Origin of the sequence: Martinezella lusitana, from assembly GCF_010668395.1 — a bacterium.
Taxonomy (GTDB): Bacteria; Pseudomonadota; Alphaproteobacteria; order Rhizobiales; family Rhizobiaceae; genus Rhizobium; species Rhizobium lusitanum_A.
On record NZ_WUEY01000016.1, the window covers coordinates 57672 to 114172 of the forward strand.

Here is a 56501-nt window from a genome sequence, read left to right on the forward strand (position 1 = left end):
CGAAAAGCTCTTCGGGAAGGATTGCCATCTTGCGACCCACGGAACCGGGCCGGACAACATGCGAGCAGCCTGCTACGGCGCTCTAATGGGAACGCATGTGCGTATCGGACAGGAAGACAATGTCCAGGAGCGTCCAGGCGTGCTGTTCAAATCCAATGCCGAACAGGTCCGCAAGATCGCGCGCCTCATGGACGAGTTCGCTCTGACGCCGAGCCCGGTTGCCGAAGCACGCGCTACGCTTGGCTTCTGACCCTTTCGCGAGCCGGCCCGCAGTTTTTTACAGGACATTTCCATGACTGATAATACGTCCACCTATATTCGCGATATCCGTAAGCCTGGCACCTTCGCCGTCCTTCCGGCTGCCTGCGATTCCCACTGCCACATCTTCGGCCCCGGCCATAGCTTCCCCTATGCGCCAAGCGTCACCCCGCCGCCGGATGCCGGCAAGGAGGCGATGTTCAAGATGAACGCGACGATCGGCGTTGAGCGCCGCATCATCGTCCAGACCGTCAATCATGGCTACGATCATAGCGTGGTGATCGATGCGTGGCGGGCAAAGCCGGAAACGACGCGCGCCATCGCGCTCGTTCCGCTCGGAGTGTCCGACGAGAAATTGCGCCATCTGAACGATCACGGTTTCCGCGGCGTCCGTTTCCATCTGACAGCGAACCTTGCCGGTGGTGAGACGCCCGACGCGATCCTCGCTTTCGCTCAGCGCCTAGCAAAGATCGGCTGGCATATTCAGCTCCATATTGACGAAGCGGGCCTTGAGGCGGCCGAGACCATGATCGCCGCATCGCCGGTCGCCGTGGTGCTCGATCATCTAGGTTATCCAGATGCTTCTAGGGGGCTCGATCAACCGGGCTTTCAAAGAGTGCTGAAGCTTATGGGCAAAAATCGTCACGTCTGGGCTAAGACGAGCGGTGTCGAGCGAGCTTCGCGCCAAGGCTATCCCTATGAGGATGCGTGGCCATTTGCGCGCACACTCGTTCAGAACTTCGGCGACCGTGTGCTTTGGGGCACCGACTGGCCACATCCCAAGGTGTCAGGCGGCGCGCCGGATGACGGTCTCTTGATGGAACTCGTAGCCCAATACGCACCAACTAAGGCGGAGCGTCAGGCACTGCTAGTTGACAACCCCGACCGTCTCTTCTGGATCGGTGTCTAAGGAAGGTAAAGACGATGGCAATTTTAGTCACAGGTGCGAATGGCTATGTGGGATCTTCGTTGATCCGGCAGCTTTTGGGACGTACGTCCGATCCCGTGGTCGCTCTGGACATCGTGCCCGAGCCGACGCGGCTTTCCGGGCTTCACGATCGCCTGACCTATATCCAAGCGGATGTTGGGGACCTTTCGGTAATGCTCTCGACGATCATGAAACATCGGATCAAAGAGATCTATCATCTCGGCGCGATGCTAAGCTCTATGTCTGAAACACAGCATTGGAAATCTTACGAGACCAATGTTGGGGGCACGATGCAGCTGTTCGAATTAGCTTCTTCGTGCGGGCTGAAGAAATTGTTCTTCGCCAGCAGCCGAGGAACCTTTGGACGTACGCCCGACCGCGTGATTGGCGACAACTCGCAGCAGATTCCGACGCATTTCTACGGCTGGGGCAAGCTCTACTGCGAGGGCGTTGGCCGTTGGTATCGGGACAACAAGGGTCTCGACTTCCGCTGCTTGCGTTATCCGACCGTTGTCGGCAGTGGAATTCGCACTGCTGGTCATTGGGCGCCGGCGATGATCGAAGACGCCATCTCCGGCAATGATCATCAATCGGTCTACGGCAATGCCGGTAGTGTTGGCTTTTTCCTACATGTTGATGATGCAGCCCGCGCGACCCTGGATTTGATGGAGGCGCCCGCTGGTCTGGTTAAGTCTTGCGTCTATAATGTCTCAGGTCTGCGCGAGCCCACGACGGCAGCGATGCTGGCTCAAAGACTTCGTGAACGCTTTCCTAACATCGATATTGCGCTCGCAGGTCAACGCGACAGTACGCATGAGGTTGCCTATGATGAATTCCGTGACGAAGGCGCGCGCGCGGAATGGGGCTGGATGCCGCAATTCGGAACACTCGATGCGATAGTTGATAAGTTCCAAGCGGATGCTAGCTGATACATAACTCGACTGAATGTTTTCCAAGAATCGACGCATCTCGCAGTGCGTCGATGATGATTATCGCTGTCTCTCCGCGATGCTCGGTCCGAGTCGGACTGGGCAGAAGGTTGTAGCCTGGAACCCACCGCTTCGCTCATGCGCGGATGTGCCGACGAAGGACGCGCGTTTTATGGCAAGCTCGCAGGTAGCTCCATGCTAGAAATATTGTAAGCGTCGTGCTACATAAAGCCAAATTTTGTAGCGCGAAGGTCTCAGATGCCCACCCCCACATCAACCATAGGCGGCCGTCAGGCGAGCTTTGCGAAAGCTCGCCGCGGATAGGATACTCGGCGTCGACGTCAGCTGCCGATGGCAGTGGTAGCAGAGCGAGCATTCACCTCGCGTTCGACCCTGCAAAAAATCGAGGCGGGCGACACGAATGTCAGCATCGGAATCTATGCAGGCGTCCTCCAGGCATTAGGTCTACTCGACGGGCTGACCCAGGTTGCTGACATCAGCAACGACAGTGTCGGCCAGGCGCTTGCCAGCGCTGACCTGCCAAAGCGCGTTCGCTTGAAATCCGCGTCGGGATCGTCTCGCGATGGCTGACTTCGAGGTTCATATCGACCTTGCTGGAGATACGTACCGGATCGGACTGGCGCGGAGCAATCGCATCCGCGGCTCTGAGACCATATTATTCGAGTATGACCATACCTGGCTGAAGGATCCTGATCGCTTCTCGCTGGAGCCCGCGCTCGCATTGACCCGAGGGGCCTTCGCTCCGCCGGCAGGTTTGGCAACGTTCGGGTCGATCGGCGACTCTGCTCCCGACACCTGGGGGCGGCGGCTCATGCAACGCGCCGAGCGTCGCAGCGCGAAACGCGAAGTGCGAGCTGTTCGCACCCTCGCCGAAAGTGACTACCTGCTGGGCGTTGCCGACGAAACCCGTCTCGGCGCGCTTCGATTCCGGTGGGTCGGGGAGGAGGTGTTCCAGGCTCCGATCCAGACCGGTGTCCCGGGCGTCATCGAGCTTGGTCGGCTTCTGCAGATCACCGAGCGCATTCTGCGTGCCGAAGAGACAGACGAAGACCTCCAGCTCATTTTCGCTCCCGGTTCGTCATTGGGCGGAGCACGACCGAAAGCCTCGGTCGTCGATCAGCAGGCCATCTTTCAATCGCCAAGTTTCCGAAAGAGACCGACGAATACAGCATGGAGACCTGGGAGGAGATCGCCCTTCGGCTCGCCGACCAGGCCGGCATCGCCACTCCACAACACGAGCTGATAGAAGTGGCCGGCAAAGCCGTCATGTTGTCTCGTCGCTTCGACCACAACGGTGCCATTCGCATTCCATTTCTGTCAGCGATGGCGATGATGGGTGCCAGGGATGGCGAGCGCGGCAGTTACCCTGAAATCGTCAATACGCTCGCCGAGCACGGCGCGCAAGGAAAGACCGATGCGCACGCTCTCTATCGACGCGTGGTGTTCAACGTGCTGATCTCCAATGTCGACGATCACTTGCGCAATCACGGATTCTTGTGGCTGGGAAAAGCGGGTTGGTCATTGTCGCCGGCCTACGATCTCAATCCCGTCCCGACCGATCTCAAAGCTCGGGTGCTGACCACCAATATCGATCTCGACGAAAGCACCTGCTCGCTCGATCTCCTGCAGGCTGCATCGGAATATTTTGTGCTCTCGCTGGGCGGTAAGGCCCCTGTCGTTCGTCTGCACGTACATGGCCAGGATAACGGGTTGCAGGTTCACACCCCTTCAAGGCGAAGAGGGTTTTGGTCGTTGTGGCCCAATTCCAGCCCTTTACGCACTATTCGCCTCTAGCGACTGCTATCCCTACAGAGCTGACCCTCGTCTCAATTCGTAGGTAGTGTGCGCGCGGATAATTTATTTCCGTCAGGATCGCGAAGATACGCAACGAATGAACCGTTCGGGCGCTCGGCGGGTGGGCTCTCGATCGCTGTGCCCCCATTGGTGGTGCCTGCTGCGTGCCAAGCCAGAACATGGTCAGGACTCCCAGCGGCGATGCCGATGGTCCCACCATTGGCCACGGTCGCCGGCTTGCCGTCGATCGGTGTCGTAACCATCAGCCAACTGCCCTCATGAGCATAGATCAGCCTGCCTCTCGCATCCATTTCGCCGGGTTTTCCTCCCAATGCAATGAACGTGGCGTCGTAGAAGGCTCTGGCACGCTCCAAGTTGTTGCTTCCGATCATGACGTGGGTGAACATGTTCCATCTCCAGTGGGTTAGCCAACCTAACCTAGCCGTTGGTTCGTCGCAAATCGCCCGAATTGTGGCACCTGGTAAGACGTTTTTCGATGCCGCCGCCTGTGAAAAATGCGGGTCTGCCAAGATGACCGCGATGGCAATACATGATAATTCTTCGAAGATGACGCAACATGAAACCGCCGGAACGCCCGAGCAATTCGACATGTTCGCCGATGGGTCCGGCATGTCAGCGCTGCGCCCCGGTACCGAGTTGCGCGTAAAGCGCCCGGCCAGCGCACCTATGACTGAAGATGAGATGGTGGCGCATCTTACCGGGACAGGCCGCCATCGCATCCTGCAAAAGCTTGAGCCACGGCAGGTCGCACCTTTTCTCCCGCCTGAGTTCCCGTTCAAGTGCATCATTCTCGACACGGAAACGACAGGTCTCAACCACCGCAAGGACGAAATCAGGGTCATCGCATTCAGCTTCGACGAGCAGGGCGCCATTGGCGATGTTACTGGAATTTACAGTGGTCTGCAGCAACCGAGTGTTCCCATCCCAAACGAGATTACCAGGCTTACCGGCATCACCGATGAAATGGTGGCCGGTCAGAGTATCGACATGCGGGCGGTGTGGTCGTTGTTCGACATGGCCGATCTGATCATCGCCCATAATGCCGGCTTCGTCCGTCCTTTCTGCGAGTCGTTCTCGCCGGCATTCGCTGCCAAGGCCTGGGCCGGCTTGAATTCCGAGATCGATTGGTCGTCGCGCGGGTTCGAAGGGACGAAGCTTGGCTACCTGGTGGGACAGGCCGGTTTTTTCCACGATGGCCATCGCGCCGTCGACGACTGCTTCGCACTGCTGGAAGTCCTTGCCCGACAGGACGCTGCTCATCCTACGACGGCATTCGCCGAACTTCATAGGGCGAGCCAGCGATCCCGTGTCCGCATTTATGCAGAGAACAGTCCATACGATTACAAGGATCTTTTAAAACACGCGGCTATCGTTGGCCCGATGGAAGCGAAGGTCAGCCGAAGTCCTGGTGGATCGAGGTAGACGAACCATACCTTGAGGCTGAGCTACGCTACCTGCGAACCGAAATTTATCAGTATCCGGAAGCTGATCCACCGACAAAGCATCTCACGGCCTTCGACCGGTTCAGGGCCTGACCACATCACCACGGCTCGCCTTGGCTTCTGTCGCCGGATGCAGCGTTCGCCACCTCCTGCGTGAGTTTCAGCAGACCAAGGGACACATACCGATGCGTTACGTCCAGATGCAGCGTATGGAGCGCGCCAAAGACATGTTGGTACAACAAGAAAATCGATCACCGGCATCGCCCTTGAATGTGGCTTCGGACATGTCCAGCACTTTTCCACGGCTTTCAAAGAAGCAACTGGAATGACGCTAAGGGAATGCCGTCAGTTGACGTCGAACGTGTAATCGCGGCGGACTGATCAGCAGGCTCACGCATGCGGGCTAACTTCTCATATCAAGAGCGTAAGCTCCTAGATTAAGTTGACCGCCTTCGTGAGGGCTGGCCTCAACTTCTGCAATATTGGCGACCGATCTATCGCCGCATTAGTTAGTCCCACAGCCGAGTCGTCGCGAATGTGATCGGGCAGACTGTCCTGCTTGCGGTGCTTCCAGCCCCTGCCGCTTCCTAAGCTTTTCGGCCCTGCAAAATGGAGGCATTCTCAGTCTTTCCCCCAGCTGTTGGTGTCTTTTTTGGCTCCGAAATGGCGCCAATAAATGACGGTTGCCTGAGCTCCTATACATCGTTGTCCATTTCGGCAAATCGGCGAAGCGCCTCGATGTTTCGGATCGTGATTACCCGGTATCCCGAAGCAAGCCAGCCTTCCGCCTCGAACCGCTTCAAGGCAGCGTTCACATGCTTGCGCGAGGTATTGGCCATGAAACCCAGTTCCGTCTGCGAGATCGGAATTGGTTTGCCTTCGACAAGATTGACGCGCCTGAGCGCCGACGCAATTCTCTGATCCGCGCTTTGTTTCTGAACGTCGTAGAAAGCGCGCACGAGGATATCGAGATTAATGAGCAGAATCTGGGCGAAGCGTCTTACGACGGATGGATCTTCCCGCTCCATCTGGTCCATCGCCTCAAGCGGCAGATGCATCATCCAGGTTTCGACCGCCGCCTGCATACCGACGCGGCGAGGCTGGCGGCTCAAATAGGGACCTTCACCAATCCAGCTCCCCGGCGTGCCGACATGAAACAACCTCGGTACGTTGACCGGGGGAGCGGTCGTTACCATGACCGCCCCCGCAACGAGGCCGTAGACGCCGCCTAGCGGGTCACCCAGGCGATAGATCACATCGCCCGAAGCAAACTTAACGAGCGATGCCCTTCGCAAGACTTCAGCCCGAAACTTTTCTGGCTGCATGGACAGCCAGCCTGACGTCGCGAGCACATCCCTGGCCTTAGCCAAACCAACCAAGCTGCTCCCCCGGATATCCTCAAGCCTTTGCCGACAGATTGTTGACCCGATGTAGGGCTGACCTATGCAATCACGAAAATGCACTGAATGCAGAGAGAAAATGTCTTCCCGAGAATTTTTTCCGCTTTGTAACGCGGGTGACAATCCCGCTCCCTGAAAGCGGCTATAGGGCGTATAACGAGCCTACCGGGAGTAGCAGATGCATTTTCAGCGCGACTGAGGATGACCCTTTACTCGCTCATCGCATGCCAAGGGAAGTCGTCCTGATCTATCGACCCGTCGGGGAGAATGTCGATATGAAGCATGTTTCGCACACCATATGGATCGTCGCGGCCGCTGCGCTTGCTGCGTCGGGCGCTTTGGCCGCGCCGCAGACAATCGACACCCGGATCGGAAAACTGTCGTTCGAACACGGGCTGCCGACGGAGAAATCGGTCACAAGGCTCTTCAACGAGATGGATTTCCAGCGAGCCGTCCAAGCCTATCTCTGGGCTCTGCCGATCGTGAGCCAGGTCCAGGCGAAGATCGCCCAGAAAGAGAACACCGGAGCGGAAGACGGCGATGTCGGCATCTACGAAGGCTATCGCGGCGTGAGCGTCTGGCTCACCGCGAATGCGACGACGCCCTACATCATCGGCTTCTACGACCTCTCGACGCGGGGACCGGCCGTGCTCGATATCCCGGCCGGCGCAATTGCAGGTTCAGCGATGGATTTCTGGCAGCGCCCCTTCACCGATTTCGGGATCACCGGCCCTGATGGCGGCAAGGGTGGCAAGTATCTGGTCGTGGGACCTGGCCAGGAAACGCCCGCCGCCGTCGAGGGCTACACTGTCGTCCATTCGCCTACTTTCAATTTCGGTTATTTCTACCGCGCACTCGATACCGATCCGGCAAAGGCGGAGGCGATCGCTACCGGGGTGAAGGCCTATGCCTATGCTCAGCGCGACAATCCGCGGCCGACGCGATACCTGCGGCCACCGGCCGGCACGAAGCTTATGCTGACTATCCAGCCGCGTGGGCTGGAATATTGGCAGCAGCTCGCCGACATCATCGAAAAGGAGCCTGTCGAAGAACGCGACCGCTTTTTCCTGGCGATGCTGCGCCCGCTCGGGATCGAGAAAGGTAAGCCATTCAAGCCCGATGAGCGGCAGAAGAAGATCCTGCTTGACGCCGGGCAGCTCGGCGAAGCCATGGCCAAAGCCAATTCCTTCGACAAGCGCTTTCCAGGCTCCCGTTACCGCGAGGACGCGCATTGGGACTATGTGCTGATGCTCGATCCGGCGCAGGACCTGCCGGGTTACAGCCAGCTCGACGAGCGAGCCGCGTATTTCTACGAGGGCGTGGCGACCTCGAAGGGCATGGTGAGCCAGACGCCGGGTGTCGGCCAGGCCTATCTCGGTAGCTATCGGGACAAGGCCGGCCACGCCTTCGACGGTGCGAACACATACCGGCTCCGCATCCCGGCCAATCCGCCTGCAAAACAATTCTGGTCGCTAACGGTCTACGATCTCGATACCCGCACGCTCATTCAGAGCAGGCAGCAGATCGCCGACCGATCGTCCCGCATGGATATCGCAGCGAATCCCGATGGGACCGTGGATATCTATGTCGGTCCGAGGGCGCCGAAGGGCGCCGAGAAGAACTGGATTCCGAGCGTCCCAGGCAAGGCCTGGTTTGCCTATGTGCGGCTGTACGGTCCGACCGAGGGATATTTCGACAAGAGCTGGCCGCTGCCGGATTTTGAGAAGGTGAACTGACCGTCGGTTGCGATAGGCGACCGCGTGGCGGGGGTACGAGGAGGACAATCGATGAAACTGACCAGAAGGCATGCGCTTGCCTTGCTGCCGGGGGCTTTGCTGGTAACGACAGTTGCGCGCCATGCATACGCAGCGGAGACGGTAACAGCTCTTTCCGACGATATGATCCTGCGAGACGCCTATGTCTATTTGCTTGGCCGCGCGATCGTCGTTCGGCAGGAACAGACGGACCTCAAGGAAGATGGCGTCGACTATAACATCATCAAATACAATCCAGTTGGCCAACCGATCGGCTGGGTCAATCCCAATCTCGATGTCGCCAATATCGAAGCCTGGATTGCGGTCGACGAAAGGACACCGGCGCTTCTCGAAATTCCCCGCATCGAGGGCCGCTATTACACCGCCCAGATTTGCGACGAATGGGGCGAGGTCATCACCAATATCAACGAGCGCAATTATCCGCTGCATCCTTCCGGCAAATACGCGTTCGTTGCCCCGGATTCCAATGTCAGGATTCCGGACGATGTCGTGCGGATCGAATTGCGCTCACCGAAGGCCAAGATGCTCGCGCGTGTCGAGATACATAACGACATTGACGGCGCCGCAGTGCTGCAGAAGCAATTCAAGCTTAGCTCGCTCGGCAAACCGGTGATCGCTCCCCCCGTGGCTATTCCCGGTTTCGACAATAAATCGCTGATCGGTATGGAAATTTTCGACCACGCGGATGTGCTTCTCGCCAGTGCCCCTGATGTCTCGCCTGTTGCGGCGCAACTGCAGTCGAAGGTTCGCGATATTGCCAAGCTCGCTGCCAATCCGGCCCACCGCGCCGCAATGGAAAAGGCGTTGCACGACAAGATCATTCCCGAATTTCAGATCTTCTCGGTCGCAGGCGCGGGGGTGACGAGAAACAACTGGATTGGCACCACCGTCATCGGCAACTACGGCGAGGACTTCGCCATTCGCACGGCGGCAAACTACATCGGGATATGGGCCAACGCCCGCCACGAGGTCATCTATTTCGTCACCACGCGCGATGCCGATGGCAACCAGCTGTTGGGCTACAGCGATTATCTCGTCGAGTTTCCGCCCGGCGACAGCCCCGACAATGTCGTCAACGCCTATTGGTCGTTGAGCCTTGTCGACGTCCCGGGCTTCCTCGCCGTCGCCAACCCGCTGAACCGGTATACGTTCAACAGCGTGGCGCCGCCCAGATCCGAGGCCGACGGTTCGCTCAGGATTTTTCTCGCGGCCAAGGCGAGGGGTGACATTCCTGAAGCCAATCTGCTGCCGTCACCTGAGGGAAAACCGTTCTCACTGACCTTCCGCACCTATGTGCCGAAGGACGTGGTCAAGCGTGGCGAGTGGTTTCCACCGGCAATCCGAAAGATCCGATAGATGGCAAAATCTGGAATGCTTTTCTGCCTGCGATACCTATCCTGCAGGCTGTGGTCGCTCGCCCTCGTGATTGCGGCAGGCGGCGCCTTCGCCCCCTCTGTTCATGCTGCCGATCTTGTCACCCCGACGTCGCCCACGGTCGTTGAGAAACAGGCAGGCGATTGGACCTTTGCCTTCAGCCCGTATTTCTGGGGTGCGGGTCTTTCCGGCGACGTGGCGCAGTTTGGCCTGCCGACGACGGTGCATATCAGCCCCGATTTCGGCGATATCCTGGATAATCTGGACTTTGCGGCGATGGCGACCGGCGAGGCCCGCTATGGCCGCTACAGCGTCTTTTCGGACGTCATCTATACCAAGCTGTCTGTCGGATCCGGAACCCCGCGCGGCGTGATCGCCGACAGCGTCGACGTTACGTCGGAAACATTCGCCGGTCTTGTCGGCGCCGGGTACTGCGTCCTGCAGGACGCCAACAGCAACCTCGATATTGTTGCTGCGGCGAGGATCTGGAGCGTCAGCACCGAGATTTCCCTCCAGGGCGGGATCCTTGGCGGCCGAAGCGTCAGCGACAGTGCGACCTGGGTCGATGCGATGACGGGCATTCGTGGCAGGTACTTCTTCAACGATAATCTGTATCTGACAGGCTGGGGACTTATCGGCGCCGGCGGCGCGACACTCGATTGGGATGTGGCTGCGGCCATCGGCTATCAGTTCAGCGGCAAGTTTTCTGCTCTCGCGGGCTATCGGGCACTAGGCGTCAACTACGACAACAACGATTTCGTCTTCGATGCCGTACAGCAAGGGCCGATCGTCGGGCTCGTCCTTCATTTCTGAGCAAAACCGGAAAGACATTTCAGGAAGGGCCGGTAGATGCGCAATATTCTCTTGAAGATTTGGAGTGTCGTCGCAGGTTTGGTCGTATGTGCAGCGCATGCGCAGGCTCAGGAAACCGCCGACGCTATTACCAGCCGGCTTCTGCCATCCAAAGCTCGGCGTCTTTACCGCCGGGAATCCGCAAGGGCGCAGACGGATCGGTTGCAGCCTTCCAGATTGCCGCTGCCACGTCCGATGCATGGGTCACGGGAACGGTATCGTCCTGCACGTTCTTGACAAACTGCTGGAGCAGCGGAGCATAATCCGGGTCATCCATGCCGCGAAGGTGCGGGCGAGCATTAACTCCGAAGTTGGTCTCTGGCGAGCGACCGGGCAATACAATATGCACACGCACGCCAAACGGCTGCATTTCCAGCGCCAGGGACTCGGTAAAGGCATTTACTGCGGCCTTGCTCGCCCGGTAAATACCGACCACCGGCAGTGTCTTGACCGTCACCGTTGAGGTGACGTTGACGACCACACCCGATCGTCTTTGACGCATTTGGGGCAAGACGGCTTGGACCATCGACAGCGTTCCGATTGTGTTCGTCTGGAACAACGCCTCAACCGTTTCCGGCGCTGTCAGCTCGATCGGAGACGGCGCCCCGAAGCCAGCATTGTTGACCAAAACGTCGATATGGCCGGCCGCTTGCACAGCCTGTGCGATGCTGTCCGGTTTGGTGACGTCAAGCGCAAGTATGCGCAGGTGTTCGGAAGCCGGTAAGAGGTCTTCATTGGGAGTGCGCATCGTTGCGATCACGTCCCAGCCCCTCGCGAGGAATAGCTTCGCGGTTTCAAGACCAAAGCCGGACGAGCAGCCGGTAATCAATATCGTAGGCATAGGTTTCTCCGTGACAATCTAGAATGCCCAGCGTAGTGACTGAAGGAAAGACGTTATATAGTCTGCCGTCTCGATTTCATTAGCGTTAGTCCTGTCCATGACCGTTGATCCGCTCGCAGAAATAGTCACCTTGCTGCAGCCTGCCGCTCGATTCTCGAAACTGGTGGAATGCGCCGGCCCGTGGCGGATCCACCGTGAGGCCACTGGAGAGCCATTCTACTGCGCGATCCTGGATGGAACGTGTCGTGTGACTTTTGGCGAAAACCCGCCGGTCGTTCTTCAGGCCGGTGACTTCGTGCTTGCGCCTGCTGTGGGCGACCTCACCAATGAGAGCATCGATGCGCCGGCTGGCCTCTCCGCCATGATGCCGACGCAGGTCGATGACGGCCAATTCCGTGTTGGACGCCTTGAGGGACCTGCCGACCTGCGCATGCGTATTGGTCACTGTAGCTTCGGCGCGCCGGATGCAGCCCTTCTCGTCTCGCTCTTGCCGGACGTGGTCGTCGTCCGCGATCAACCGCGGCTCGCCATGCTGATGCAATTGCTCGGCGAGGAAACTCGGGAGCGGCGGCCGGCGCGTGATCTCGTTCTTGAGAGACTTCTCGAGGTGTTGTTGATCGAAGCCCTGCGCTCCGGCACGCAGAGCAGTTCCGCACCAGGCCTCGGCCGCGGCCTTGCCGACAGACGCCTTGCCGAAGCACTCTACGCAATGCATGCGCAACCGGCCCATCAGTGGACTGTCGCCAATCTCGCAACCAAAGCCGCGCTCTCCCGATCGGCTTTCTTCGCGCGCTTCAGCCGCATTGTCGGCTTACCGCCGATGGAATATCTGCTGGCCTGGCGCATGGCGCTCGCTAAACAACTATTGCGTAGCCGGGACGTCCCGATGGACGAGGTGGCCGAACGTGTGGGCTACGGTTCAGCAAGTGCGTTTAGTGTTGCCTTTGCTAGATATACTGGTGTGCCGCCGGCTAGGTATGCCCGCCAAAGTCAGGCTGGCTGAGAAACAGTCTGTTGTGTCAGCGAGGCGCCTTCATTTCTGCCTGTCAACGTGCGGCGTCGCCCCTCACGTTCTGGCCGGAACCAAAAACCGCAATGTGGTCTTTGTCGAGCAAAAGCTGGTCCTATCATCGCTGAGCATCACGGTCGTGTCGCTCATCCCTGTGCATGATCGTGGGGTTAAGCGCCCCACTACCGCCATTCCATTGATGTCTCTACCAGAGCCGCCGTCCGCGCCCCTCGCTCCGCCGTTTTCGCGTTCACCCTTGCCACGATCCCGAGGAGGAAGGCCGCGTGGGACCTTGCTCCGGAAGAACGGCGTCTGCGGGGACAGGATCCAGGTCAAGGGGTCTGGACCTCGTTCTTTCAATCATAGCGGCATCTTACAAGGATCAGCCTCTGGATTCTCTCTTCGGGTAGCGCGCGACTTATGGACGCGAAATACAGCGATCGCATGGAACGCGCCTCATGTTGTCCAGGACTCTCGTTCCTCGATCGTCTGCATCAGGAGCGCCGCCGCGCTCGAAATCTGTTCATGGCGCGAATGGCAAAGCGCAAGGATCGGCGTGCGTAAGACAGCATCGGAAAGCGGAACGAAGCATAGGCTGCCATCGGTGATCTCCGTTGCGACATCCTGCCTGCTGAGGACCGTAATGCCGACGCCCTGCGCAACCAACGACTTGATCATGGCGATATTATTCGACGAGAGTGGCGCATCGACGCGCAGGCCGGTCGAGGTTTCGAGCACACGAAACAATTCGGCGACCTCCAGCGGTTCGGACGGCCTGATGACGGCCTCTTGCGAGAGATTGCTGAAGCGCAGGCTGATCTTTCCCGACAATGCGTTCTCGGGTAGCATGACGACGCCAACGGGATTTTCGCGAAACGCCCGGACGACGATGTCCCTGGACGACTGCGGGTTCAACAACAGTCCAATATCGAATTCGCCCCGAGCGACGGCTTCTCCGATCTCGTCATTGGGCAATACGCTGATGTCCAGCGCAATCCCCGCATAGCGCCTACGCATTTCAGCGATAACTGCGGGCAGGAAACCGCGTACCGTCGCTTCGATCGCCGCTATGCGCACATAGCCTCGACGCAGGCCCGAGAGATCGCCGATCTGCTCTTGTATTCTTACGAAATCCCGCCGCCAGTCGAGCGCGCCCCGAAGCAGCAGTTCACCCGCCGCAGTCAGCCGCATGCCGCTCGGCAATCGGTTGAAGAGCGGCACGCCCAACCCCTCTTCCGCCGCGAGAATCTGCCGGTCGATGGCCGAGGCAGAGACGTTCAAATGCTCGGATGCCCTGCGAACTGAGCCGACCCGAGCGACCTCTACGAAATAAATCAACATCCGAGAATAGGGCTGCATCGCGCGTTCTCTTTTTTGCATTCACTCATGCGAAACATGATGTTTGAAGTTTACGTCCGCGTCCAGCAACGATGTATCCACGTGAATACATCGCCAGCATAGGATCGCCAGCCGTGAACATTCCGACCCCGTCCGCTTCTTCGGATCTGCCCCGCAACTGTACCTTCGATGCCGATGACTGGCACATCCTCGCGCGGCACTGGTACGCCATAGCGCTTGTCCGGGATGTGGAGGAAAGAGGCCTTGTGGGTGCGACCCTGCTCGACGAAAGACTCGTCGTCTACAAGGTCAATGACGAGATCGTCGTTGCCAACGATATCTGCACCCATCGCGGCGTGCCGCTGACCATGGGATCGAACGAGGATGAGAAGGGCGTGCGCTGTCGTTATCACGGCCTGCAGTTTGGCGCGCGCGGCAAATGCGTCAAGGTACCAGCGCATCCCGATAGTGCGATACCGGCGAAGCTCCATCTCAGATCCTATCCGGTGGTGCTGCGCTATGGCCTCGTCTGGACCTGCCTGCGCTTGGAGCAGGGAGAGAACGCCCCCAAGATGCCCTTCATGCCTCATTGGGACGAGGCGGGGTTCCAGAAGATCAACTGTCCCGCCTTCGATATATCAGGCTTTGCCGGCCGGCAGGTCGAGGGTTTCCTGGACGTGGCGCATTTCGCCTTTATCCATACCGAGACCTTCGCCGATCCGGACAATCCGGTAGTGCCGCCCTATGAAACGAAAGCGACCGATAGCGGCTTCGAGGCGGAATATTACAGCACCGTGGGCAATTATCCGCATGGCAAGCAGGCCGAGACGCCGAAGGATTTCCTCTGGCTGCGCCATTTCCGCGCCCATCTGCCGTTCACCGCGCATCTGACGGTGCATTTCCCGGAAGGCGGCCGCCTGTCGATCCTGAACGCCGCCTCGCCGGTCTCGGCGCGCAGGACGCGGCTGTTCGTGCCGATCGCTCGCAACTTTGATACCGATCGTCCCGTCCAGGAGGTCTACGACTTCAATCTCAAGGTTTTCCGCGAAGATGCGGAAATGGTCGAGCAGCAGAAACCGGAGAACCTGCCGCTCGACCCGCGCATGGAGGCGCATATTCCCGCTGATCGCAGCTCGATCAACTATCGCCGAGGGCTACGCGACATGGGCCTCAGCCACTTCTTCATCGCGTGAGGCGAGAAATGGAACTCATGGTTTCCGCCATCCGCATCAATGGCGATGACAATCTCGATATCGAGCTGATGGATCCGAAAGGAGCGGAGCTGCCGGCGTACACGGCCGGCGCCCATATCGATATCCGCACGCCGGCTGGACAGCTGCGGCAGTATTCGCTCTGCGGCCCGGCCGACGATCGCAGCGTCTACCGCATTTGCGTGCGGAGAGATGAAGCCTCCCGCGGCGGGTCCCGGTCGCTTCACAATGATCTTAGGGTACGGACAAAGCTCGATATCGGCGGCCCCCGTAATCTCTTCAGCATGCCCGAGGCGAAGCGCTACATCCTCTTCTCCGCCGGCATCGGCATAACACCGGTCATCGCGATGGCGCGGACACTCTCGGCAGCTGAGGCGGATTTCGAGCTGCATCATTTCGAGCGCAGCCGTTCGCGCGTGGCCTTCCTCAACGAACTGACGGCGGGACCGTTGAAAACCGCGGCCACGCTGTATCTCGGAGAGGAGGGCGAAAGCTTCCGCGAGACCGTACCGCCTTGCCTTATTTCATCCGATCCGGATGCGGCCGTGATCGCCTGCGGCCCGAACGGCTTCCTCGATCTACTCGTCCTTCGCCTCGCCGATGCCGGATGGTCGCCCCACCAGTTTCACTCCGAACGCTTTCGGCCCGAAGCACTTAAGTCTGCCGACGTAGCCAACGAGAAGGATGCCTTTCAAATCCGGCTCGCCTCTTCCGGTCAATCTTTCACGGTCGGATCGGAAGAAACGATTGCAAACGTCCTCCTCGCCAACGGCATCACAATCGATCTCTCCTGCGAACATGGTATGTGTGGCGCATGCCTCACCCGCGTGCTCGAGGGGGAGCCCGATCATCGCGATATCGTGTTGAGCGCTGCCGAAAAAGCGACGGGAGATCAGATGACGATTTGCTGTTCTCGATCCCGATCCCCGGTGCTGGTTCTCGATATCTGAATGTCGGTACATGGTGGGTATGTATTTGATCGACTGCGAGATAGCATTCCCGACGAATGAGGCTGCGTGGTCCAAGCTCCACTCAATCCATTTCGTCAATGACCGCCGTCGCGAATGCCAAACGTCCGTTGCCGAGACAACGGACTTGTCCATATCTCTTTTTCTGAATCGCAAGCAAGCAGATCATACCACGGCCTGAAGAGTTCAGGATCGATCTCTTCGAAGCGCCAACCGTCATCGGGCTCATGATCGGCGACAAGATCAGCGATCTGCGTTTGCAAATCCGTGTGGCTACGACGCTGAAGGTCTCCCATCAGTGCCGCGGTGACATAGGTCGGCGCTGTACGGCTCCGATGCGGCATCTGGAAAGCGCGCCATGTACCTGCATGGCGACACATGAGCGCTGGGCCGTTGATGACGATGGTTGCCGGTGTTCTGTCGTCATCGATTGCATTCGTGACAACGTTCTGCCGTGCGAGATGAAACTCGACTGCCTCTGCAGATACAAGGTCATCTCGAAACGTCAAAGAGGCTTGCGCGACCAATGGCCTCGCTTTGCCGTTGATCGCAATCGCCGCGAACGGGAATGTCTCGGTCAGACATCGCAACGCTGTAGAGTCGGTTTGCTCAATCTGAGTATGGTGCATAAGTTTGGCTATCCTCACCAGGCACATCTTCGTAAGCCTTGATTGCCGTTGCAATTTTGCCTAGCCGAGAAAAAGCGAAACCGCCAGCCTCGTCCATGTACGAGAAGTAGGCATCAAAGGGATGGAAATGCGCAAATCGTTTCGACTGATCACATCGCAGGGCCGCATCAGCGACAGGACACCTCGTGCCATTGCCGGGGCCAGAGCGACCTCGGATCTTCTGGCCGAGGCACTGTCGTTGCAGGCGGAACTGATTGGTTTGCCAGACGAGGCCTGTATCGACGACTGGAGCGCCAGTCTGCCAGCTGCCGAGAAGACACTGAACAAACTGCGTGCGGCGGTTCTCGATGCGATCGGTGAGGGTATTGCGCCGTTACTTGCCGTCAACACCTGTTCTGGCAGCCTCGCGACATTGCCGGCTGCGGTAACTGCGATTCCGGATCTGAAGATCCTCTGGATCGACGCCCACGGGGACTTCAACACGCCCGAAACCACCGGTTCCGGCTACCTGGGCGGAATGGTGCTGGCTGCCGTCTGTGGGCTTTGGCAGAGTGGTCACGGTGCGGACGTAGACCCCACGCAAATTATCATCGCCGGAATTCGCGATATCGACGAGCAAGAACGGCGACTTCTCGAAGTAGCGGGGGTTAAGCTTCTGCCACCGTCCTCGACAAACGCGGAAGCCGTCCTGCCGCTTCTTGGCAATAGCCCGGTCTGGATCCACGTCGACTGGGATTCGCTGGAGCCTGGCCATGTGCCTGCGGCCTACAAAGTGCCAAATGGGTTGATGCCGAGTCAGCTTCGTGCGCTGTTCGAGGCAATCCCGCCTGAACAGATCGCTGGGATCGAATTTGCTGAATTCGAGATCCAGGACGATGAAGAGGAGCGAGCGCAAGCGCTCGCCGTGCTGTCTGATGTCATCGAGCCTCTGTTGGTTCGTCGGGCTTGAGGTAAACCCAGGCTTTCGTGCCGGATTTCAAGGTCACTTCGATGCGCGTGTAATCCGCTACTTCGTATTCGTCGGCCGCGGCTAGCTCATCCGCAGTGATCTGAAAGAGCTTCCCGGATACCTCGTCCTCCGAATCTTCCGATGGCATAACGATCGGGTGGAAGCGCTCGCCGCTTTTAGCGAGGACGTCGCGGTCGGTGATCTCGACCATCTCCTTACGAAATCCGATCATGGCGTCGTCGACGCCTTGGAGTAGCCTGCCAAAGGATGCCTTCTGCACCTCGGGATATTGCAGGGTGCCGTAAGAAAACAGAAAGACGGTGTCGGACAATCTAGGCTCCTTGCTGCATCGTTCTAAATGTGGCCCTAAGAGTCACATTTATTCTCCTCTTACTCAACCGAGCGTAATAGGTTCAGGCACTGTCTTGCCAGAGTCAAGCCTGCTCGATGGGCAGGTGAAGAGCTCGGCGACATTGACATATGCAGGCACCTGCGTTGGGAAGAGGGTGGCCGCAACGATGTCACCGGCTTCCAGGAAGCGGACCTGTGGACGGTAGGCATCCAACATCTGCCGGCGATCTGGACTGGTTGCCTGCTCAGGCGGCTCTTTTGCAATCCCACCCGGCTGGATGCACGTGACGCGGATGTTGTGCTGCTTGCCGACTTACATGCGAACACCGTGCGGCCGGCAAACGAGGAGGTGTTGAGGATATGGCCCGAATGCTGCTTGATCATATGCGGCAGAACGGCGGCGGCGGTATTGAGCACGCCCTTGACGTCGACCATCCTGTTCCATTCGTCGGCCTTGCGGTTTTCGACAAGCGAGACCGGCATGATACCGGCATTGTTGAAGAGGATATCGATTGAACCGTAGGTGTCGAGAAGCGTCTTCACGCCGGCTTCAACGGAGCGTAGTTCGGCTACGTCAATCTCGAGAGCGAGCGTCTGCCCGCCTTTGCGTTCGATCTTGTCCTTCAGCACTGCCAACCGCTGCGTGCGCCGTGCGGTGATACCGACCTTGACGCCGCCGGCAGCCAGATCGAGGGCGGCGAGAACGCCAACGCCGCTCGATGCGTCGGTGATCAGCGCGATTTTTCCATTGATGCTCATTGTCATTCTACCTTTCGGCTTCTCAGGCCTAGTCCGTTGGAAGGACGACGATTTCGATGATGGCGACACGCCGTTGATTGGTGACGATGAAAGCCACGGCTTCGGCGATGTCCTGCGGATGCATCTGCTCCATCTCGCCGAACATGCTGGTCAAGCCTTCCCACTGCCCGGCCTTCTGATCGAACAGGTCGGTGGCTGTCGCGCAGGGCTCGATGACCGAGAAGAGGATCGAGCGCGTTGGTGAACTCTTGCCGCCAGGCTTCAATGGCGGCCGTCGCGCCTCACAGGCCGCGTTGTAGATCGCGACCTGTGACCGAGAAGATGTTGACCTTGCGGAGACTGTCGGCGAGCCTCGCGATGATCGTGCAGGGCAGCAAACGTGTCGTGCTTGGCGATGCGACCTATCTCTACGATGAATCCCGATTCCTGCTGACGGCGGTCAACCTGCCGACGATCACCCAGGTCCTCAAGGCGACGCCGGAGGAGCCCTATATTTCGATCGTGCTGAAGCTCGATCTCGTGGCGGCCAAGCAGATGATCGCCGACATAGACCTTGCTGATCCGGAAGGTGCTACGGCAGGCGCCGGAATGGCGACGGGACCGGCGACGGTCGCCCTCTTCAGCGCCCTGGCCCGCCTGATTGATCTTCTCGATACGCGGAGAGATATTCCGATCCTTGGCGGCCTCGTCCAGCGCGAACTCCTCTACAGGGTGCTGACGAGCCCGGCCGGCGCCCGGCTGCGGCAGATCGTGCGCCTCGGCACGCAAGGCAATCGCATCGCCCGCGCGATCGACTGGCTGCGCGACAATTATGCCCGGCCGCTGCGCATCGAGGAACTGGCGGAGATATCGGGAATGGGCGTTTCCACGCTTCACCATCATTTCCGTCTCCTGACGGCGATGAGCCCGCTGCAGTTCCAGAAGCACCTGCGCCTGCATGAGGCGCGGCGTCTCATGCTGAGCGATGAGCTCGACGCAGGCAACGCATCGCTACGCGTCGGTTATGAGAGCGCCACCCAGTTCAATCGCGAATACCGCCGCCTGTTTGGTGCCCCGCCGATGCGTGACGTGAAGGCGCTCCGGCTGACCAATGCCGCCGAGCTTGGGAGCGCCACCGGGACGGCCGTGGCTCTAGCGCGACCCTTTTCGGGTTAGATTTGCTTCAATCACCGTTGACATTGCCAGGCTATGAAACGGCCAGGTGTCATTTTGCCGGTTACCTCTCGGTTGCACCGGGCCATGTGGACAGGACAAGTTCGACGATCGCACGCAACGAGGTCCTGGAAGTTCCGGCCTTGGCTTGAACGCCCAAACCTTGATTGACCGTCATCAGGTAACGCGCCAGCGTCGCGCAATCGGTTGAAGGCGGAAGCTCTCCGTCCCGGACGCCGCGCTCGAATTTAATGCGCCACGCATCCTCGGTCAGCTTTTGCCGTGCGATCAACGCCTGACGGACAGGTTCGGCCTCGTCCGAACAGGCAAGCGTGCTGTTCATCACTGCGCATCCTCGACCGACGTCGCCTAGCGTCTGGACCTCGATTGCGCCCTCGAAAAAGCGCCGAACAGCAGCGTGGACCTTCGGCTCCGCGAGGGCTTCGCGCAAGTAGGTCATATGTTCGACGTCGTAGCGCTCGATCGCCTTGAAGAAAAGGGCCTCCTTGTTGCCGAAAACAGCATAGAGACCCGGACGCGCGACACCGGTCGCGCGGGTGAGATCCTCGAGCGAGGTTCCTTCGTAGCCTTTCTGCCAGAAGACCGCCAAGGCGGCTTCCAGCGTCCTGTCGACGTCAAATTCGCGGTGTCGTCCCATCACAACCTCTTTCGATACCGACCAGTATAAAAAGCTTGACGACAAATGTCCAGATAGAGTACCGAACGATACTATACCGTTCGGTATTGAAATGGCGTGTTCGCCGCTGAAGGAGCAATCATGGTCGATCATCCCGAAACATCGAGTACCTCTCTTTCCGATAAGGTCGCGCTCGTGACCGGTGCCGCGCGAGGAATCGGCGTCGAGATCAGTCGCGAGCTCGCGAAGCTCGGCGCTCATGTCATTGTCGCCGCACGCGATCTGGTGAAAGCGGAACAGGTTGTCTCCGACCTCCGCGACCGCGGCGGCCTGGCTTCAGCGCTGAAGCTCGATGTCACCAACGAGGCGGATCGCAATGCGGCCTATCATTCGATCGAGGCGGCACACGGCAAGCTCGACATCCTGATCAACAACGCCGGCATCCTGCTCGACAGCCCCGATGGTGGCACGCCGGCGCCTCGGCAACCCAGCGTGGCATTGCCAGAAGTGCTGCGCGACACGTTCGAGGTGAACTTCTTCGCGCCCATCTTTCTGACCCAGTTGCTGCTGCCGCTGCTCACGCGGTCGGACGCGCCGCGCGTCGTCAATGTGTCCAGCATCCGGGGTTCGCTCGCGCACCTCTCCGATCCAACCTCGCCGGTCTATCCGGTTCGTGCACTCGGCTATGACACGTCCAAGGCGGCACTGAACGCTTTCACGATCCTGATCGCAGAGGAACTGCGCGGCACGCCGATCAAAATCAACGCCATTCACCCGGGTTGGGTGAGAACAGAGATGGGTGGCGAAGACGCGCCCGTCGGCCTTGAGGAGGGTGCCCGCACGGCCGTCAAATACGCCACGCTCGGTGAAGACGGTCCGACCGGCAGTTTCTTCTTCCTCGACGAGCGGCTGCCATGGTGAGGCGCGGCCCTGACAACGAATCCCAATCAACGAGAGATTTTAGAATGAGCAAGATACTATCGGGCAAGGTCGCTCTCGTCACCGGCGGATCGCGCGGCCTCGGCGCAGCAATCGCGGCAGCGCTTGCGGATCAGGGCGCCGACGTGGTGATAAGCTATGTCGCTTCGGAGGAAAAGGCGGCGGCAGTCGTTGAAGGCCTCAAGGCAAGGGGCGTGCGCGCTGTCGCCGTCCAGGCCGACCAGGGTGACCCCGGCGCATCCCGGCCGCTGATCGAGAAGGTCGTCGAGACTTTCGGCAAGCTCGACATTCTGGTCAACAACGCGGCCGTCGCCTGGCAGGGCAAGACCATTGACGATCCCGAAATCGACAACGCGGCAATGGACCATCAGTGGATGATCAACACGATGGGCGTGATCGCCAATATACGTGCTGCCGCCAGGGTATTGCCGGATGGTGGACGGATCATTTCGGTCGGTTCGGGCCTCGGCACCCGCATCGCCTTCCCCGGTACCGCCGACTATGCGGCGAGCAAGGCGGCGGTTGTCGGCTACAGCAAGGGAGCGGCGCGCGATCTCGGACGACGCAACATCACGGTCAACGTCGTTCAGGCCGGCATGATGGACACCGACATGGCCGCCGGCTCGAAGGGCAAATTGCCGCCGATCATCATGGAATCGCACGCGATCCACCGCTTTGCCGAAGTCAGCGAAGTCGCGGCCGCCGTCGTCTTCCTGGCAGGACCGGATGCGGGCTTCATCACCGGCTCAGTGGTCGATGTGAATGGCGGCTTTACCGCCTAACATCCTCAAAGCGGGCATTGATCTGGCGGTTATGGTTATCGTCGGCGGAGCGGTAGGTGGGCGGCTGTGATTTATTGAGGCCGGCAAATAACTTGACCAGCCAGTCGATAAAGACACGAAGGCGCGTGCTCATGTACCGGCTTGATGGATAGAGCACATGAAAAGGATGGTTTGGTCTGACCCATTCCGTGAGGACCGGCACCAACAGGCCTTCCTGGATTGGCGGTCGCAGCTTCCATTCGAAACTCTGCAGCACGCCGAGACCGGCAATGCCCGCCGCGAGGTGGGCGTTGCTCTCGTTTACGCTCAGGAACGAGCGGCCCGTGATCGTCACTCGGTTTTCGCCGCGCTCGAACCTGAAGGCAGTCGGACGGCCGGTCCGTGCCAGACGGTAGTGGATAAGCACATGGCCGGCGGTGAGCTCGTCCGGGTGCGTGGGGATGCCGTGCCTTTCGAGATATCTCGGACTGGCGGCTGTGAGCCATCGTGAGGAACCCAGCAGCCTGCTGATGAGGCTTTGGTCGCCGAGTTCGCCGCCGCGGATCGCACAGTCAGCGCCTTCCCGGATCAGATGGACGGAGCGATCGGTGACGCCGAGTTCTATCTCGATTTCCGGATATTCCTCCTGGAACTGCGGCAGTGCCGGAATAAGCACTTCGCTTGCGACCTAAGAGCTGGTGTGGACGGCCAGTCTCCCGCGCGGCTTCACATGTTCGCTATCAAACACGTCGTCTATGTCAGGGAGTTGTTGAAGCCAGGCCGAGGCCCGCTTATAGTAGATCGCTCCCTCCTTGGTGAACTGAACCGATCGCGTCGTCCTGTTCAGCAACCGTACGCGAAGGTGGCCCTCCAGATCGCCGACAATCTTGCTCGCCGTCGCCTTGGGCATGTCGAGCATCCGCAGCACTCGAGCTCCTTTAAAGGTACCTTACCGCGGCAGACAAACAACGCGTGTGCACGGCGTATGAATGTTTGGGCCATTGGGCAAAGAGCGCACGATGACCCAACGCAAATTCAGTAATCTGAGATCTTTTTCATGTAGCGCCGGTCTTCCAGCATGATCTTCTCGCGCTTGGCTGCCAGCTTGTAGGCGAACTTCCAAAGTGCGTCGAAGAAGATCAGTGGAACAAGATAACCCTTGAAGCCCTCATCGATCCCAGTCAGATCCAGATCCTTGGCGTCCAGGGCCAGAACGTTTTCCCGAGCACCGAAGCGATAGAGGAACTCGCGGCCGCGCTCTTCCAGACGGCGTGTCTCGTCGAGGCCTATCAGGGCAACGAATTTTGCATTCCTATCGACGACTTCGAAGGGGCCGTGAAAGAATTCATTGGCATGGATCGCCTGCGAGTTGATCCACAGCATTTCCATGAAGACGCATATAGCAAAGGAATAGGCCGCGCCGTAATTTGCGCCGCTCGCCACGGTATAGATGACTGGCGCATCCTTGAATTGATCGGCATAAGTATCGAACAGAGCTGCATATTGCACATGGGCCTTGTCGATCGCCGGCTGGAGATGGCTGAGGCTCGACAGCAGCGGCGGGACGAGGTCGATCGTGTCTGACTGGCGGAGGAGACCGGCGAGGATCATGTAAAGCACGCCGTAATTGCTCTCGGCGGCATCGATCGGGATGCCCGTCGTGTAGGATGCCTGATAGGCGACGACATGGTCGGCAGCTTCTGCCAGAGGTGACTGCGGATCGAGCGTCATGGCGATCGTCAATGCACCCTTTTTGCGGGCATGCGTGGCGGCGCGCACCGTTTCCTTCGTTGTTCCTGTTTGCGAGCAGAGTATCACCAGCGCCTTGCCATCGAGCTTACGCGGGTCGCGGGTCACGAATTCGTCGCCATTGTAGACATCCGAGGTCAGAGCGCTTGAATGGCGGTCGAGGAAGTATTTGCCCGGATGCATAATCGACAGCGATCCGCCGCAGGCAATGAGGAACACATGTCGGACCTCCCTGCTGGCGATCGCTTGCAGGGCGTTCGTGATGTCGGCGTTCAGTTCGGTCTTCATGGCTTGATCTCGCGTCGGCGTTGACAGTAGGTTTGCGTTGTGCGAACGTTCTCATATATAGTCAATCAGAAAGATTTCCGATGGTCAAGATTGTTGCGATGGGCGATAATGTCGTCGATTGCTATCTCTCCCGGGATACGATGTTTCCCGGCGGCAATTGCCTTAATGTCTCTGTTTTTATTCGAAAATTTGGTGGTAAATCTGCCTATCTCGGCGCAGTCGGCCGCGATCCCGCAGGCCGCGCCATTGTTCAGGCGTTGTCTCAGGAGGGGGTCGATACCTCCCGCCTTCGCCAGCTTGACGGTTCCACCGCCTATTGCATCATCGGCCATCGAAATGCCGATCGGGTTTTCGTAACATTCGATCTAGGGATATCGATGTTCGAGCCATCGGACGATGATTTCGAATTCATTTGCGGCTACGATGCCGTACAGATCGGCCAGTCGAGCGGGCTTGATGGACATGTGGCCCGGGTGGCTTCCCTACGACCGCTTTCCTACGATTTTTCCAACAAGTATGACGATGCTAAAATCGAGCGCATCGCCCCGCTTTGTTATCTCGCCACCGTGTCCGCCAGGGACGATGCGCGCGATCATGCGCTTGAACTGATGCGTAACGTCGTGACCAGGGGTGCGAAATGGTGCCTTGTCACCCTTGGCTCCAAGGGCGCGATCCTCGGCGGCGAAACCGGGATATTCGATGTTCCTGCCGCGAAGGTAGATCTTGTTGATACGCTGGGTGCCGGAGATACGTTCATCGCACGTACGCTTTTCGGTCTGGTGAAGGGCGAGGCGCCGCCGGAGCTTCTCGCTGCCGCCGCGACGGAGGCAGCGCGCACTTGCAGCTATTACGGCGCCGTAGGCCACGGCGTGCCGATCGATCTCGACGTGGATGTCGACGCTATCCTTTCTGCCCATCCCGACTTATAGGGCGAGAGGCGCGGCAATCGAGCCTCGAGCGGCAAACTTCGGCTGCAGGGCGAGATATTGTGGCTTGCTGCCGTCACCTTCGACGCGCGCTAACATAAGCCGTGCAGCCGCTTCTCCCATTTCGGTAAGCGGCTGTACAACGGCCGCGATACCGGGCTTGATGAAGCTCATCCAGTCCAAATCGTCGAAGCAGATCAGCGAAAGATCGCGCGGGATCTGCAGGTCAAGCGAAGTGATGACGTGCATAGCTGCAGCCGACATCAGGCCATCGGCCGTGAAGAGGGCGGTCGGTCGCTCTGGCCGTTCGAGCAGTCGCTGCGTTTCCTTGCGGGCGGCCTCCGACGAGTAAACACCGACGCGGCCAATAAGGCCTGGATCGATCGGGAGCCCAGCGCTTCGCAGCGCGTCAATATATCCGTAGAGACGCTGCCAGCTGGGAAAAAGCGTGGAGGAATCGAGCGCGCCGTCCTCGACCGCAGTGAGAAAATCCGTGATATCGCCGCCCTCCCAGCGCTCAAGTTCGGCGACGAGGCCAATGCGGCGATGTCCTGCGTCTGTCAGCCGTGTAATACAATCGCGGGAAGCCGCGCGATTATCGACGCAGACGGCATCGGCGGCTAGATTCTTGATGGCACGGTCGATCAATACCACCGGGCAACCATCGCGGACGGCGGCCTGAAGATGGGGGGAGCCGGAAAGATCGGACGGTGCGATGATCAATCCGTCCACTTGTTTTTCCCGTAGCAGCTGGACGGCTTCCAGTTCCCGCTCGATCTGCTCGTCGCTGTTGGTCAGAAGGATGCCGAAGCCGGCCGCGCGGGTAACGTCGGCGATGCCGCGCAGGATGCTTGCATAAAAAGGGCTCTGGATATCACCGGCGACGACGCCGATCGTCTTTGTCTTTCCGGTGATTAGGCCGCGTGCGAGGAGATTCGGGCGGTAGCCCAGTTCCTCGGCCGCCTGCTTCACCCTATCCTTGATCTCCTGACGCGAATAGCCGTAGCCACCGAGGACACGGCCCGCCGTTGCTGTGCTGACGCCGGCATGTTTTGCCACCTCGGTGATCGTTACCTTGTCCTGCCGCTTGTCGTTCATGACCCCTTGTTCTTTCCTTCCTTCGCAGCCTCCGCAAGCCTCGCGACATGCACGTCGAATTTCTCACTTGACGAAAAACAAAAAGCAATGCCTATAATATGAGAACGTTCGCACATTTTCTTGTCCAAGGCAATCGGATGCGAACCTGGGCGCGGGAACCTACAATAAAAAGGGAAGGACCACAGAGATGACACGCCAATCGGGAATAAGCATATTGCGAGCAGCGAGCCTTGCGGCTGTCCTCTTCGCATCCGCTCTGTCCGCGCAAGCCGCAGGAGTCGACAAGACGCTGCACGATGCGCTGTCTGAAAACTACAAGTCCAACGGCGTCAACATCGCCGTCTTCAACGACTGGCCGCCGGATGAATTCGTAGAGAACGGCGAACTGAAGGGCTGGAGCGTCGATATGGCGAAGGCGATGTCCGAGCGTCTCGGTGTGCCGTTCAAGTTTGATCCGACCAGTTTCGACGTGATCATTCCGGGCCTTGCAAGCAAGCGTTACGACGCCGGCTTTTCGTCTTTCGGTGTGACCAAAGAGCGACTCGAAGTGCTTGATTTTATCCCACAGCGCAAGGAAGGCACGGGTTACGCTTTCCTCAAAGGCAAGGATCTCAAGCTCGGGGGAGAAAAGGATCTATGCGGCCATAGCGTCGCACTGCTTACAGGTGCCTGGGACTTCCAGTATCTGAGCAAGGTCAGCGACGAGACCTGCGTAGCCGCCGGCCTGAAACCGATCGAACTGCAGCAGTTCACAACCCAGAATGCGGCCGAGCTTGCCGTTTCCTCCGGTCGCGTTGAAATCGTTGCCGCGGGCTCTGCCAAGCTCGCCTATCTTGCCAAGCAGACCGGCAAATTCGACATGGCCGGTTTCATCAGTAATGCCGTCTATAACGGCATCGGCGTGCGCAAGGGCGATCCGCTCGGCCCAGCGCTGAAGGGCGCCCTTCAGGCAATGATGGATGATGGTTCCTACAAGAAGATCATGGCAAACTGGGGTGTCGATGGTGCGGGCATGCTTGAAAAAGCAATTCTCGTCACCAAAGGCAACCCGAATCCGTGACCCCTGCATAAGGCCCGGAATCCCGTTCCCGAGCCTTTCTGAAGAAAGATGCAGCATGGCTGTTTCAGACAAAATGCCTGTCCAGCGACCGGACATCCATTCCGTCAGGCCTGTCGATGTCTTCCATCCCTCCTGGTGGATTGGCGGCGCTTTTCTCCTGGGATTGGCAGCACTCTTCGTCCGCCTCCTCGTAACCAACGAGAATCTGCAATGGAGCGTGGTCTGGCAATATCTGTTCAGCCCGGAAATCCTCGCCGGGCTCGGCCGCACGCTGATGCTGACATTTCTGTCTATGGTCATCGGCCTGATCGTCGGCACCATCATCGCCATCATGCGGCTGTCACGCAATCCGGTGTTTCGGGCTACAAGCTGGGCGTGGATCTGGTTTTTTCGTGGTGTGCCGCCGCTAGTGCAACTGGTCTTCTGGTACAATCTCGGATTGTTAATCCCTGATGTGTCGATCGGCATTCCCTTCGGCCCTACACTCTGGTCTGCGTCGACCAACCAATTGATCACGCCGCTCAGCGCCGCCTTGCTCGGCCTGTCCTTCACCGAAAGCGCCTATGCCGCAGAGATGATCCGCGCCGGAATCCAGGCGATCAATGTCGGCCAGACGGAGGCCGCCGCCACACTCGGCATGACGCAAGCCCAGACGCTGTGCCGCATCGTGTTGCCGCAAGCGCTGCGCATTATCGTTCCGCCGATCGGCAACGATACGATCTCGATGCTGAAATTTACCTCGCTCGTCAGCGTGCTTGCCCTTCCGGATCTGCTTTACTCAGCCCAGATGGTCTATTCGCGCACCTACCAGACCATCCCGCTGCTGATTGTCGCGACGATCTGGTATCTGGTGCTATCTACTATCCTGACGCTCATCGAACACTATATCGAGCATCGTCTCAAGGACGGCGGGCCGATCGATTTCCAGCTGCTTCTCAAGTCGCTGTTCAAGAGCAAGTTCTGGAGCCTGCGTCGCGGGGAGGTGCTCCCATGATGCCGCTTCTGAACGTCGAGCGCCTGTCGAAAAGCTTCGGCACACATCAGGTGCTGAAGACAATCGACCTGACGGTTTCCGCTGGGGACGTGACCTGCATCGTCGGTCCTTCGGGCTCTGGCAAGAGCACGCTCCTGCGCTGTCTGAACTATCTCGAAGTGCCGACCTCCGGCGTGATCTATCTCGAAGGCGAGCCTGTGGGCGTTCGTTGGCGCGGGAATAAGCTCTTCCGCATGTCGTTCAACGAGCTTTCGGTGCAACGGCAGAAGATGGGCATGGTCTTCCAAGGCTTTCATCTCTTCCCGCACAAGACGGCGCTCGAAAACATCATCGAGGCGCCCATGATCGTGAAAGGCAAAAGCCGGCAGCAGGTGACTGAAGAAGCTCTGTTGCTGCTTGACAAGGTCGGTTTGCGCAACCGGGCCGACTATTATCCCAGGCAACTCTCGGGCGGCCAGCAACAGCGCGTGGCGATCGCCCGTTCGCTTGCCATGCAGCCGACGCTCATGCTGTTCGACGAGCCGACATCCGCCCTTGACCCCGAACTGGTGGGCGAGGTTCTAGCCGTCATGCGGCAGCTTGCGGAAGAGGGCATGACCATGGTGGTCGTTACCCACGAAATGTCCTTCGCGCGCGATGTTGCCGATCACCTTGTCTTCATGGATAGCGGCGTGATTGTCGAAGCGGGACACCCGCGCGATGTGCTGAGCAACCCGCAACACAGCCGGACGCGTTCGTTTCTCGCGCGTGTCCTTTAAAAGGAAATTCCATGCGTCATTTCGATGCCGAACAGGTTCATCGCGCCCTTGATTATCCGGGGCTTGTCGCGGCACTGCGGAGTGCTCATGTCCAGGGCGCTTTGCCGCAGATGCATGTCACTGTGTTAGGCGACGGCGAGCGGGATGAGAACAAGTTCGTTTCGCTACTATCCTGGGCCTCGGGTGATGTTATCGCGGTCAAGTTGGTTGGCGTTTTCCCCGGTAACCCAACACTTTCCCCACCGCAACCTTCTGTGCAGGGGCTGGTTGCGCTATTTGATGGCAAGACCGGCGCACCGCTCGCGACTTGTGATGGCGCGGCGCTCACCTTCCGAAAGACTGCAGCCGATTCAGCGCTGGGTGTCGACCTTTTGGCCCGGGCGGATGCCGAGGTGCTTCTGGTGGTTGGAGCCGGAGGACTGGCGCCGCATGTAATCGAGGCTCATACAAGCGTGCGGCCGTCGGTTCGCAAGGTGCTGATATGGAATCGCAACGTTCCAAAGGCCGAAGCGCTGGCTTTTGAATTGCAGAAGGGAGGCAGGGAGGTCTTGGCTGTTTCGGTTCTCGACGAGGCCGTCGCTGAAGCCGACATCATCTCATGCGTCACCATGGCGACAGAACCTTTGGTTCGCGGCGCGCTCTTGAAGCCAGGCGCCCATGTCGATCTCATCGGGGCCTATACGCTGGAGATGCGCGAGGCCGATAACGACGTTGTTGGGCGGGCCGGTAAGCTGTTTGTTGACACGCGCAACAATAGCGAGGGCTCCGGCGATGTGGCGGGACCGCTTGCAGCCGGCATCATCACGCGCGCCGACATCGCGGCCGATCTCTTCGAGCTCTGCAGCGGCCTCACTGAAGGCCGGCGATCACCCGACGAGATCACCGTCTATAAGAATGTCGGCGGCGGTCATCTGGATATGTTCGCGGCGAGACATCTACTAGCGACCGGAACTTGAACGCTCCGACTCAATGCAAGGTGTTCGTAATTCAGGATGCGGCCTCGTTAGGCCGAACCATCAGCCTCTTCACCCGCATGATCGGTGTCGACAGCGCCGCCGAGGCACGTCGTTTTTCCGACGAGAATGTTTCCATGCCCTTAAGAAGTCCTAGCTCGTTTACATGTGGCTGCGGAACAAACCTCTTACCTTCGGGTTACCTCTGTTCAAGAAACAAGGAGGATCACCAAATGGATCATACAAATCATGTTCGCCTCGCTGCTACCGAATTGACGCCTGCCATACTTGAAGGCGCGACCATCTACGGCGCAGACGACAACAAGGTCGGAACACTGGACCACATTCACGGTTCTGGCACAGGCGGCACCGCAGTCATAGATGTAGGCGGCTTCCTCGGAATTGGAGCAAAGCCGGTCAGCATTGCGCTGGCCGATCTGGAGTTTATGCGCGATGAAGATGGCGCCGTCCATGCTGTCACCAGCTGGACGAAGGATCAGCTTAAGGATATGCCCGAACACAGGGATTAGCCGCTCCAAGCAGCGAATATCGGAGTCCGGCCGCCGTGCCGGGCTTTTTCGTGTCCGTGCATCCGGCGGATGCTTGGCTTCCCACCAGGGGACACGCAGCTGAGCGCTCTCATGCGGCGGCGGGTGCGGTTGAGGATAACCGCAGCATCGACTTCATTCGATCACAGCTACAAATGAAATCAATTCCAAGGCCATTTTCACTGTCAGCCCCTAGGCATTTGCGAAATGCCCAATATGGGAGATGCACGCGGCGTCGATATGATCTGAACAAAGGAGCCGAGGGCATGTCTTGATTGGGCATCTCACTATTGCGAGACCGGGTGCCGCAACAGGGCTTTAAAATCTGCTTATGTTAACTTACTGGCAGTTCGACGAAGCTGCGGGATTGGCCGCTTGGTCCTGCTTCATTGCAGTCGTGTTCTTTGATGTAGCCGCTCCGTTGCAGTCGCTCGCCTTCCCGCCATCACTGTTGGTGCCGCTACTACTTGTGCCGCCGTTATTGCTACCGGCGCCATTGTTAGTGCCAGAGCTGCCGGTTGCGCCTGTACCGTTACCAGACCCGGAACCGGAACCAGAATTTGTAGAGGATCCGGTTCCCGCGCTTGAACCGGATCCGCTGCCATTGCTACCCGATTGCTGGGCCAGAGCTGAGGTTGCAAGACAGATGGAAAGAGCAGACACCGTCAAGATTTTAATGAACATGGTTTTCTCCTTGGATGTTCTTGTTGACAACTGTCGAACCACCATCGGTCCATTATGTTCCGCCATTTTTCTGCAATGTGACATTATTTTAATGACATTCAATGCGGGTTTTCGAATGATTCTTGTCTTCGACTGGATCTTTGCCTTCAGACCGTATTTTCGCGTGCTGCAGGCGTATCCGGCAACGAGGCGCAGTTTGACTGGGTACATGTCAGCCTCATTTTCGGGGACATTCCGTACAGTTTTGATTCTGCAGCAATGGCCGTTAAGAAGCACGCTTCAACCGCTACAGCCTGTGTCAACCGGCGGGGAATGTCGATCCCTTATAGGCGTCCAATCGTCACCTCCTTATAGACGATTGGTGCTGTTCCTTACGCAGCGCATCGGTAGAGCGATCTGGTTCTACTCATGCCCATGCGGCGTCAGTCGCCACCAGGATTAGGTAGAGTAATTCTGCCGTCCTCCTTCATGCCGGTCGATCGCTTTGAGAGTACAGGCTTCCTCATTGGTGTGGGGCTGTCGACACCTCTTTGCCGATCGATCCATCGCATGACCGGGGTGACGGCAATACCGTGAATTGCGATGGAGATCAGAATAATGATCAGCACGGTTGCCCAGACGGTTTCGCTGCCCGGAAAGTTGGCCTTTCCGGTCGCATAGGCGAGATAATAGATCGAACCCAGACCGCGAATGCCGAAGATGGCGATGATCGCTTTTTCCGCGGACGGTTGCGGTGTTCCCATCAGGCTGAACCACGCGGATGCGGGCCGGATGATCGCCAGGGTCAGGACGGCAACGACAATGACCCGCCAATCCACACGGGAAAGTAGCGATCCTTCGGCGACCACCGACCCGAAACAGACAAGTACCACCATCATCAGCAGTCGCTCGATCTGTTCACCGAAGTCATGGAGCTCCCCGTGGAATGCGTTTCGCCGCTCGACGCCGCGCAGCGTGAGCGCGGCGACGAAAACCGCAACGAAGCCATAGCCATGCACAAGCTCGGTCGCACCATAGGCAATACACGTAAATCCAAGGGCGAGAAAGCCGTCGCCGGTCTTTGCCAGGCTCGTGCTTCTCGGCACGCGGAAGGTGAGGTATCCGAGGATCTGGCCCGCGAGCCATCCCATACCGAGGCCGGCAACGAGGCGCCATACGACGTCGAGAGATAACCAATGGCCGAGCCAGGATGGGTCTCCTGGATGAAGGGCCATCGCGATCGAGGCCAGCACAAAGGGAAAGCTCAAACCGTCGTTAAGCCCGGCTTCCGAAGTCAGGGCAAAGCGGATCTCGTCCTCCTCGCCCGTCTGCGGTGGGCCGACCTGCACATCGCCGGCCAGGACAGGATCCGTCGGTGCCAGCGATGCGCCAAGCAAAAGCGCGGAGGCAGGTGCCAAGCCGAGCACGCCCCATCCGGCAAGTGCAATTGCGGCAATCGATAGAGGCATGGCGATCCCTAGAAGACGCCAGGTGGCGGCCCAGCGGTTCCAGCCGACCGGCCGGTCGATCTTCAGGCCCGCGCCCATCAAGGCAACGATGACAACGGATTCCGTGAAATGCTCGGTCAAGGCGCGGTTCTGAAGGGGATTGATCTGCAGCAGCGGCGGGAAGGGAGACCAAGCCAGCAGCATTCCAAAAGCAATACAGCAAATCGGTAAGGAGAGCGGCAATCGGCGAAGCGCCATCGGAAGCCAGGAGGTGAGCAGGATGACGACGCCGAAAATCACCAGCGTAATGACATAGATGTTCATTGTGGCTTCGCTCCCAGCGTATCAATCCAGCTGATGACGGACTTGAAGGGAACGGCCGTCACGACCGCGCTGTCCTGGTCCGGCAGCTCGACGACCTCGACATCTTTGTAGAAATTATTTCCGTCGCGCAGCTGAAAGAAATAGCGCCGTATCCTTCTGTCGCCATTCATTAAGCTGCCGTACTGGATTTCTCTTCAGCGATTTCCTCGACACATTCCGCCTTTTCGGCCAGTGTCCTGCTCATCTCGCGCAGCTGCTGTTCATCGAGCTTTTCGATGCCGACGAATTTGTTCTGCGCCTGGGAGGACAGGATAAGCTCGTCGAGCTTTGCCTGCAGCGCTTTGCCGTCGCGGTTTTGCGAGTTCTGAAGCACAAATACCATGAGGAAAGTGATGATCGTCGTGCTGGTGTTGATCACCAGCTGCCAGGTTTCCGAATACCCGAAGAAAGGTCCTGATACCGCCCAGACAAGGACGAGCGCCACGGCCAGAACGAAGGTTGCCGGCTTGCCGGACAGATTGGCGATCGTTGTGGCGAAGGTGGAAAAGAAATTCGATTTCAAAGTGGTAATCTCCGGGCACAAAGCATCTTGCTGTAAGCTGCAAACGTCTTGAGTGATACGAAGTTCCTCAATGACTGAAAGAGATAGCAACGCCCACGTCGACAGCGCAGCGATCGGCGGTCGGATCGGTTGCGTCCGCATAATTGCGAAAATCGGAACAAACGGCATGCCGGCCGATTCCTGTGCAAATGAGAAGAAATGGACAACGAACCGCGCACCTTCATTCTGTCTGAAGAACGCCTCGAAGCTTGCCATTTCTCGATAGAAAATGGATCTTTTAGAGCTTGCCAGGAACGCCGTGAAAGCCAGCCGAACCGAGGGCGAGATCCTTGTTCCTGCCGGCCAACTCTTTGCGGATGAATTCACGTCGGTATTTGACATTCCGAGCGTGCATTAGCCCAGCGCTTGAGGGACTTGGGCGGAGAACGTAATACCATATTCGGTGCTCCACTCAGTTGCGAAACATGGCGACCACCCTCCGTTAACAAAGTCCTCCCGCTTATATTAAGATCGCCTTGAATAACAGCATCGTCAGTTCATGCGTATCGCGATCGTTCTTTGCCAGAGCGGCATACTCACCCTTGATCGTCTTGACCAAAATTTGCGGTCCGGAACAGCGACATAGATTTCCTCTCAATATGCAGCCGGGGATCCCGAATTGATGTTTGTCACGCCTCTTGCCGGATCGCACGATGATCCCAGATATCTAGACCATGGGAGAAGATAGAGTACCAAGCGCTGGAAGGCCTCGCGAGAAGAGTTCGCAGGCTGATCGCAAGCGTCGTTTCGAGCAAACCCACAATGCCGCGATGACATCGATACGAACAGAAGCTGAAGAACGCCGGAAAAAGACGGAGCGCTTGCGTAGACTGCGACTGGAAGATGACAAATAAATTGTAATTCGGGGCGCAGAGCATAAAGGAAAGCCGGTGGTGCCGGGCTTTTGATCTCTTGGAAGCGCTGCATAATCAATCGCGACGTAATCCCTGGCTTTGGCTAAAGCAGCTCTGAGTTTGCGACTGCGAACGCTGGTCGCCGACGGTGACTTTGGTCTTTCTGATCGTCTCGGCCCGATCGGTCGCGGTCTTCCTTATGCTGATCTCTTCGACAATCCGCGCATCCTTTGACACCACGGCCTTCACATGATGTTCTTCTTCAGCGGAGATGGTCCGATCCTGGAGGCCTGATCAGCGTCGCTAAGGGGCCGATTAACGGGGCGACGCTCGATGATCAGGCTCTCGTCGCGCAACGAGACATCTTACCTTATTGGGGCTTCGACGGTACAGCCTTGACGCTCAGCGACGCAAGAAGGGTGTCCGAGGAGGGCGCTGAAGCGCGTAAAACGGTGATAGCATCCGTCGGCCATGCCTTGCTGTCCGTGGGCAACGATCTGGCAGCGGACGACTTGCTTTTGGCCGAAGACGTCGCGGCTCGCGCGCTTGGTTTGATCACAACATTCCATTGCCGACATCAGAAGTTCCCCGTCGGGCCGACGCCGCACCGATGAAGGTGTTCATCTGCGGCGCGCTTACGAGAGGTTTTCCGATATTCCAAAAGGGACTGATCGACTCGCGCGCTGTCTAGGCGATGTAGAGGCGGTGACACCATATCTCCTTCATATAGCCGATTCCTTTTACGACCCGACAATGCTCGACCTGCCGGGCGAAGGTCTGGTGGTCGGCGCCGAACTGTTCGAGATCGAGGCGTACCGGCTGACAGTGCTGGATAGACTTGAACACCTGGGGAGCGATGGAAGCATCTCATTCGATGCTGGCGGGGGCACGATGACCGCTATTGTTTGCATGAAGTTGGAGATGTGGCTCGACCCGTTTCAGTTAGGGTTCCTCTCGGATTATCACGACAGGAAGTTCATTCCATCGTGGAAGAGATAGACGTACGGTCACGCACGACATCTCTGCGACTGACGATCCTGGTCGCCGAGGACGATCATGTACTCGCACTGGAAACGGCTCATGCCCTTGCACGGTCGGGAGTGAGAGTGGTCGTCTCTGTCCAGACCGGCGAGGCTCCTGTGACGCTAGTGGACGATTAGCTGGATGCGGCGAGCACCGATATCAATACAGGTGAAGGCATTAACCTCACGTTCGTTGCTGAATTGAAGCGGGGGCCATTCCCTTCGTGATCCTCACCGGCTATGGCGACCAGGTTATTCCCAGAGAATAGGCGGATGGGCCACGCTTCCACACGCCGGCTGGTCTTGAGGCCGTGCTGGCAGGACTTTGGTTGCAGCTCGAGAGAAGCATCAAGCAGGGCGATGATCTCAGGGCGTGAACTCTCCTCCGTTTGTGGCTTAGCGAGACAGGTTAAAGGCTTGTGACCGCTAAAAACCGTTCCCCAATGTCGCGGTGAGCGCGGGCCGCCATGGTAGGGGTCATTTTCGAGAAGCGACCTTCTCTTCGGCTGCAGCGCGAAAGAAGTGCTCTGCATGCTGGAAGTCGTTTTTGGCGCAAATGCGGTCGCCAGCCGAGATCATGAGCTCGGCGAACCGGGGGTGCTGTTAATATCGTTCGAGCAGGCGTTGCTTCGATGGCAGGTCACTCTTAACCTGCGGGGGAAGGTCGGTTATTCATGAAATTTCGAACCCAAGAGTTCGCTCCTGATGTGAGTGCCTGCTTAACAATCTGCTTAGCAACCAAAGAGTGATTTTATTTACGAATAGATCCTAAGATTGCATTAAAAGGAGGCCGGCGCACCGGCGGTGAACGGGCGAGTGTCGGCATCGGGAGGGAGCGGTATCCTGGGTTCACTTTCAAAGAGTCCGACGCAGGAGCAACGCTCAACCGCGGCTATTGAAATCGCTGATATTGGAATGACGAGCCTATCGGCGATTGGTCGATGGTCGTCCGCTACATCAACAGGCCGCATGCCTATTTCTACTTTTTATCTGCAGTAACACGGTGGCTGCATCACGTTTCAATCAGGATGCCTTGCTCGAGCCCGGGCCGCTCCCGCCAGCTCTTATATCGCCCTAAATACGGCAAAGGGTCTTTCGGGGGCGACGCTTGTAACGTCAAGATGCTCACCAGGTTCGATGAGCATCTTTGAGAACAAATCCTCAAAACGACGGTTCTGAAGGTGGCTTGGCAACGTAAGGCTTACGCCTTGCCACCGCGACAAAAGAGATGCGCCACTGAAGTTAAGTCTTTGCACTGTCACAATAATGACATCGTCGGCCTCAGCACGTGCAAAGGCGACGATGTTCCCCATATTCTCCCCGGTAGCAGAAAGAGGAATGTAGTCGCCCTTACTAAATAGGCTCGGCAACTCCTGCCGGAGCCTCAGGAGGACTGCAACGACACGCTGCTTCAATTGGCCAGTCTGCCATTCTTCTTCGTCGAAAGCAGTCTCTTTCGACAGGTGCTTCTGCAGGAGATCGAAATCAGGTTTGCGACGGTTGTCTGGATCGACAAGGCTCAAATCAAGACCTTCGCTGCCCTGGTAGATATCCGGCACACCGGGCGCCGTAAGCTTAATGATCGTCTGGGCGAGGCTGTTGATCAGGCCGGCACGGATAAAGGGGCGCAATGTATTAGCGAAATCCGCCAGGAAACTTTGGTTGTTTGGCGCAAAAAGGCGGCGGGCGTAGTCGAGCACGGCTTTCTCGTAGGATGCGTTAACATCGCCCCAGGTGGTACGGAGTTTGGCCTCCCGTAATACCTTTTCTGCATAGGCAATGAAGCGCTCTTCGAGTGACTTCAGATCTCCGCAGTCCTCCGGATGAAAGTCCGTCGGCCAAACGCCGGCGAGTGCCTGATAGAGCATCCATTCTACCTCCGGTTCAGGGGCTGGGCTATCTCCGAGCGACTGTACCGCCTGGCGATTCATCTTCCGCCAGCGCTTAACGGCTTCCGCCCATAGCTTCGGTGCCTCCGTGATGGTGTAGAGCCGAGCCCTGGCATCCTCGCCGCGTTTGGTGTCGTGGGTGGAGGTGGCCAACAGTGCTTCCGGCTGTCGTTGAAGCCGTGTCTGCATTTCCCGGTGGTAGCGTTCGATCGAGAAGGAGCGCGGCAAGGGCTCGGCGCCGACCTCGTTAAGGGCAAGCGCCATGTGCTGGCGGAAAAAAAGTGTGTCCTCCACCGACTTCGCCATTAGCGGGCCGCTCAGTTGCTGGAAGCGGATGCGAAAAAGGGACGCTTGGCCCCGTGCCTGCTGCCCGACATCGCCCTCGAAAATGCGTTTGAGGAATGCTAGCGCCCGCGGCTCCGGTACATTAGGGCTTTGACGAACCTGATCGAGGACTTTAGCCAGCATCTCGCGACCCTCAGGCGGTAGGCCGTCGCGGGTGCCGTAGGTGCGGTAGACGGGAAAGGCAACCAGCAGTTCGCGGATCGCCGTTTTAATTGAAGCTTTCGACAAGTTACGCTCCGTGTCTTCCGCTTGGGCGATCTGCAACGCAAGCTTCACAAGAGCGGCGAATTCGACGGCAAAGTTATTGTCTGCCATCAGCAGTTTGGCTTTTCGCAGCTCGGCGCGCATGCTGATCGGCTGGCCCGCAACGTCCTGATAGGCCTCCCGCAGTTCATCGAGTTTCTCGCCATCGACCAGCGCATCGCTGAGGGCGGCGATGAACTCGTAGCCTGTTGTGCCGGAGATCGGCCAGTCGGCCGGGACCTGCTCGCCCTCGCCAAGGATTTTTTCGACGATGATGTAGCAGGCAGGTCCCGCCTCCCGGCGCAGGCGTTCCAGATAAGCTTTCGGATCTGCAAGGCCGTCGACGTGATCGACCCGTAGGCCATCGACCGCGCCGCTGCGGACGAGTTCGAGGATGAGCCGGTGCGTGTCGTCGAAGACCGGGCCGTCCTCCACCCGCACACCAATAAGGCCGGTGATCTCGAAGAAGCGGCGGTAGGAAAGTTCGTGACGTGCGTCCCGCCAGGACATCAACCGATAGGGCTGCGTATCATGGAGTTTGGAGACGGCCGCCTTATCGGTCGCCTTCAGTATCTCCGCCTCTCTGCCGGTGTAGGTGGCGGGGTTCAGCGGATAGAAGGTCTCGGAATAGGCGAGCGCCGGCTTTCCCGTCTCAGGATCGGACTTCACCGAAATCTCATCGGCCTCCAGCACCTTCTCGAACGTGTCGCTAAGGAAGGGCAGGGTCAGCTTTCGCGTCCAATCGATATCGAAGTGACGGGCATAGCGGCTCTTCTCGCCGTTCTCTACGACGTCGCGCCACCAAGCGTTCTCGAGCGAGGCGGCCATGTGGTTTGGCACGATGTCGAGGATCAGGCCAAGACCTTCCGCCTTCAGCGCCTTCACCATGCGGTCGAAGCCCTCTCGGCCGCCGATCGCGGGATCGATCTGGTTGGCGTCGGTAACATCGTAGCCGTGGGTAGAGCCGGAAGTGGCGGTTAAGACCGGCGAGGCGTAGAGATGGCTGATGCCGAGGCGTTTCAGATATGGCACCAGTGCCGCAGCTCGGTCGAAGGTCATGCCGATGCGGAACTGGATGCGATAGGTTGCTGTCGGGATTGTCATGGCTTTATCCAGTAGGCGGCAAGGCCGCATGTAAGAGGATGATGATCGTTGAGGCCAGAAAGAATGTCACCGTTATCCCCATGTCGGAGAGGTCGCTATCAACTTTGTTGATCGCCAGATGTTCCAAACAAGCAAACGATCCGCAGACGGGGTGTTCTCACCGTGAGGAAGGCATTTGCGTATTCACGATTCCTGGCGCGACAGCCTACACAGCCACGAAAGCGGGGCAGGTCGTATTGGTGCAACAGCTCGCTCTCGAGCTCGCCCGCCACCGCATAGAGATCGCACTGATGCTCGACCTTGCTCTCAATCCGCCCGCCGCAAGGGCCGGTGTCGTCCGACGATTTCCGCGGGCGGATATGAGGCTTTTCCCGACGCCCTGCGCGATGCATGGCAAAACGCCTGGCGGCCTTTGCCATCTGCGGGATCGCCGGCTACCGAGTGCTCGGCCTGGATATCCTCTCCCCCGATTGCTGGGAACGACTCATTGCGCGGCTAGAGCGGCAAAACCAGATACGAAAACTCTTCGCCTATCGCCGGGCACGGATTTTTCCCTACGCGAGGCATTGATAGGCCGCGGCTTTGGCGGGTGCTTTTCCTCGCTTCCCGGAGGCGCCCTTCGCCAAGCGGCTCGCCCATGGGACCGAGGGCACGGAGATCCGGGAACGCGAGGTGCTCAGGGCGCTACGCCTGTCTGCCGAAATCGGCAACGGTCTCCTCATAGGTTTCGAGTTCGGCGCTGTCCTGCCGCTCGATCCCATGCATGGCCCCAGAGAAGGACTGCGAATCTTCCGAGCCGAAGGAGGCTTCAACCTTTCGGCGGAATCCGCTCTCTCAGTGTGGCGTGTGCCGAGGCCATTGGTCCGGGCCTTTGCAGAAACTTCGAGACATCTGCGAGGTCACCGTTGTCGTACAGACTGATTGGGCGGACTTGCGGGTAGCGGAGAACACGGTGATAGGTGATCGCGTGCTTGTCGAGGCGGACATTTAATTTTCACCGGTTCATCGGAACGAATATCGGATCCGTGTTCGTTTTGCAGGCCTGTAGCGCCAGATTGTCAGTACCGATGTTTCCATTTACGGTGAAGGCGGGCAGAGCCTTGGTGATTGCGATAGCGATTATGTGCCTTGGCACGGACGCGAATAATCCCTTGTCCTTGATCTACCTTTGACGACCATGATTTTTTTCACGACACCGAGACAGTAGTGAACTCGGAACCTGCGCCAATGATCCCTTATCATACGAATCCTACTCTTCCGGAACTTCTTAGAGGTCCGGATGTTCAGATGGCTGAATAGGAAATCCGATGCAGGTTCCCTGTGAAGTCAACCGTCGCAATTGTTATAGGACCTCGGTCCGGATTGGGAAGCGGCCGCACGGGCGGTCGCGGAGGATGGTTCAAGATCAGATCGCCCGGGGCATACGCGAGAAGAGATTTCCACAACGGCGATGCGATTTTGGCGGCGGGAGATGAGGCGGTTTCGCTGTTTTTCGGCATGTTCGGTCGATGGCAACCAAGCTTGCTACGCAAATAGCACAGTCTCATTTGAAAAGAGGTGATGTTTTGGTCGAATATGCGTTTGGTCCGCTAATCTTGGAAACAAGTGTTGAGTTTCGCCTCTGGGCGCCCCTCGTGGACCATGTTTCCTTGAGGATCAAGGATAGCGAGCCATGGCCACTGGCGCGAACAGAAGACGGTTGGCATCGTTGCCGTGTTGCCGGCGTCGGCCCAGGCGCGCATTACCAATTCCTGCTACCTGATGGCTCCGAGGTACCTGACCCGGGCTCGCGTTATCAGCCCCAAGACGTTCATAGTTTCAGCGAAGTCGTCGGTGTCAAATCATACGAGTGGCGGACCCTAGGCTGGTTGGGACGTCCATGGGAAGAGAGCGTTATCTACGAACTGCATATCGGCTCCTTCACGGCGGAGGGGACATTCCGGGCAGCAATTGAGCGACTGGATCACTTGGTTGGGCTTGGCGTCACCGCCATTCAGATCATGCCGGTCGCCGATTTTCCCGGTCGCTATAATTGGGGTTATGACGGCGTACTGCCCTATGCTCCCGACAGCAGCTATGGTCGTCCCGAAGAGTTCATGGCACTGGTCGATGCGGCTCACGAGCGGGGTGTCAGTGTTTTTCTGGACGTCGTGTACAATCACTTTGGTCCTGATGGAAATTACGTTCCCCTCTATGCGCCGCTTTTCACCGAGCACCATAAGACCCCGTGGGGCAACGGCATCAATTATGATGGCGATGGGTCGACGACGATCCGCGAATTCGTGGTCCAGAACGCGATCTACTGGATCATGGAGTTCAGGCTGGACGGCCTGCGCCTCGACGCCGTGCATGCCATAAAGGACGATAGCGAAGAACATCTTCTTCATGAACTTAGCCGTCGGGTGCGGGCAGCGGCAGCTGGTCGGCATGTCCATTTGATCGTCGAGAACGAAGACAATGACAGCGATCTGCTGAGGCGCGACGGCAACGGACGACCGAGCAGATTCACGGCTCAATGGAACGACGATGTGCATCACGTGCTTCACATCGCTGCGACGGGAGAGACATTCGGCTATTATCAGGATTATACCCAGGATTATGGCAAGGTCGGCCGGGCGCTTGCCGAAGGTTTCGTATTCCAAGGCGAACATATGCCCTATCGTGGCAAGAACCGCGGCATGCCCTCGACCGGTCTTCCCTCCACCGCGTTTATCTCGTTTATCCAGAACCATGATCAGATTGGAAACCGAGCGCTCGGCGACCGTATGGTTACATATCGACCTTTGGAGCCCGTCAAGGCTGTGATTGCGATCTATCTTCTGTCGCCGCAGATTCCGATGCTCTTTATGGGCGAAGAATGGGGAGCACGCGAGCCATTTCCATACTTCTGTGACTTCGATGAAGACGTGAACGAAAAGGTAAGAAAGGGACGCCGAGAGGAATTATCGCGCCTTCCCGGATTCGATGCGGAAGACCTCCCTGATCCGACCGCCCGATCTACATTTGAAGCGGCAAAGCTAAACTGGTCTGAGCTTGACGGCACTACCGCATCGGAAATGCTGGCATTCTACAAGTCGCTTCTTGCCCTCAGACACGAACAGATCGTGCCGCTGTTGAAGGGTACCGGCAACACAAGCGGCTCGTTCAGTCTCAAAGGAAGCGTGACTGCGGTGGACTGGACGCTGGCGAGCGGCTCCAAGCTTCGTCTGGTTGCAAACCTCTCAGACGAACCGGCGAAGTTCTTACCGCTCCCCGCGGACGAACATTTGTTTGTACTGGGTCCTGTAAGCGAGGATGCCCTCGCTCCCTGGTCCGTAATTTGGAGCGTTCGTCTGGCTAAGACTTGAAGTTCGGCAGCCTGACGAAGAAAGGAACGCCGCCATGGATTCGTATTTCGACCGCCTCGCCAAAGAGTATGGAATAAGCCTCACGAAACCGTGCCCCGACAATGTCCAAGTGCCAATCACCGACGAGGCGTAGAGGAAGGTTTTTGCGATCCTCGGCATTGATGTCGAAAACGCCCTTCACAAGTCCGAGCACCGCGGAGAAAGAAGCAACGCTCGAAAGAGGCCATTCCGAAATCGTATCTGCCGCATGTTCTCGACACAAGCCGCTTGCGGGGCATCCGTCTTTAACTCTGCGAGTTGCGTTCCAAGCGCAACTGGGGTCATTGGGGATTTCGAGGGCTTGGTCGGAATGTTCGGACTTGCCCATTCGTTCGGTGCGCATTTTGTCGGGCCGACTCCGTTGCAGGCACCCTTCCTTGCCGATCCCGATCGTCGCAGTTCCTATGATCCGTCGAACCAGCAGATACTCAATCCGCTCCACATTGCTGTCGATAAAGTTACAGGCTTCAAGAGCACGCCAGAACCCGAAAAGTTATTGGGGAAACTTCGTCAGACAGATCGCGACTATGTACGAGCTGCAGAGACGAAGCTGAAGGAGCTTCGGGAAGCATCGCGATCGGCGGAAAATCAATCAGCTAAGGAGCGGCGGGATTTCGAGGCTTTAGTGCGAAAAAGGGCATAGCCTGGCGGCCTTCCGACTGGCGGACCTGACAGGAGAGAAGTGCCCAAAGAACATTCCTGGCACCAGCGACACCTATCCGAATTGAAAGCCGAAACTCTCGGGTTTCGATGGGCAAGTTAGCAGATTTGCCGCTTCTACGGGAAAGTACCAAAGCGATGCGTGAGGGGCGTTCGATCCGAAAATCCAGAGGGGAGAAGCATAGATGCTTCGCTCCCTCCGCAAGTCGGATAACCTTGGAGCGGGTGTAACGTTTGCAGCTCGCGCTCAACGGGCAAAGAAGCACGCACATTAGTGGCGCTTCTTTTCTTCACCCTCCGGCTTAGCGGTGCGATCCGGACCGCAACAGAACGAGGCTGCGCTCGATGAGGACATATTCGTTAGACTCAAGCTTTTGGTCCATAGCATTCAGATCAGCCGTTGTCAGTACGGCTGTCCAGCCGCCCTCGGCTTTCGGTAAAATAAAAGGCACCGACCCGTCGTGCGGATTGAAGAGGATCAGCACGTCGTCCCACCCTTCCTCTTCACCATGGTCGCGAGACACACGCAGGCCGATCGTCGTGCTACCGGCGTCCGACCATTGTTCACCCGTCTGCTCCCCACCGCCCGGATTGTACCAGGTCACCACCATGCCGTCGCGCCAGCTATCGCGCCTCAGGATCGCGTGCTCGTCGCGCAACGCGATCAGCCGGCGCGTAAACTCACGAAGCTCTTCCGCGCTCGCAGGCAGATTGTCCCAATGCACCCAGCTCAGGTCGCTATCCTGGCAGTAGCCGTTATTGTTTCCCATCTGGCTTCGGCCGAACTCGTCTCCCGCTAGCAGCATCGGCGTGCCATGCGAAAGAAACAGCGTGGCGAGGAAATTCCGCTTTTGCCTGTCTCTGATGGAGATCATGCCTTCGTCATCCGTCGGCCCCTCGACGCCGTAGTTGAAGCTGCGGTTGTCGCTATGGCCGTCCTTGTTGTCTTCGCCGTTCGCCTCATTGTGTTTCTCGTTGTAGGAGACGAGATCGTTGAGCGTGAACCCGTCATGAGCCGTCAGGAAATTGACGCTGGCCCACGGGCGACGGCCGCGTAGATCATAGACGTCGCCGGAGCCGAGGACACGTGCGGCAAAATCGGGCGTCGTGCCGTCTTCGTTCCTCCAGTAGTCACGGACCGTATCCCGGTACTTGTCATTCCACTCCGCCCAGCCCGGCGGGAAGCCCCCGACTTGATAACCGCCCGGTCCGATGTCCCACGGTTCTCCGACGAGTTTCACCCGCGATAAAACCGGATCTTGACCGACCGCATCGAAGAAGCCGCTGCGCTGATCGAAGCCTTCGGGCTCGCGACCAAGGATGGTACCCAGATCGAAACGGAAGCCGTCGACATGCATGTCCTCCGACCAATACCTCAGAGAATCCGTCACCATCTGCAAGACGCGAGGATGTGAGGTGTTCACCGTGTTGCCGGTTCCCGTATCGTTGACGTAGTAGCGTGCCTGGTCGGGCATGGTGCGGTAATAGGAGAAATTGTCGATCCCCTTGAAGCTTAGCGTCGGCCCGAGTTCGTTGCCTTCGGCCGTATGGTTGTAGACAACGTCGAGAATGACCTCGACACCGCCATCATGGAAAGCACGAACCATGTCACGAAAGCCTGCGATACCGCGCGGGCCATAATAGCGCGACGCCGGCGCGAAGAAGCCCAAGGTGTTGTAGCCCCAGAAATTCTTCAGGCCCTTGTCGAGTAGGTGGGCGTCATCGGGAAACCAGTGGATCGGCAACAGCTCGATCGAGGTGAGGCCAAGGCTTTTGACATAGTCGACGATCTTCGCATGGCCGAGACCTTCGAATGTACCGCGAAGGTCTTCGGGGACTGCCGGATGAAGCTGTGTGAATCCCTTGACATGAGTCTCGTAGAAAATCGTCCTCGACCACGGGATGAGCGGCCTCACATCGCCTTTCCAATCGTACTGGGAAGAATCGATAATGCGCCCCTTTGGCATGAACGGCGCGCTGTCCGTCTCATCGAAAGAGAGATCCTTCTCATTGCTATTCATCGTGTAGGCAAACTGAGACTGTCCCCAGTCGATGTCGCCGAAAAGTTCTCGGGCATAGGGATCGATGAGCAACTTATTCGGATTGAACCGTTGGCCGTTTTCCGGATCATATGGTCCGTGCACTCGGTAGCCGTAAAGCACACCTGCCTTCAGGCCGGGTACGAAGCCGTGCCATACCTCGTTCGTATACTCGGGAAGTTCGATGCGTTCGACTTCTTTCTTGCCATCGTCGCTGAATAGGCAGAGGTCTACCCGCTCGGCGTGAGCGCTGAAGATCGCGAAGTTCACCCCGTTCTTGTCCGGCATCGCCCCTAGCCGGGTGTAATCGCCGGCTATGATACGGGCTTTATTATTGCTCATGAATCGGCCTCGCGCAAAAGCGGGTGTTAACGAAAGATACGCTGCCTTGGCCCTATCCGGCGAAGCATCGGTTGGAGGACCGATGAGCCACTGCGCGCATTAAACCCGGGACGTGACAAATAGTTCCGCCGTCGCCGTCGACCTGGTCGTGGTGGTGCTCGGCGAACGGATGCATCCTGTGGCGGCGACCTTTCCTGGCAGTGGATCGGTGGTAGACATCCCGCTTTTGCCACGCCGCTTTGATCATCGGCGGCGATCGATATCGATTGATGCCTGGCAAGCCATGATCGGGATGTATCCCACGCGCGATCCGGCAAGAGGGTAACGGCTCTCCGACGCTCCATGTCACAAACGGTTGTCCCGTAGGTCTGGCCGCGCCTGAAGGCAAAATCATCAATGCAGATGACATTGAGATCGTCCTGCGAGCCATCCGCGTTGAAATGGTGGATCATCCCACACATTGCAACGAGCGGTCGAATCGAAAGTTTCTGGCCACATGAATCTTCAGAAAGTGACCGCTTCGGGTGCCGTATCCGGTCTCGATCTGAGCCCTTGGCGAAAGCCGGATGGCTCAGCCCAATCGCTCGTGCGACTGTGCTAAAAGCCCGGAACTTGCCTCGTCTCGAAGGGTGTGCAATTGCTGCCGACGCGCGCTCCTTCGAGGACCGCGCTTCACGCTTGCGGGGCATTCTCGACCGAAAAGCACACCCTTTAAGACCTCGAAAGCGAAACAGGCATCTCACCTGCCACGCTAAAATAGCGTTATCATGCCAGCGGATATTTTTTACTCGCGGCTCGTGTTAGTTGATCGGGGGCGATGCCTTGCCGAGCTTTACCGATGGTTCCCGGCCCCAGATACGAAGCTTACCAAGTTCTTTGACGAACGCCGACAAGCCTTCTTCTCCCGGCAGGGCGACGACTCCTTCATCGAGTTGATCGGCAATTCCAGCTTTTTCCAATAGCGGCACCGCCGAATGATCATAGCCAATGAACTTGCAATGCTGGAAAGCGTCGGAGACGAAGTCGCGAGCAGCCGTGTCCTGGACGATATCGTCGATTGCCGTGACGGAGGTAAGCAACACCACGGCATCGAAAAGAACCGAAGGCCCACCGTCGATCATATGGTGCGTTTCTATCCATTTTCCGTCGGAAGCGGTGACTCCCCCAACTGTCGGCGCGATCAATTCGAAAACAGCCTTCTCTTCGGCGATCGCCTCCATGAGGCCATTCAACAAATTGGCATCCACGCCATCGGTGACCAGAATACCAAGCTTGCGTCCTTCGAAGCGTCTGGGACCGCGTTCGACAATACTCAGCGTCGGCGATGGCTTTAAATCCTGGCGCGTTGGCATTGCCGCGTCGGCAGGTCTCGGCATTTTTTGAAATCCGAGCTTCTCGGCGACGGTGGTCGCCAGCGTCTCATCGATGTTGAGCAGATGCGAGACCATGCGCTCCCGGATCGCCGGAATTTGGACCTTGCTGAGTTCGAAGGTCAAGGCAGATGCGATGTGGCGTTGCTCCGTACCAGTCTGACTGATATAAAATTGCCTGGCTTGGCTGTAATGATCTGCAAAGCTCTCTGGACGTAGTCGAACCTTCGCGCCCGTCTCATCGGCGGGGAAATGACGGTAGCCGCGTACCGGCGATTCCCGCGGGCTTTCGCTATGCGAATTCGGCTGATAGTTCGCCCGGCCGACCGGGTTGCGCATCGCCATATGGCCGTCCTGTTGAAAATGCGCGAAGGGACACTTCGGCGCATTTATAGGCAGATGGGTGAAATTCGGGCCGCCAAGCCGCTTCAGCTGTGTGTCGAGATAGGAGAAGTTGCGGCCCTGCAGCAGCGGATCGTTGCTGAAGTCGATGCCCGGAGGAACGTTCTGGGTCATAAACGCGACCTGCTCGGTTTCTGCAAAAAAGTTATCGGGCATGCGATTGAGCACTAGCCTGCCGATCGGCCGTACAGGAAGGATTTCTTCAGGAATGAGCTTCGTCGGATCGAGCACGTCGAAGTCGAAGCTGTCCGCAAACTCCTGATCGAAAAGCTGCACGCACAATTCCCATTCGGGAAAGTTGCCGGACTGGATCGACTGCCAGAGATCCCGTCGATGGAAATCGGGATCAGCCCCGTTGATCTTCACGGCCTCGTTCCATGCAACCGACTGCAGCCCCAGTTTCGGTTTCCAATGGAATTTGACGAAGGTGGATTCGTCCTTGGCGTTGACAAAGCGGAACGTATGGACACCGAAGCCCTCCATGAAGCGAAAGGAACGGGGTATCGCCCGATCCGACATCACCCACATTATCATGTGCATGCTCTCCGGCGTCAGGCTGATAAAATCCCAGAAATTGTCATGCGCCGACTGCGCTTGCGGGAACGCACGATCTGGTTCCGGCTTCACGGAGTGGATAAGGTCGGGAAACTTGATCGCGTCCTGAATGAAGAAAACAGGAATGTTGTTGCCGACGAGGTCCCAGTTTCCTTCCTTGGTGTATATCTTTACCGCAAAACCACGAACGTCGCGGGCAAGATCGAAGGATCCTTTGCTGCCCGCGACTGTCGAAAAGCGAACGAACGCGGGCGTCTTTTCTCCGGGACGCTGAAAAAGGTCCGCTCTTGTATATTTCGCCGCCGACTCATAGGTCTCGAAATAACCGTGGGCGCCATACCCACGCGCGTGCACGACCCGCTCCGGGATGCGCTCGTGATCGAAATGAAAGATCTTTTCGCGAAAATGGAAGTCGTCGACGACAAGCGGACCGCGTGCTCCGACTCGCAACGAGTTCTGGTCGTCGGCCACCGGTGCGCCCTGGGCCGTTGTCAGGACGGGTTGGCCATCCTCCACGAACTGATGGAGCTCGCCGCCTTTACCACGCTGCAGCTTCTGATCGTGGATAGTCACAGTTTTGGATCTCGATGTCGTCGATGCGGTGGGGGTTTTCTTAGCCATGGTGGGCTCCCGTAAAGAGGATTGGAAAACAGGCGATGTCGGAGCAGAAAGGCCGCCATTGTCGGCGGCATGAAATGGTGATATCGGCTCAGCATGCTCTTTTTGCGAGCCCTTGGGGTTCGCCGAAGCTTCGCCGAGTGCCGTCAGCTTCTGGCCGGTCGCAATCTCCTCCTGGAGATTGGCATCGAGGAGCGCGATCGCCTCATTGAGGCTGAGTTGCTTAGCCCAGGATTTCAGCATGCCATAGGGGGCGATCTCGTAGTGTTCGACGGCCTGGGCAGACGAGATCAAACCAGCATCGAGCGTTGCTGTGCCTTTGTACTCTTCCATGATCTCTTCGCATTCGGCGACGATGCCCTGTATGGCTTTGCAAGTCTTGCTGCGAGCTGGTTTGCCAGGAAGATCGAACACCCGTTCGAGGCGCTCGATCTGGCTCCGAGGTTTCATCGCGGTGCTGCATGAAGCCGGCCTTGCCTTTTTCCGGTTGTGCGGCCCGAGCCATCTTGGACAACGCCTTCAAGATTTGCTTTTCAGTGAAGTAGATGTCTTTGAGGGTATCGAGAAAAAGGTCATTAAGGGTCTTTTCTGCAGGCATTGGGTGGTCCGATCGCTTTGTTGAGATGGAGCCTGTCTAACCCGTGAAGTTGGCTGAAGTTCCTTCGGTTGGACCATGAGCTCAACGGAGGGGTTTAATTCGGAATTTGCTGCCGAACGAACTGCTACCCGAGGGGCAGCCCGTATTCCATATCGAAGACTTTGATCACCGGCGCGCTACCTAGTCTCCGGGGGGATGCCCTCTCGCGCCGGTTGGGCAAGTGCGTGTAGAGCCTCGAACGTTGCCCTCTATGGTCGCAAATTCTATCTCCGCCTCGATAGGATCTGCATTCCCGCAAATGATCAGTTGGAAGAAAACTTAGGTGGCGAAGCCATTCGCCGTTGCAGCGAGGATGGCCGTAATGTCGCCCACACTGACAGCAAGATGATTAAGGTTCGACGTAGAAGACCCATCCCGTGAAACAGGCATCGTACCCACAGCGCCTCGGATCCAAACTACGGCAACCGTCGCGCGATTGGTAAAGGACAGAATTGCGCAGGCTCAAAAGGGCATGACTGGGGCCTGCGCTGTTTTGATTGCCTGCTTTTTTGCCGGAGCTATCGTATCCTGAGGCGGCGAATCAAAAAATCTTTTAGGCTGCACCTACTACCTTCGATATTGCCTCCCAAATTGTGACAATCAGCCAGAATTGGCGATGGACAGCGCCAATTTATCGTCTATGCCCCATTATCCTGCAGTGAAGCCAACGAGAAGATTTATGTTGCGATCCCAACCATCCGGTATCTCCCAACGAACGTTGGGTCTCGATCTTCCTGTTGCCTTCGGCCTCTTTGGCGCAATTCTCTTCTTCCTGATTAGCGGGTTCGTGGCGTATTTCAATCTGCAGGCCCTAGAGGATGGCAACGAGAGGGTCGTGCAGACCCACCTCGCCATGGTCGCGCTCGATGAACTGCTCTCGAACATCCAGGACGCCGAAACGGGTCAGCGCGGGTTCCTACTGACCAACAATGAAAGCTATCTTGCTCCCTACAATACTGCGCTCCGTGCAATTGAGCCGCAATTGGACAGGATCGGTCAGCTAACCAGCAGCAATCCGGGCCAGAGCGAAAGGCTGGACACGCTCCGGCAGCATGTCGACGCCAAGCTGGCGGAACTCGCCAAGACGATCGACCTTCGCCGTAATGCAGGTCTCGATGCCGCGCTTGCTATCGTCAATTCGGACAGCGGTAAAATCGAGATGGACGCGATCCGCGCCCAGATTGGGGCCATGGCGGCGGGCGAGGGGGAAGTCCGTATTCGGCGGCTGGCGGAGATGAAGAGTGCCCAACAGACGGCACTCGTCAGCACACTCTTGTCCGGCATTCTCGGCATCTTGCTGACTGTGACGATCGGCTATCTGGTTCGCAGAGCCACGCTCGCCCGTCGTCGGGATGAATGGCTTCAGTCGGGGCAGGTCGGATTGGCCAGCGCCATGATAGGCGATAAATCGATAGAACAACTCGGCAACAGCATCCTGGACTTTCTGGCGCGTTACGTTGGCGCTGTCGCGGGAGCTGTCTTCAGCGGGGATGGTGACAATTATCATCGATCCGCAATTTATGGCGTTCCAGAAGAGGCGGCCATACCGATACGCTTCAGGCCAAGGGAAGGTTTGCTGGGTCAGGCGGCTACGGAAGACAGGTCTATGGTGATCGATGAAGTGCCGGACGGCTATCTCGCTTTCGGTTCGGCACTTGGCGCGGACAAACCGAGACATCTGGTCATTCTGCCGGGTAGTGTCGACGGAATCGTCAATTCAGTGATCGAACTCGGCTTTCTGCGCCGCATTGATGAGAGGGTGATCACCCTTCTTGAGCGCGCATCGGAAGATGTTGCCATCGCCGTCCGATCGGCGACTTACCGCAGCGAACTTCAAAATCTTCTCGAAGAAACCCAGAGACAGTCCGAGGAACTGCAGACCCAAAGTGAAGAGCTCAGGGTCTCGAACGAAGAATTGGAGGAGCAGAGCCGGGCCTTGAAGGAATCGCAGGCACGCCTCGAACAGCAACAGGTCGAACTCGAACAGATCAATTCACAGCTGGAAGAACAGACCCAGCAATTGGAGACACAACGCGACGATCTTGAGCGCGTCAATGCCGCCGTCAACCTCAAGGCGCGGGAGCTGGAGCAGGCAAGCCAATACAAGTCCGACTTCCTTGCCAACATGTCACACGAGCTGCGAACTCCGCTCAATTCGTCGCTCATTCTCGCCAAGCTTCTCGCCGACAATCCCGAAGACAACCTGACGGACGAGCAGGTCAAATACGCAAAGACAATTCAGTCCTCCGGCAACGACTTGTTGAACCTTATCAACGATATCCTAGATCTCTCGAAAATCGAGGCCGGTCATGTGGAGATTCGGCCCGAAACGATAACGGTCGAGCGATTGGCGGGCAATCTTCGCCAGGTCTTTCAGCCGCTTGCCGCCGATAAGAAGCTTAGCTTCACGGTCGAAATTGCGACCGAATGTCCCGCAGCCATCGAGACCGATCCGCAACGTCTTGAACAGGTGCTCAAGAACCTGCTGTCGAATGCCATCAAGTTCACCGAGGCGGGTCGTGTCGTCTTGTCGATCCGCAGCGCCGAGGCAGGTCAGGTTGCTTTCTCGGTATCGGACACCGGCATCGGCATAGCGAGGGAGCAGCAAAGCAGCGTATTCGACGCCTTTCATCAAGCTGATGGCACCATCAGTCGGAAGTATGGCGGCACCGGTCTCGGTCTTTCGATCTCACGGCAGTTGGTGCGCCTGCTAGGTGGCGCGATTGACCTCGAGAGCCAACCGGGGCAGGGCAGTACCTTCACCGTCATCATTCCGGAAACCTATGATCCGGCAAAGATCACACCGAGAGACCTCAGAGCAAGTGGGCCCGCGATGTCGCCGCTTCTGCAGGCGGAGCAACCTCGCCCTGCGGTGCCGAGACCGATCCATAAGCTCGAAGACGATCGTGCAGCGCTGACCGACGCGAAGCGCGTTCTGTTGATCATCGAAGATGACGATATCTTCGCCTCCATCGTGCGGGATCTATCCCGCGAGATGGGCTTTCAAGCGCTGGTGGCAGGAACAGCCGAGGAAGCTTTAAGGCTGGCCAAGGAATTCATGCCAAGTGCGATCATCCTCGATGTCGGCTTGCCCGACCAGTCGGGTCTGGCGGTTCTCGATCGGCTCAAGCATGACGTCAAGACCCGGCACATTCCGATCCATGTCATTTCTGCCAGCGATCAAACCGAAACTGCCTACCTGCTCGGCGCGGTTGGATATGTCGTCAAGCCGGTGAATCGGGAGGAGCTGATCGAGGTGCTCCAAAAGCTGGAGGCAACGCTTTCTCAACGCGTCCACCGGATTTTAATCGTAGAGGACGATGCCGTTCAGCGCGACGCGGTGGCCCGATTGCTCGGGGCTCAGAACGTCGAGACCGTCACTGCGAGCACGGCAGCGGAATGCCTCGAGCTTCTCAGCCAAGAGACCTTCGACTGCATGGTTCTTGACCTCTCGCTGCCGGACGCATCGGGCTACTCGCTTCTCGAGACTTTGAGTCAGGAGAGCGGCTATGCTTTTCCGCCGGTAATCGTCTATACGGGCAGGGAATTATCGGCCGACGACGAGCAAAGGCTGCGGCGATACTCCAAATCGATCATTATCAAAGGTGCAAAGTCGCCGGAGCGGCTGCTTGACGAGGTAAGCCTTTTCTTGCATCAGGTGATTTCTGAACTGCCAGCCGAACAGCAAAAGATGATCCGCAAGGCGCAACATCGCGATGCTCTTCTCGAAGGGCGGCGAATCCTCGTGGTCGAGGATGACGTTCGCAACGTCTATGCACTCACCAACATCCTCGAGCCGCGGGGCGCGATAATTGAAATCGCCCGCAACGGCCGCGAAGCACTCGATGTTCTGGAGAAGGCATCGACCAATTCCGTGATCGACCTCGTGCTCATGGACGTCATGATGCCCGTTATGGACGGCCTTACCGCCACGCGCGAAATCCGCAAGAACCAGAATTGGAAGAAGCTACCGATCATCACACTGACCGCCAAGGCCATGCCCGATGACCAGCAGCGCTGCATCGAGGCCGGCGCCAACGACTATATGGCAAAGCCCCTCGACGTGGAAAAGCTTCTGTCACTCGTGCGTGTCTGGATGCCCAAATGAGGGATACGATTGCTCCAGAGAAGATCGAGGATATAGAAATCAGGCTTCTGCTGGAGGCCTTGTTCCTGAAATACCATTACGATTTCCGCAATTACGCGATGGCGTCCATTAAGCGCCGGCTCAAACAGGCACGTGAGCAACTGGGATTTGCCACTTTTTCAGCACTACAAGCAAGCCTTTTACACGATCCGGATATGCTGCCGCGACTGCTGCGATTTCTGACAGTACAAGTCAGCGAGATGTTTCGCGACCCTAGCTATTTCAAAGCAATCCGGGAAAAAGTGGTGCCTCACCTGCGGACATATCCGTCTCTGAAGGTCTGGATTGCCGGCTGCAGCGGCGGTGAGGAGTTATATTCGCTAGTGATCCTGTTCCGAGAAGAGGGGCTGGAGGACCGTACGATCTTTTACGCCACCGATATCAATCATGAAGCGCTTCAAATGGCCGAAGCTGGCATATTCGCTTTGGACAGGATGCAGCTCTTTACGGAAAGCCATAGAAAGTCCGGCGGCAGATCCTCGCTGTCCAATTATTACCACGCAGCTTATGGGAGAGCGTCTTTCGACAAAACGCTACGCCGCAATGTCGTCTTTTCGGACCACAGCCTCGTTACGGACGCCGTATTTGCAGAAATGCATCTTATCTCCTGCCGCAATGTGCTGATCTATTTTGACAGAGAGCTGCAGGATCACGCGCTGGGGCTCTTCAAGGATTCGCTGGCCCGAAAAGGATTCTTGGGACTCGGCGCCAAAGAGAGTCTGCGCTTCTCGCGGCATGGCGGCGCCTTCACGGACTTCGTGCGCGAGGAAAAAATCTATCAGAGGCGGCCCGAATGATATCAATCGAACCCGAGGCCATAGTAATCGGTGCATCGGCAGGCGCGATCGAGGCCCTCTCGGTCATTCTGCCCGCCCTGCCAAGGGACTTCCGGATGCCGATCCTTGTTGTGGTTCATATCCCATCTGACAAGCGGAGCGCTATCGCCGATCTTTTCCGGGCCAAGTGCCAACTTTTCGTCGATGAAGCTGAAGACAAGGAGCCCATTTCGGCCGGGAAAATCTATTTCGCGCCGCCGGACTACCATCTGCTTGTTGAGATTGGTAAGACGATCTCGCTTTCCAGCGACGAGCCCGTTCTCTTTTCTCGCCCATCGATCGATGTCCTTTTTGAAAGCGCCGCCGATGCCTTTGGGCAAGCGTTGATTGCCATCGTGCTCACTGGTGCCAATCATGATGGCGCGAGAGGCTTGCGCGCCGTTGCCGAAGCAGGTGGGCTCGCACTTGTTCAAGACCCGAGCACTGCCTTCGCCTCCACAATGCCCGAAGCCGCCATCCAAATGTGTCCAAGTGCTCAAATCATGTCACTTGGAACACTCGCAGAATATTTAAAAGAGGTTTGAGGCAAGTCATGGCGCGTGTTCCCTTTCTTCTGGTTGACGATCTTGAGGAAAATCTCCTCTCCTTGGAAGCATTGCTTCGGCGCGATGACCTTCTTCTTTTAAAGGCTCGGTCGGGCGATCAAGCGCTTGAGCTCCTGCTGAAGCACGACGTAGCTCTGGCGCTGGTCGATGTCCAGATGCCAGGCCTTAATGGTTTTGAACTGGCTGAACTGATGCGAGGAAACGAGCGCACCCGGCGCGTCCCAATTATCTTTGTCACCGCTGGAACGTCCGATGGTCAGCGCCGCTTTCGTGGCTACGAGGCTGGTGCTGTAGACTTCATCCAGAAACCTATTGAGCCGGATATCCTGCGCGGCAAGGTAGACGTGTTTTTCGAACTTTATCGTCAGCGACAGCAAATCGAGGCGCAAAGGGATGAATTGGCGGTCCGGGCTGAAGCTCTCCGAGAGGCAGCCGAGCATAAAGATATCCTGCTGCGCGAGATCAATCACCGGATCAAGAACCTGTTCAGTATAACAGCTGGATTGATCTCATTGAGTGCTCGAGCTGCTACTGGCGTCGCCCAGCTCGAAGCCGATCTGAGATCGCGTATGGAGGCGCTGGCGCGCGCCCATGAATTGATACTGCCTGATCTTGTCAACGACGTTGATGTAACTGGAACAGCAACAACCGTCCAGACTCTCCTACGGGTGATTGTGGCACATCATGAACATGAGCAAGGGCCGCATATCGTGGTCAGCGGTTCAGACGCACCGCTCGTGGGAAATGCGTTGACGTCGCTCGCGCTTCTTCTTCACGAATTCACCACGAATGCAGCTAAGTACGGCGCGCTCTCGACGCCGAACGGAAGGCTTGCGATCGAAACCTCGACGGTCGACGAGATTTTCCATTTGGGTTGGCACGAGAAGGGTTCTTCTCTTTCAGATGTCTCCCTTCGTGAAGGGTTCGGGACCACACTTGAAAAGGCTGCATTGCGTGGTCTCAATGGCAGGATCGCAAAAAATTGGACGAGTGACGGGCTTTCTTTGTCGCTGGAAGTACCCGTGGCCAATCTCGTGGAATGACCGTTTAAGCCCAATACGGACCACGACGCGGGCGTCGCACAGGGGCCAATTGCAAGCTTCTCACGTCTTTCCCGAGCCTGCTCTGGAAGCGTTAAGAAGCCCTCCTTGTTCCGCATGAGCTTGCTCAGATTGGAATAGGAGAAAACAACGTCGATCCAGGCGGCCTCAGGCGCACCTTGCGGCTGTCACTATCTTCGTCAGCATGTTGAAGTAAGCCCTTGTTCCCACGTGTCCCAGAAGCCCTTATCGATGCGGCATATCTTTCGTTAGATCGTTGAAAGAGGGCATGTAACGTTTGGCTCGCATAAGCAAATCAAGCTCAATCGCCGATGGGCCAAATCGAACAAAGAGGTTTTCGGCGACACCGTCGTCTAAGCTGTACTTCTTTTGAAACTCCGCGAGGGAATAAGAGGCACCCCTTATCACTCGCCGCCGCTCGTAAGCACGTTGTGTTTCCATTGCCGAACCTCCTTGTTGTCGTAATCAAGCAACTCGATACAGCGCCTGAAAGTTCCATCCTGTTCAAAATACAACTAAGACATCTGGAATACGAGCTAGTCTGCCACTCACGCAGTTGCATTCTTTTTAGCTGCCAGAGCCTTGTGGAACAAACAACGACGTAATCGGTTTATCAGCACCGCGACCGACACAAATGTCCCAGTCCCGGCTTCTGCTGGGAGGCAGCCATGAGCGGCTATCAAATGGACGATAAAAGC

Annotated in this window: 53 protein-coding genes and 5 pseudogenes (2 of these 58 cut by a window edge); 34 read left to right on the forward strand and 24 right to left on the reverse strand. The window is 57.7% G+C overall.

Annotated elements, in window-relative coordinates; genetic code table 11:
- From GR212_RS26645 to GR212_RS37255, 5 genes and pseudogenes are all read left to right on the forward strand, one after another.
- A protein-coding gene (locus GR212_RS26645) for a 3-keto-5-aminohexanoate cleavage protein (RefSeq protein WP_163991207.1) crosses the window boundary here: on the forward strand, positions 1 to 250 show its 3' portion. 671 nt of this gene lie to the left of the window's left edge; 250 of the gene's 921 nt are visible here — the last part of the coding sequence; the start codon falls outside the window, past its left edge; it ends in the stop codon at positions 248 to 250.
- Positions 251 to 292: 42 nt separating this feature from the next.
- Entirely contained in the window at positions 293 to 1168 is an 876-nt protein-coding gene (locus GR212_RS26650) for an amidohydrolase family protein (RefSeq protein WP_163991209.1), read from the forward strand.
- A 14-nt stretch (positions 1169 to 1182) separates the two neighbouring features.
- Positions 1183 to 2115 (forward strand): NAD-dependent epimerase/dehydratase family protein, encoded by a 933-nt coding sequence (locus GR212_RS26655; protein ID WP_163991211.1) that lies wholly within the window; start codon positions 1183 to 1185, stop codon positions 2113 to 2115.
- Positions 2116 to 2466: 351 nt separating this feature from the next.
- Positions 2467 to 2706: a helix-turn-helix domain-containing protein gene (locus GR212_RS26660; protein ID WP_246725970.1), complete on the forward strand. Its 240-nt coding sequence runs from the start codon at positions 2467 to 2469 to the stop codon at positions 2704 to 2706.
- Positions 2699 to 3930, forward strand: a pseudogene (locus GR212_RS37255) (type II toxin-antitoxin system HipA family toxin). Before GR212_RS26660 ends, GR212_RS37255 begins: the two are co-directional and overlap by 8 nt.
- 32 nt (positions 3931 to 3962) lie before the next feature.
- Here the strand turns inward: GR212_RS37255 and GR212_RS26670 are convergent.
- Complete coding sequence (locus GR212_RS26670; protein ID WP_163991213.1) at positions 3963 to 4337, reverse strand: VOC family protein; 375 nt, start codon at positions 4335 to 4337, stop codon at positions 3963 to 3965.
- Between the two features lie 223 nt (positions 4338 to 4560).
- Between GR212_RS26670 and GR212_RS26675 the strand changes: the two are divergent.
- Both GR212_RS26675 and GR212_RS37805 read left to right on the forward strand, forming a co-directional pair.
- Positions 4561 to 5486, forward strand: a pseudogene (locus GR212_RS26675) (3'-5' exonuclease).
- Between the two features lie 20 nt (positions 5487 to 5506).
- A pseudogene (locus GR212_RS37805) lies at positions 5507 to 5760 on the forward strand (helix-turn-helix transcriptional regulator).
- Positions 5761 to 6088: 328 nt separating this feature from the next.
- Here the strand turns inward: GR212_RS37805 and GR212_RS26690 are convergent.
- Positions 6089 to 6916 carry a Crp/Fnr family transcriptional regulator gene (locus GR212_RS26690; RefSeq protein ID WP_246725971.1) on the reverse strand — a complete coding sequence of 276 codons (828 nt, stop codon included), beginning with the start codon at positions 6914 to 6916 and terminating at the stop codon, positions 6089 to 6091.
- A gap of 152 nt (positions 6917 to 7068) precedes the next feature.
- On the opposite strand from GR212_RS26690, the gene GR212_RS26695 reads away from it, so the two are divergent.
- Genes GR212_RS26695 through GR212_RS26705 form a run of 3 tightly spaced genes read left to right on the forward strand, consistent with a single transcriptional unit; the run spans position 7069 to position 10755 of the window.
- Complete coding sequence (locus GR212_RS26695; RefSeq protein WP_163991217.1) at positions 7069 to 8529, forward strand: DUF1254 domain-containing protein; 1461 nt, start codon at positions 7069 to 7071, stop codon at positions 8527 to 8529.
- 51 nt (positions 8530 to 8580) lie between these two features.
- Complete coding sequence (locus GR212_RS26700) at positions 8581 to 9924, forward strand: DUF1214 domain-containing protein (protein ID WP_163991220.1); 1344 nt, start codon at positions 8581 to 8583, stop codon at positions 9922 to 9924.
- Positions 9925 to 10755: a hypothetical protein gene (locus GR212_RS26705; protein ID WP_246725972.1), complete on the forward strand. Its 831-nt coding sequence runs from the start codon at positions 9925 to 9927 to the stop codon at positions 10753 to 10755.
- Positions 10756 to 10882: 127 nt separating this feature from the next.
- On the opposite strand, the gene GR212_RS26710 is transcribed toward GR212_RS26705, so the two are convergent.
- Entirely contained in the window at positions 10883 to 11635 is a 753-nt protein-coding gene (locus GR212_RS26710) for an SDR family oxidoreductase (RefSeq protein ID WP_163991221.1), read from the reverse strand.
- A 97-nt stretch (positions 11636 to 11732) separates the two neighbouring features.
- Here GR212_RS26710 and GR212_RS26715 point away from each other — a divergent pair, with 97 nt between their 5' ends.
- Positions 11733 to 12638: an AraC family transcriptional regulator gene (locus tag GR212_RS26715; RefSeq protein WP_163991223.1), complete on the forward strand. Its 906-nt coding sequence runs from the start codon at positions 11733 to 11735 to the stop codon at positions 12636 to 12638.
- A 462-nt stretch (positions 12639 to 13100) separates the two neighbouring features.
- Here GR212_RS26715 and GR212_RS26720 read toward each other — a convergent pair whose 3' ends face one another.
- The gene (locus tag GR212_RS26720; protein WP_348643543.1) at positions 13101 to 14024 is read right to left on the reverse strand and encodes a LysR family transcriptional regulator; all 924 of its coding nucleotides are present in this window, start codon (positions 14022 to 14024) and stop codon (positions 13101 to 13103) included.
- A gap of 92 nt (positions 14025 to 14116) precedes the next feature.
- Between GR212_RS26720 and GR212_RS26725 the strand changes: the two genes are divergently transcribed.
- Positions 14117 to 15175 (forward strand): aromatic ring-hydroxylating dioxygenase subunit alpha, encoded by a 1059-nt coding sequence (locus tag GR212_RS26725; RefSeq protein ID WP_348643544.1) that lies wholly within the window; start codon positions 14117 to 14119, stop codon positions 15173 to 15175.
- Positions 15176 to 15183: 8 nt separating this feature from the next.
- A complete protein-coding gene (locus tag GR212_RS26730; protein WP_204326778.1) occupies positions 15184 to 16143 on the forward strand; it encodes a PDR/VanB family oxidoreductase in 960 nt (319 codons plus the stop codon).
- 95 nt (positions 16144 to 16238) lie between these two features.
- Here GR212_RS26730 and GR212_RS26735 read toward each other — a convergent pair whose 3' ends face one another.
- The gene (locus tag GR212_RS26735; protein ID WP_163991229.1) at positions 16239 to 16790 is read right to left on the reverse strand and encodes an FMN-binding negative transcriptional regulator; all 552 of its coding nucleotides are present in this window, start codon (positions 16788 to 16790) and stop codon (positions 16239 to 16241) included.
- A gap of 121 nt (positions 16791 to 16911) precedes the next feature.
- On the opposite strand from GR212_RS26735, the gene GR212_RS26740 reads away from it, so the two are divergent.
- Positions 16912 to 17739 carry an arginase family protein gene (locus tag GR212_RS26740; RefSeq protein ID WP_246725973.1) on the forward strand — a complete coding sequence of 276 codons (828 nt, stop codon included), beginning with the start codon at positions 16912 to 16914 and terminating at the stop codon, positions 17737 to 17739.
- Here GR212_RS26740 and GR212_RS26745 read toward each other — a convergent pair.
- From GR212_RS26745 to GR212_RS26755, 3 genes are read right to left on the reverse strand one after another with little or no spacing between them, the layout of a single operon-like run.
- Positions 17708 to 18070 (reverse strand): gamma-glutamylcyclotransferase family protein, encoded by a 363-nt coding sequence (locus tag GR212_RS26745; RefSeq protein WP_163991231.1) that lies wholly within the window; start codon positions 18068 to 18070, stop codon positions 17708 to 17710. The two genes, GR212_RS26740 and GR212_RS26745, sit on opposite strands and share 32 nt — an antisense overlap.
- Positions 18071 to 18129: 59 nt before the next feature.
- Positions 18130 to 18849, reverse strand: a complete 720-nt coding sequence (locus GR212_RS26750) for an SDR family oxidoreductase (protein WP_246725975.1) — start codon at positions 18847 to 18849, stop codon at positions 18130 to 18132.
- Positions 18850 to 18877: 28 nt separating this feature from the next.
- A complete protein-coding gene (locus GR212_RS26755; RefSeq protein WP_163991233.1) occupies positions 18878 to 19114 on the reverse strand; it encodes a hypothetical protein in 237 nt (78 codons plus the stop codon).
- 44 nt (positions 19115 to 19158) lie between these two features.
- Here GR212_RS26755 and GR212_RS26760 point away from each other — a divergent pair, with 44 nt between their 5' ends.
- Positions 19159 to 20004, forward strand: coding sequence for an AraC family transcriptional regulator N-terminal domain-containing protein (locus GR212_RS26760; protein ID WP_204326779.1), 846 nt, complete (start codon positions 19159 to 19161; stop codon positions 20002 to 20004).
- Between the two features lie 61 nt (positions 20005 to 20065).
- On the opposite strand, the gene GR212_RS26765 is transcribed toward GR212_RS26760, so the two are convergent.
- Positions 20066 to 20659 carry a TetR/AcrR family transcriptional regulator gene (locus GR212_RS26765; RefSeq protein WP_163991238.1) on the reverse strand — a complete coding sequence of 198 codons (594 nt, stop codon included), beginning with the start codon at positions 20657 to 20659 and terminating at the stop codon, positions 20066 to 20068.
- Between the two features lie 120 nt (positions 20660 to 20779).
- Here GR212_RS26765 and GR212_RS26770 point away from each other — a divergent pair, with 120 nt between their 5' ends.
- Both GR212_RS26770 and GR212_RS26775 read left to right on the forward strand, forming a co-directional pair.
- Complete coding sequence (locus tag GR212_RS26770; protein ID WP_163991240.1) at positions 20780 to 21559, forward strand: SDR family NAD(P)-dependent oxidoreductase; 780 nt, start codon at positions 20780 to 20782, stop codon at positions 21557 to 21559.
- 44 nt (positions 21560 to 21603) lie between these two features.
- On the forward strand, positions 21604 to 22359 hold the full coding sequence (locus GR212_RS26775) for an SDR family NAD(P)-dependent oxidoreductase (RefSeq protein WP_163991242.1): 756 nt from the start codon (positions 21604 to 21606) through the stop codon (positions 22357 to 22359).
- Here GR212_RS26775 and GR212_RS26780 read toward each other — a convergent pair.
- The 3 genes from GR212_RS26780 to GR212_RS26790 form a co-directional block, all read right to left on the reverse strand.
- Entirely contained in the window at positions 22349 to 23014 is a 666-nt protein-coding gene (locus GR212_RS26780; RefSeq protein ID WP_163991244.1) for a LysR substrate-binding domain-containing protein, read from the reverse strand. The two genes, GR212_RS26775 and GR212_RS26780, sit on opposite strands and share 11 nt — an antisense overlap.
- Positions 23015 to 23026: 12 nt before the next feature.
- On the reverse strand, positions 23027 to 23248 hold the full coding sequence (locus GR212_RS26785) for a LysR family transcriptional regulator (protein ID WP_163991246.1): 222 nt from the start codon (positions 23246 to 23248) through the stop codon (positions 23027 to 23029).
- A 125-nt stretch (positions 23249 to 23373) separates the two neighbouring features.
- Positions 23374 to 24375: an SIS domain-containing protein gene (locus GR212_RS26790; protein ID WP_163991248.1), complete on the reverse strand. Its 1002-nt coding sequence runs from the start codon at positions 24373 to 24375 to the stop codon at positions 23374 to 23376.
- A gap of 20 nt (positions 24376 to 24395) precedes the next feature.
- Here GR212_RS26790 and GR212_RS26795 point away from each other — a divergent pair, with 20 nt between their 5' ends.
- The gene (locus tag GR212_RS26795; RefSeq protein ID WP_246725976.1) at positions 24396 to 25304 is read left to right on the forward strand and encodes a PfkB family carbohydrate kinase; all 909 of its coding nucleotides are present in this window, start codon (positions 24396 to 24398) and stop codon (positions 25302 to 25304) included.
- Here the strand turns inward: GR212_RS26795 and GR212_RS26800 are convergent.
- Positions 25299 to 26399 (reverse strand): LacI family DNA-binding transcriptional regulator, encoded by a 1101-nt coding sequence (locus GR212_RS26800; RefSeq protein WP_163991249.1) that lies wholly within the window; start codon positions 26397 to 26399, stop codon positions 25299 to 25301. The genes GR212_RS26795 and GR212_RS26800 overlap by 6 nt on opposite strands.
- A gap of 187 nt (positions 26400 to 26586) precedes the next feature.
- On the opposite strand from GR212_RS26800, the gene GR212_RS26805 reads away from it, so the two are divergent.
- The 5 genes from GR212_RS26805 to GR212_RS26825 all read left to right on the forward strand — a co-directional run bounded on the left by GR212_RS26805 (position 26587) and on the right by GR212_RS26825 (position 30694).
- The gene (locus tag GR212_RS26805) at positions 26587 to 27459 is read left to right on the forward strand and encodes an ABC transporter substrate-binding protein (protein WP_163991250.1); all 873 of its coding nucleotides are present in this window, start codon (positions 26587 to 26589) and stop codon (positions 27457 to 27459) included.
- Positions 27460 to 27514: 55 nt separating this feature from the next.
- Entirely contained in the window at positions 27515 to 28453 is a 939-nt protein-coding gene (locus GR212_RS26810) for an amino acid ABC transporter permease (RefSeq protein ID WP_163991251.1), read from the forward strand.
- Positions 28450 to 29211: an amino acid ABC transporter ATP-binding protein gene (locus GR212_RS26815; protein WP_163991252.1), complete on the forward strand. Its 762-nt coding sequence runs from the start codon at positions 28450 to 28452 to the stop codon at positions 29209 to 29211. The genes GR212_RS26810 and GR212_RS26815 overlap by 4 nt, the downstream gene beginning before the upstream one ends.
- A gap of 11 nt (positions 29212 to 29222) precedes the next feature.
- Positions 29223 to 30167, forward strand: coding sequence for an ornithine cyclodeaminase (locus GR212_RS26820; protein ID WP_163991253.1), 945 nt, complete (start codon positions 29223 to 29225; stop codon positions 30165 to 30167).
- A 230-nt stretch (positions 30168 to 30397) separates the two neighbouring features.
- Entirely contained in the window at positions 30398 to 30694 is a 297-nt protein-coding gene (locus tag GR212_RS26825; RefSeq protein WP_163991363.1) for a PRC-barrel domain-containing protein, read from the forward strand.
- A 357-nt stretch (positions 30695 to 31051) separates the two neighbouring features.
- Here the strand turns inward: GR212_RS26825 and GR212_RS26830 are convergent, their stop codons facing one another.
- The 5 genes from GR212_RS26830 to GR212_RS26850 all read right to left on the reverse strand — a co-directional run bounded on the left by GR212_RS26830 (position 31052) and on the right by GR212_RS26850 (position 34851).
- Positions 31052 to 31606 (reverse strand): hypothetical protein, encoded by a 555-nt coding sequence (locus GR212_RS26830; protein ID WP_163991254.1) that lies wholly within the window; start codon positions 31604 to 31606, stop codon positions 31052 to 31054.
- Positions 31607 to 31818: 212 nt separating this feature from the next.
- Positions 31819 to 33147, reverse strand: a complete 1329-nt coding sequence (locus tag GR212_RS26835) for a cation:proton antiporter (protein WP_163991256.1) — start codon at positions 33145 to 33147, stop codon at positions 31819 to 31821.
- The gene (locus tag GR212_RS26840) at positions 33144 to 33317 is read right to left on the reverse strand and encodes a DUF6894 family protein (protein ID WP_163991257.1); all 174 of its coding nucleotides are present in this window, start codon (positions 33315 to 33317) and stop codon (positions 33144 to 33146) included. Before GR212_RS26840 ends, GR212_RS26835 begins: the two co-directional genes overlap by 4 nt.
- On the reverse strand, positions 33317 to 33709 hold the full coding sequence (locus GR212_RS26845) for a low affinity iron permease family protein (RefSeq protein ID WP_163991365.1): 393 nt from the start codon (positions 33707 to 33709) through the stop codon (positions 33317 to 33319). Before GR212_RS26845 ends, GR212_RS26840 begins: the two co-directional genes overlap by 1 nt.
- A 968-nt stretch (positions 33710 to 34677) precedes the next feature.
- Positions 34678 to 34851, reverse strand: a complete 174-nt coding sequence (locus GR212_RS26850) for a hypothetical protein (protein WP_163991259.1) — start codon at positions 34849 to 34851, stop codon at positions 34678 to 34680.
- Between the two features lie 504 nt (positions 34852 to 35355).
- On the opposite strand from GR212_RS26850, the gene GR212_RS26855 reads away from it, so the two are divergent.
- Together GR212_RS26855 and GR212_RS26860 are read left to right on the forward strand one after the other, a co-directional pair.
- On the forward strand, positions 35356 to 35601 hold the full coding sequence (locus tag GR212_RS26855; RefSeq protein ID WP_163991261.1) for a hypothetical protein: 246 nt from the start codon (positions 35356 to 35358) through the stop codon (positions 35599 to 35601).
- Complete coding sequence (locus tag GR212_RS26860; protein ID WP_163991263.1) at positions 35589 to 35762, forward strand: hypothetical protein; 174 nt, start codon at positions 35589 to 35591, stop codon at positions 35760 to 35762. Before GR212_RS26855 ends, GR212_RS26860 begins: the two co-directional genes overlap by 13 nt.
- 339 nt (positions 35763 to 36101) lie before the next feature.
- Here GR212_RS26860 and GR212_RS37810 read toward each other — a convergent pair whose 3' ends face one another.
- On the reverse strand, positions 36102 to 36203 hold the full coding sequence (locus GR212_RS37810; protein WP_163991265.1) for a DUF4167 domain-containing protein: 102 nt from the start codon (positions 36201 to 36203) through the stop codon (positions 36102 to 36104).
- On the opposite strand from GR212_RS37810, the gene GR212_RS26870 reads away from it, so the two are divergent.
- Positions 36156 to 36302 carry a hypothetical protein gene (locus GR212_RS26870; protein ID WP_163991132.1) on the forward strand — a complete coding sequence of 49 codons (147 nt, stop codon included), beginning with the start codon at positions 36156 to 36158 and terminating at the stop codon, positions 36300 to 36302. The genes GR212_RS37810 and GR212_RS26870 overlap by 48 nt on opposite strands.
- A gap of 386 nt (positions 36303 to 36688) precedes the next feature.
- On the opposite strand, the gene treY is transcribed toward GR212_RS26870, so the two are convergent.
- Positions 36689 to 39205: a malto-oligosyltrehalose synthase gene (gene treY / locus GR212_RS26875; protein WP_163991267.1), complete on the reverse strand. Its 2517-nt coding sequence runs from the start codon at positions 39203 to 39205 to the stop codon at positions 36689 to 36691.
- 170 nt (positions 39206 to 39375) lie between these two features.
- On the opposite strand from treY, the pseudogene GR212_RS26880 reads away from it, so the two are divergent.
- The 3 genes and pseudogenes from GR212_RS26880 to GR212_RS26890 form a co-directional block, all read left to right on the forward strand.
- Positions 39376 to 39489, forward strand: a pseudogene (locus tag GR212_RS26880) (3-oxoacyl-[acyl-carrier-protein] reductase); the annotation flags it as partial.
- A gap of 1224 nt (positions 39490 to 40713) precedes the next feature.
- Positions 40714 to 42552, forward strand: coding sequence for a malto-oligosyltrehalose trehalohydrolase (gene treZ, locus GR212_RS26885; protein ID WP_163991269.1), 1839 nt, complete (start codon positions 40714 to 40716; stop codon positions 42550 to 42552).
- Positions 42553 to 42799: 247 nt separating this feature from the next.
- Positions 42800 to 43234: a 4-alpha-glucanotransferase gene (locus tag GR212_RS26890; protein WP_281411078.1), complete on the forward strand. Its 435-nt coding sequence runs from the start codon at positions 42800 to 42802 to the stop codon at positions 43232 to 43234.
- Between the two features lie 319 nt (positions 43235 to 43553).
- On the opposite strand, the gene glgX is transcribed toward GR212_RS26890, so the two are convergent.
- The 3 genes and pseudogenes from glgX to GR212_RS37260 form a co-directional block, all read right to left on the reverse strand.
- Complete coding sequence (glgX, locus tag GR212_RS26895; RefSeq protein WP_163991273.1) at positions 43554 to 45632, reverse strand: glycogen debranching protein GlgX; 2079 nt, start codon at positions 45630 to 45632, stop codon at positions 43554 to 43556.
- An 800-nt stretch (positions 45633 to 46432) separates the two neighbouring features.
- Positions 46433 to 49027: a catalase C gene (gene catE / locus GR212_RS26905; protein WP_246725979.1), complete on the reverse strand. Its 2595-nt coding sequence runs from the start codon at positions 49025 to 49027 to the stop codon at positions 46433 to 46435.
- 49 nt (positions 49028 to 49076) lie between these two features.
- Positions 49077 to 49175, reverse strand: a pseudogene (locus tag GR212_RS37260) (DUF892 family protein); the annotation flags it as partial.
- 718 nt (positions 49176 to 49893) lie between these two features.
- Between GR212_RS37260 and GR212_RS26915 the strand changes: the two are divergent.
- Genes GR212_RS26915 through GR212_RS26930 form a run of 4 tightly spaced genes read left to right on the forward strand, consistent with a single transcriptional unit; the run spans position 49894 to position 55785 of the window.
- On the forward strand, positions 49894 to 53322 hold the full coding sequence (locus GR212_RS26915; RefSeq protein ID WP_163991368.1) for a response regulator: 3429 nt from the start codon (positions 49894 to 49896) through the stop codon (positions 53320 to 53322).
- On the forward strand, positions 53319 to 54158 hold the full coding sequence (locus GR212_RS26920) for a CheR family methyltransferase (RefSeq protein ID WP_163991275.1): 840 nt from the start codon (positions 53319 to 53321) through the stop codon (positions 54156 to 54158). Before GR212_RS26915 ends, GR212_RS26920 begins: the two co-directional genes overlap by 4 nt.
- The gene (locus GR212_RS26925) at positions 54155 to 54721 is read left to right on the forward strand and encodes a chemotaxis protein CheB (RefSeq protein ID WP_163991277.1); all 567 of its coding nucleotides are present in this window, start codon (positions 54155 to 54157) and stop codon (positions 54719 to 54721) included. The genes GR212_RS26920 and GR212_RS26925 overlap by 4 nt, the downstream gene beginning before the upstream one ends.
- Positions 54722 to 54729: 8 nt before the next feature.
- Positions 54730 to 55785, forward strand: a complete 1056-nt coding sequence (locus GR212_RS26930; protein ID WP_163991279.1) for a response regulator — start codon at positions 54730 to 54732, stop codon at positions 55783 to 55785.
- Between the two features lie 243 nt (positions 55786 to 56028).
- Here the strand turns inward: GR212_RS26930 and GR212_RS26935 are convergent, their stop codons facing one another.
- Entirely contained in the window at positions 56029 to 56244 is a 216-nt protein-coding gene (locus tag GR212_RS26935) for a hypothetical protein (protein WP_163991281.1), read from the reverse strand.
- A gap of 227 nt (positions 56245 to 56471) precedes the next feature.
- On the opposite strand from GR212_RS26935, the gene GR212_RS26940 reads away from it, so the two are divergent.
- Positions 56472 to 56501, forward strand: the 5' portion of a protein-coding gene (locus GR212_RS26940) for an NRAMP family divalent metal transporter (RefSeq protein ID WP_246725981.1). It continues 1269 nt past the right edge of the window; the window shows 30 of its 1299 coding nt (coding positions 1–30); its start codon is at positions 56472 to 56474; the stop codon falls past the right edge of the window.

Excerpts from the sequence above, each read along its gene's own strand:
- GR212_RS26720 (WP_348643543.1), bottom strand. The coding sequence starts at position 14,024 with ATGCAAAAAAGAGAACGCGCGATGCAGCCCTATTCTCGGATGTTGATT.
- GR212_RS26655 (WP_163991211.1), top strand. The coding sequence starts at position 1,183 with ATGGCAATTTTAGTCACAGGTGCGAATGGCTATGTGGGATCTTCGTTG.
- GR212_RS26835 (WP_163991256.1), bottom strand. The coding sequence starts at position 33,147 with ATGAACATCTATGTCATTACGCTGGTGATTTTCGGCGTCGTCATCCTG.
- GR212_RS26840 (WP_163991257.1), bottom strand. The coding sequence starts at position 33,317 with ATGAATGGCGACAGAAGGATACGGCGCTATTTCTTTCAGCTGCGCGAC.
- GR212_RS26790 (WP_163991248.1), bottom strand. The coding sequence starts at position 24,375 with ATGAAGACCGAACTGAACGCCGACATCACGAACGCCCTGCAAGCGATC.
- GR212_RS26930 (WP_163991279.1), top strand. The coding sequence starts at position 54,730 with ATGGCGCGTGTTCCCTTTCTTCTGGTTGACGATCTTGAGGAAAATCTC.
- GR212_RS26935 (WP_163991281.1), bottom strand. The coding sequence starts at position 56,244 with ATGGAAACACAACGTGCTTACGAGCGGCGGCGAGTGATAAGGGGTGCC.
- GR212_RS26730 (WP_204326778.1), top strand. The coding sequence starts at position 15,184 with ATGGAACTCATGGTTTCCGCCATCCGCATCAATGGCGATGACAATCTC.
- GR212_RS26890 (WP_281411078.1), top strand. The coding sequence starts at position 42,800 with ATGTTCTCGACACAAGCCGCTTGCGGGGCATCCGTCTTTAACTCTGCG.
- GR212_RS26805 (WP_163991250.1), top strand. The coding sequence starts at position 26,587 with ATGACACGCCAATCGGGAATAAGCATATTGCGAGCAGCGAGCCTTGCG.
- GR212_RS26705 (WP_246725972.1), top strand. The coding sequence starts at position 9,925 with ATGGCAAAATCTGGAATGCTTTTCTGCCTGCGATACCTATCCTGCAGG.
- GR212_RS26740 (WP_246725973.1), top strand. The coding sequence starts at position 16,912 with ATGGAAATGCGCAAATCGTTTCGACTGATCACATCGCAGGGCCGCATC.
- GR212_RS26870 (WP_163991132.1), top strand. The coding sequence starts at position 36,156 with ATGCTGGAAGTCGTTTTTGGCGCAAATGCGGTCGCCAGCCGAGATCAT.
- GR212_RS26650 (WP_163991209.1), top strand. The coding sequence starts at position 293 with ATGACTGATAATACGTCCACCTATATTCGCGATATCCGTAAGCCTGGC.
- GR212_RS26775 (WP_163991242.1), top strand. The coding sequence starts at position 21,604 with ATGAGCAAGATACTATCGGGCAAGGTCGCTCTCGTCACCGGCGGATCG.
- treY (WP_163991267.1), bottom strand. The coding sequence starts at position 39,205 with ATGACAATCCCGACAGCAACCTATCGCATCCAGTTCCGCATCGGCATG.
- GR212_RS26765 (WP_163991238.1), bottom strand. The coding sequence starts at position 20,659 with ATGGGACGACACCGCGAATTTGACGTCGACAGGACGCTGGAAGCCGCC.
- GR212_RS26670 (WP_163991213.1), bottom strand. The coding sequence starts at position 4,337 with ATGTTCACCCACGTCATGATCGGAAGCAACAACTTGGAGCGTGCCAGA.
- GR212_RS26785 (WP_163991246.1), bottom strand. The coding sequence starts at position 23,248 with ATGCCCAAGGCGACGGCGAGCAAGATTGTCGGCGATCTGGAGGGCCAC.
- GR212_RS26920 (WP_163991275.1), top strand. The coding sequence starts at position 53,319 with ATGAGGGATACGATTGCTCCAGAGAAGATCGAGGATATAGAAATCAGG.
- GR212_RS26810 (WP_163991251.1), top strand. The coding sequence starts at position 27,515 with ATGGCTGTTTCAGACAAAATGCCTGTCCAGCGACCGGACATCCATTCC.
- GR212_RS26855 (WP_163991261.1), top strand. The coding sequence starts at position 35,356 with ATGCTCGACCTGCCGGGCGAAGGTCTGGTGGTCGGCGCCGAACTGTTC.
- GR212_RS26830 (WP_163991254.1), bottom strand. The coding sequence starts at position 31,606 with ATGTACCCAGTCAAACTGCGCCTCGTTGCCGGATACGCCTGCAGCACG.
- GR212_RS37810 (WP_163991265.1), bottom strand. The coding sequence starts at position 36,203 with ATGATCTCGGCTGGCGACCGCATTTGCGCCAAAAACGACTTCCAGCAT.
- GR212_RS26700 (WP_163991220.1), top strand. The coding sequence starts at position 8,581 with ATGAAACTGACCAGAAGGCATGCGCTTGCCTTGCTGCCGGGGGCTTTG.
- GR212_RS26770 (WP_163991240.1), top strand. The coding sequence starts at position 20,780 with ATGGTCGATCATCCCGAAACATCGAGTACCTCTCTTTCCGATAAGGTC.
- catE (WP_246725979.1), bottom strand. The coding sequence starts at position 49,027 with ATGAAACCTCGGAGCCAGATCGAGCGCCTCGAACGGGTGTTCGATCTT.
- GR212_RS26825 (WP_163991363.1), top strand. The coding sequence starts at position 30,398 with ATGGATCATACAAATCATGTTCGCCTCGCTGCTACCGAATTGACGCCT.
- GR212_RS26915 (WP_163991368.1), top strand. The coding sequence starts at position 49,894 with ATGTTGCGATCCCAACCATCCGGTATCTCCCAACGAACGTTGGGTCTC.
- GR212_RS26820 (WP_163991253.1), top strand. The coding sequence starts at position 29,223 with ATGCGTCATTTCGATGCCGAACAGGTTCATCGCGCCCTTGATTATCCG.
- GR212_RS26660 (WP_246725970.1), top strand. The coding sequence starts at position 2,467 with ATGGCAGTGGTAGCAGAGCGAGCATTCACCTCGCGTTCGACCCTGCAA.
- GR212_RS26815 (WP_163991252.1), top strand. The coding sequence starts at position 28,450 with ATGATGCCGCTTCTGAACGTCGAGCGCCTGTCGAAAAGCTTCGGCACA.
- GR212_RS26710 (WP_163991221.1), bottom strand. The coding sequence starts at position 11,635 with ATGCCTACGATATTGATTACCGGCTGCTCGTCCGGCTTTGGTCTTGAA.
- GR212_RS26735 (WP_163991229.1), bottom strand. The coding sequence starts at position 16,790 with ATGCACCATACTCAGATTGAGCAAACCGACTCTACAGCGTTGCGATGT.
- treZ (WP_163991269.1), top strand. The coding sequence starts at position 40,714 with ATGGCAACCAAGCTTGCTACGCAAATAGCACAGTCTCATTTGAAAAGA.
- GR212_RS26715 (WP_163991223.1), top strand. The coding sequence starts at position 11,733 with ATGACCGTTGATCCGCTCGCAGAAATAGTCACCTTGCTGCAGCCTGCC.
- GR212_RS26925 (WP_163991277.1), top strand. The coding sequence starts at position 54,155 with ATGATATCAATCGAACCCGAGGCCATAGTAATCGGTGCATCGGCAGGC.
- GR212_RS26695 (WP_163991217.1), top strand. The coding sequence starts at position 7,069 with ATGAAGCATGTTTCGCACACCATATGGATCGTCGCGGCCGCTGCGCTT.
- GR212_RS26800 (WP_163991249.1), bottom strand. The coding sequence starts at position 26,399 with ATGAACGACAAGCGGCAGGACAAGGTAACGATCACCGAGGTGGCAAAA.
- glgX (WP_163991273.1), bottom strand. The coding sequence starts at position 45,632 with ATGAGCAATAATAAAGCCCGTATCATAGCCGGCGATTACACCCGGCTA.
- GR212_RS26750 (WP_246725975.1), bottom strand. The coding sequence starts at position 18,849 with ATGAGCATCAATGGAAAAATCGCGCTGATCACCGACGCATCGAGCGGC.